The organism is Buchnera aphidicola (Anoecia oenotherae) (genome assembly GCF_005080765.1).
In the GTDB taxonomy this organism is placed as follows: domain Bacteria; phylum Pseudomonadota; class Gammaproteobacteria; order Enterobacterales; family Enterobacteriaceae; genus Buchnera_E; species Buchnera_E aphidicola_AB.
Window position 1 is genome coordinate 115,343 of record NZ_CP033012.1, and the last position, 57,671, is coordinate 173,013.

Consider the following 57,671-nt stretch of genomic DNA (forward strand, 5'->3'; position numbering starts at 1 on the left):
ATAGTAAAACTTTCTCCACATCCACAACGGTGTAATTCTTTAGCATTATAAAAAGTAAAATTTCTATTTATTCCATTTTTAATATAATCAATAGTAATTCCATCTAAAAATTTAACATCTTTTTTTAATACATAAATACTCATATTTTTATGCATAAAGATTATATGATTATTATCATTACTTTTAGAATACACTTCTATTCCATAACGAAAACCAGCACATCCAGATTTTTTTAAAAAAAATTGTATATTTTTCTCTTTATTATTACATAATAAACGATATATTTGTATTTTTGCATTATTAGTTATAATTATCCCCGACCAATTTCCATATTTAGGAATAAAAATACTTGTTTCATTAAATATCATTTTTTACCTTTTTTTTATAAAATACTTATATAATTAAATACATAAATACTAAATTACTAAAAATAAAATATTATTTATAACTTTTTTTTGTGAATAGAAGAAATTTTCTTTATTTATATATAAATTTATTATTAATAACTTTAAATAAAACATATGTAAATTTTTTTTTATAGATTTATATCTATAACATTTAAAATAAAAAATATAAATTGTTTACTTTATATATATATATTTTAAAACAAATCGATCTAAAAATATTGCGTATAATTTTATTTTTTTTATTAAAATTATTTAAATTTTAAATTATTTATTATATAAAATTAATGAATTTATACTTCTTGTACTTTAATAAATTTTAAAAATATAAAATTATTTATAATCATCAATATACTATAAAACATATCTTCTGTATTAATATTATAAAAATAATAATACTTATATATTCTTCATTAATATAAAAATAAAAAATTACGTCACTAAACACTCATTTAATATCATAATAATATGTAAACTATAAATTTTATAGTAATAAATTTTTATATAAATTATTAACATGTATTAAAAACAGATTATCCAATTACTAATTGGAAAAACTAAATTTAGTTGTTAATAATTATTAATTATACATCTATAAAAACAAAATAGATAAAAATTAAACTAATTTATACAGATAGTTTATTAACTTTAAACTATATTGCTTAATGCAATTAAAAATTATTCAAAAAAATAAAAATATATTGTTATAATATATTATTATTTTTTAAATATTTATTTTCCTAAATCTGTTAAAAACAATAATACGTTACTATATATACCATTTATATATATAACTATTTATCTTTTACCTTTAATTCACTTAATTAAATTAATATAATTGTTTATTTGAAAAAAAAATTAAAATTTAATTCTATTTTTTATTTATTAATAAAATTAAACTAATATTACTTATTTAAAAAATGTTATATATTTCTATATAAAAAATTAAAACTATTGTAATAAAATAATTATCTATAATAATAACTTAATGTACTACTATCATAAATTGTAAAACATATTCTATATTTAATATTTTAAAAGTATATATATATTACTTATATTACACTTATCTTAGAGATAAATATGAAAAAAACAGATGAACTACGTACTATACGAATTGATCCATTAATAACTCCAGCTGAGTTAGCTAAACGTTATACTATAACTTCATCTATTATGGACAATGTTATACAAACTCGAAAAAATATTGCTAATATTATTAGAGGAAAAGATAAACGACTATTAGTCATTATCGGACCATGTTCTCTACACGATCCTATAGCAGCAATCGAATATGCTACAAACCTTTATAAATTAAGAAAAAAATTTCGTGATAGATTAGAAATAGTCATGAGAACATATTTTGAAAAACCTAGAACTGTTGTAGGCTGGAAAGGATTAATTTCTGATCCTTATCTTGACGGAACTATGAAAGTTAACGAAGGATTAAGTATTGCTCGAAAATTATTACTTGATATAAATTCTTTAGGTATGCCAGCTGCTACAGAGTTCTTAGATATGGTTATAGGACAATTTATTGCCGACTTAATTAGTTGGGGAGCAATAGGAGCAAGAACAACAGAAAGTCAAATTCATCGAGAAATGGCTTCAGCTTTGTCTTGTCCAGTAGGATTCAAAAATGGAACAGATGGTAACATACGAATAGCTATCGATGCTATTCGTGCTACACAAGTTAAACATCTTTTTTTAGCTCCAAACAAACATGGTCAAATGAGTATTAATCATACTAGCGGAAACCCATTCGGGCACCTTATTATGCGAGGTGGAATAATGCCTAATTATCATTCCGAAAACATTGCGCAAGCAGTTAAATATTTAAAAAAGTTTAATTTACCAGAACACTTAATGATAGATTTTAGTCACGGTAACTGTCTAAAACAACATTTAAGACAAATTGACGTATGCGAATCAGTAACTAGACAAATAAAAACCGGCTCAACATCTATAGCAGGTGTCATGATTGAAAGTTTTTTAAAGGAAGGATCTCAACCTCTACAGCCGAAAAGCCAATTGGTATATGGAAAATCTATTACTGATCCATGTCTAAATTGGAAAAATAGCGAACTTATTATAAATAAACTAGCGGAATCAGTTGATAGTCGTTTTTAATAATAAAACCAGTCAATTTTTTAAATATTGACTGGTTTTTCATATAAACTAAATACTTATATATTTCTATATAAAATTTGTTTTTTTTAATACAAAACTAAACATTTAAATTTTATAATTTAACATATTTAAAAATTATTTTTTTTACTTTTTATACTATTTTTATAATCATATGAAATATTTATTTCATATAATAACTATATCTCTTTCATTAAGGATGAAAGATGCCTACTATTATTTTTTTTGATAAGAAAAAAAAGATATATAACAATCCTATTTCTATTAAAGAACTAATTAAAGATTATAATAAAAAAATTTATCACATATGTATAGCTGCTTTTATAAACAATAATATAAAAGATTTAAATCATCTCATTATAGAAGATTCTACTGTCAAGTTTATTACAATCTATGATCCAGAATCAATTTTTATAATACGAAATTCCTGTTTACAATTACTCACTTACGCAATAAAAAAATTATGGATAGATTCTAAAATAGCTGAAGGAAATATAACCAAAAATGGTTTTTTTTGTGATATAGAATTAAAAAAATTTTTAACTAAAAGTGATATCATTACTATTGAAAACAAAATGAAAAAAATTCTAAAAAATGGTTATGATATAAAAAGAAAAAAAATACAAGTAAAAAAAGCTATAGAGCTATTTACCGTAATTAAAGAAAGCTATAAAGTTAAGATATTAAAAAATATTAGTAAAAAAGATAAAAAAATTAATTTGTACTATCATGAATCTTATTTCGATATAGCTTTATCCCCTCAAGTACCAAATATACAATTTTGTAATCATTTTAAAATTCAAAAAATTTCTGGAGCTTATTGGAAGGGAAATAAACAAAATAAAATGCTTCAAAGAATATCTGTTACAGCATGGGAATCAAATAAAAAACTACAACAATTTTTGCAAAAAATTATTTTTTTAAAAAAAAGAGACCATAGAAAAATAAACAAAAGATTAAATTTATATCACATTCAAAAAGAATCCCCCGGAATGGTCTTTTGGCATAATAACGGATTTATTATCTATAAGGAACTAAAAACATTTATTCGTCTTAAACTAAAAAAATATTTTTATGAAGAAGTTCATACACCTATTATAATTAATCAATCTATGTGGGAAAAAAGCGGTCATCTAGATTACTATAAAGAATCTATGTTTACTACTTCTTCTGAAAATCGAAAATATTGTTTAAAACCTATGAATTGTCCAGCTCACGTTCAAATATTTAATAGAAAACTAGTTTCATATAAAAATTTACCTATTAGACTATCTGAGTTCGGATGTTGTCATCGAAACGAATCTTCAGGCTCACTACACGGACTACTGAGAATTAGAAGTTTTACTCAAGATGATGCTCATATTTTTTGTAGCATTGATCAAATACAATCAGAAATTAATAATTGTATTAAAATGATGTTTGATGTCTATAATATTTTTAAATTTAAAAAAATAAACGTTAATTTTTCTACACGTCCAAAAAACCGAATTGGGAATGATTTAATTTGGGATCAAGCGGAAAATGATTTAAAATCCGTACTAAACTCTAATAATATCAATTATCATCACAATATAGGAGAAGGTGCTTTTTATGGACCAAAAATAGAGTTTACTTTACAAGATTCATTAGATAGACTATGGCAATGCGGAACAATACAACTAGATTTTTATTTACCACAACGATTAAATGCAAACTATATAGATAAAAATAATAAAAAGAAACATCCAGTAATTATTCATCGAGCTATATTAGGATCCATCGAACGTTTTATAGGAATTTTGCTAGAAGAATATGCAGGAAAATTACCAACTTGGTTATCTCCAGTTCAAGTAGTTTTACTAACGGTTCACGATAAAAATTCAAAATATGCTTATTCTTTAGAAAAAAAATTAATACAATTAAACGTAAGAACAAAATGTGATACTAGAAATGAAAACATTAGCACTAAAATTAAAGAACATATAGTATGTTATACTCCTTATATAATAATTATCGGAGATAAAGAAGAATATTCTTCTACTATTACAGTAAGAACACGATTAGGAAAAAATATAAAAAATATATGTTTTAACAATTTTATTAATGCTTTAATTAAAGAGATTACAACTTATTCTAACACTGGATTGGAGGTATAAAATATTAAAGTTATAAAAAAACCCACATTAAAACGTCCTAATCGAATTAATAACGAAATAAGGGCTAAAGAAGTACGTCTTTCAGACGTTGCAGGAAAACCTATTGGAATAGTAAGCTTAAAAACAGCTTTACTTCAAGCCGAAAAAGTTAATATGGATTTAGTTGAAATAAGCCCTAATGCTAATCCTCCAGTTTGTAAAATCATGAATTATGGAAAATTCCTGTATAAAAAAAATAAATCTTATAAAGAACAAAAAAAAAGACAAAAAACCATACAAATAAAAGAAGTAAAATTTCGTCCAAGTACAGACATTGGTGACTATAATGTGAAATTACGAAATTTAATTCGATTTCTAAACGAAGGAAATAAAGTAAAAATAACCTTACGTTTTAGGGGTAGGGAAATGGCTCACCAAGAAATTGGGCTAAATCTTTTACAAAAAGTTAAAAACGATTTATGTCATTTATCGATAGTTGATTTTTTTCCTTCTAAAATAGAAGGAAGACAAATGATTATGTTTCTTTCTCCTAAAAAATAAACTTTAACTTTAGAGTTAAAATTTTAAATAACGTAGTTTACTACTTATTATTTAATACAAGATACAAATACTATGCAAAAAATAAAAACTATACGCAGTGTCTCTAAAAGATTTAAAAAAACAGCTTCTGGAAAATTTAAAAGAAAAAAATCAAATCTTCAACATATTTTAACAAAAAAAACAACTAATTATAAACGAAAAATTAGATCTAAATCAATAGTTTCTAAAAGTGATGTCTCTAAAATAAAATTTTGCTTACCTTATATTTAACTTTTTAAATATAAAATATTTAAACTTTACTAATAAAAAAAGGAAGATATTTATGGTTCACGTAAAACGTGGAACTACTTCAAGTGCCCGACATAAAAAAATACTAAAAAAAGCTAAAGGATACTATGGAGCTAGATCTAAAGTTTATCGAGTTGCAAATCAAGCTGTAATAAAAGCAGGACAATATTCTTATAGAGATCGTCGACAAAAAAAACGACAATTTAGAAAACTATGGATTATTCGAATTAATGCTGCTGTTCGCAGTAATAATATTTCTTACAATAAATTTGTATTTGGATTAAAAAATTCTGGTATAAATTTAAATAGAAAAATTTTATCAGAAATATCAATCAATGATCCTTTAACTTTTAAAAAAATAGTAAAACAATCTCAAACAATAATAAATTAATCTAATTTATTTAAACATATGTTATAAAAAAAGTTTTTTCAAAAAAATCTTATATTATATAAAATATTTTTATACATAAAAAATCTCTTTTAAAGAATTTGTGTTCTACAACACAAAATGTATAACTTATCCTATAAATACTAATTTTTAATTTTTTTAAAAAATAAAAAGCTTCCTTTTTGGAAGCTTTTAACTCATAAACTATACTATATGTTTAATGATTTTAATCAATTAAACAGGAACTGTACTATAATGCTAAAATTAGTTATTTTAATTAAAAAAGCTATACGCTCATTTAAAAACGCAAAGACAGTGCTTCATTTAGAAAATTCTAGAATATTTTTCTTAGGAAAAAAAGGAGAAGTTACAAAATATATACATATATTATTATCTCTTCCCTTAAAACAAAGAAAAAAAAAGTTTATTATAATAAATAAATCAAAAAATATAATGTTAAAACTAATAAAAATAAAAAAAGAAAAATTGAATTTAAATCAAATGATTTTAAAAATGAAACAAGAAAACATAGATGTTTCTTTACCTGGAACAAGAATTAATAATGGAGCATTTCATCCTATTACAGAGTCAATTAACATTATTAAAAATTTTTTTTTCAAATTAGGATTTAATACTGCTTCAGGACCTGAAGTAGAAGATGATTATCATAATTTTGATGCTTTAAATATATGGAAACATCATCCGTCTAGAACTAGTCAAGATACTTTTTGGTTTAATTCTAAAAAATTACTAAGAACTCAAACATCTAGTTCTCAAATACGAATTATGAAAAAAAATAAACCACCAATTAGAACTATCGTTCCAGGAAAAGTATATAGAAATGATTTTGATCGAACACATTCTCCAATGTTTCATCAAATAGAAGGTATTATTATAGAAGAACACATTAACTTCGCTAACTTAAAATGGTTAATGAACGAATTTCTCTGTTTTTTTTTTCAAAAAAAAGCTAATATTAAATTTAGGAACTCATATTTTCCATTTACTGTAATATCAGCGGAAATAGATATACAAACTCATAACACAAAATGGCTAGAAGTACTAGGTTGCGGAATGATACATCCAGACATTTTAAATAAATCTGGGATTAATTCAAAAAAATACACAGGATGTGCTTTTGGATTAGGAGTAGAAAGAATTACTATGTTAAAATATGGAATAGATGACTTACGTTCTTTTTTTGAAAATAATCTTCAATTTCTTCAACAATTTAAATAAAATAGGATATTTTATGAAATTTAGCGAATCTTGGTTTCGAGAATGGATCGATCCTAAAATAAATACATCTACTCTTTGTAATCAGCTAACAGAAATAGGATTTGAAGCAAATATATATAACCCTCTTTTTTTTAATACTTTTCATAATATTATTACAGGAAAAATTATAAACGAATTAAAAATAAAAAAAAAAAGTAAATTAAATTTTTTTACTGTTGATATTGGTTCAAATAAATCAATTATTGTATATGGTATATTAGATACTACATCTATCGGAAAAATAGTAGCAATAGCAACAGAAAAATCTATATTACCTAACAAATTAGTGATAAAAAAAACACTAATTACTAAAAATATTTATTCAGAAGGAAAAATTTGCACTTTTTTAGATTTAGGAATTAACATCTCACAAAAAGAAGTTATTGAAATATCTTCTAAATATCCACTTGGACTAGATATAAAAGAATTTTTTTCACATTTTTTTCCAATAATTAATATATCCAGTACACCTAATCGTTCGTATGGACTAAGCTTATTAACTTTAGCAAAAGAAATAGCTGTAGTAAATAATTTAAAATTACCATTTATTAAAATAAAACATACAACAAAAAATCAAAAAAACAAGATAAATATAAAAATAGAAGAAAATTTACAACATCTTGTAACATATTGTGGAAGAAAAATTAAAAATATAAATTTAAAAAAAGAAACTCCATATTGGCTAAAAGAAAGACTTAGATTTGCTGAAATTTTACCTGGAAAAAATATTCTAGATAATATTATTAACTATGTTTATATTGAATTAGGACAACCAGTTCATATTATAGATTCTTCTCTAATAAAAAATGAATTATTTATTAGGCATCCAAAAGAAAAAGAAATAAAAAATTTATATACAAAAAAAAATTTTATTCTTTCAAAAACATCTATAGTCGTATCTAATACTGAAAAAATATTATCATTAGGAAATAATTTAAACGAAAAAATATTTCATATGCAAAAAAAATCTAGAAATATATTTATAGGATCTATCTTTTTAAAACCATATTCTTCATTTCATAATTTAAACAAAAATAGTATCTGTTTACAAAATAACTATCGCATATATGAATATAGCACCGATTACGGATTACAAACTAAATTAATTGACTATACTAGTTCCTTAATAGTTCATTTATGTGACGGTATTGAACAATCAATAAATTTAAGCAATAACGATACAATTTATCACGAATGTATTAAAATAAACATACAATTAAAAAATTTTAATAGATTATTAGGCTGTAATATACAAAAAAATGTTATCTTCAAAATTTTACAAAAAATAGGATATGAAATATTTGAAAATAATAAAACAATAACCGTTATAGTTCCAAACTGGCGATATGATGTAAAAATAGAGGAGCATGTAATAGAAGATTTTTTACGAATATACGGATATAAAAAAATTGATTATTTACCTATAAAAAATTACACTAATAATAGCAAAAAAAACAATACAAAATTTGATTTATGCAGAATTAAATATCTTTTGATAGATAAAGGATATTATGAAATAATTACTTATGGATTTGTTAATCCTAACATACAAAACCTTTTTTTTACAAAAAATAATTACTTAACAATAAAAAATCCTATTTCTAAAGAATTATCTTCTATGAGACAATCAATATGGATGGGATTATTATCTTCGATGGAATACAATCAAAATCGCCAAAATAATTCTCTACGATTTTTTGAAAGCGGAATTTGTTTTATAAAAGAAAAAACAAAAGAATTAAAAATAAAAGAAATCCACGTCCTCTCTGGAGCCATCAATGGATTATTCTATCCTACTAACTGGGATGGTAAAAATAGAATGTGTAATTTTTATGACTTAAAAGGAGATGTAGAATCTGTTTTAGAATTATGTGTTAATATAAAAAAAATAGAATTTATACCTGCTTGCATCACTGGATTACATACTGGAAAAAGTGCTTATATATACATAAATAAAACTATTATTGGAAAAATAGGAGAACTAGATCCTAAAATAAGTGAAAAATTTAATTTAAAAAATCCAACTATTTTATTTGAATTATTTTTAGATAAAATAAAAGAAAAAAAACCAAGAGTTATTCATTTAATATCTCCATTTCCTACTATTCAAAGAGATATATCTATAGTAATACCTATATTTACTTTATCCATGGATATCATCCAAACTTGTATGAAAATAGTAGATAATAATTTAACAAAAATAAATATAACTGATGTCTACTATGGAAATCAAATTCAAAACCAAAAAAAAAGCATATCAATAAGATTTATATTTCAACATTATAAAAAAACATATACCAATCACGAAATTGATTCTATTATTAATAATTGCATACATATTTTAGGACAGAAATATAAAGCTAGTCTTAGAAAATTATGAGATTATTCAATAAATTTAATAATTTTCTATAAACTTAAAACTAAAAAATTTATATTGCTTATAAATTTATGTATATTTAATTACAGTATATACATATAATTCAAATCTGTTTCTTATACCAAGAATATTTTATTTAATAATGTTAAATCTATAAAAGCCATAATATCACCTATAAATATCTATGTACTACATATGATTAAATATTTGCATTAAATATATATTGTTTAATTAAAAAAAATTTTAATATTTTATCTTTTTCAAAATATAAAAAGATCAATAACAATGTTGAAAACTATATTGCATAATACTTATTACAATTAAAACCATGATAATTAAATTTATATTTAAACTATTTACAGTACATATTTTTAAATTAATAATTAATATGCATAGTATCATTATATTTAATAAAAAATATAAATATATACTAAATTAATAATTAAATTAATAGTGTATATTTATACAATATTAATCGATAACTAATCTAATTTAGATAAATACTAAAACATATTAATATCTAATATTTTTAACGATTATTAAAAAAAATTTTTTAATTTTTAATTTTAAATTGATTTTAAAAAACCGTAAACAACTATATTATATATAATATACCGTTATTTAGTTAACAGTAAATTAAATATTATTCATATTTATAATTTTTAAAACTAGTAAATAATGAACTAGTTATTAATATTTAACATTAAAAATTAAAAATAAGAAAAATTAACTATACTATTTAAAAATATGAATATAGAATTTAAAAGAGATAATCTATTCGTCTTAACTTCTATGTTTTTATCATTTACTAACACTTTTTTAAAAAAATAATCTACAAAATTAGTTAATTTATGTAATAAAAAAAAGAAAGATTTATATTTTTCTTTATTTTTTAAAAAAATTTTTTTAGTTTTTATATAAATAAAAAACTTATATAAAACTCTTTCTTGCCTATCTCTTAATAAAAAAAAGTTGATTTTTTTTAAAAATAGAATACTATTTTTCTTTAATATTTTATCTAATCTTTTATATAAACTTATTAATTTAATAAAATATTTAGAATAATAGATATTACTTATAAAATTTATCTTATTATTAATACTAATAAGATTAGTATCCTGTCCAAAAAGAACAGAATTAATTACAGATTTATTATAATTTTTATTTGCATAAAAATAAAAAATTCTATTAAATAAAAAATTTTTTACTTTTATTATAATTTTATCATGTACTTTATTATGAACCTTATATAAAGAAACTGCAGTGTTTATTAAACTATCAAGTTTAATATCTATTTGTCTTTTTAATATAATTAAAATTAATCCTATCGCAGATCTCCTCATACCAAATGGATCTCCATTACTACTTACTCTACTGTTTGCAACAAACATTCCTACAAGCATATCTATTTTATCTGCAAGGGATAAATTACACGATGTATCACTATCAGGAACATCTTCTTCTTTATTGATGTTAAAATACTGTTCTTTTATAGCTAAAGCCACTTTTTTATTTTCTCCATCTAATAAAGCATATATACTACCTATTTTTCCTTGCATTTCTGGAAATTCCCTTACAATATTAGTTACTAAATCACATTTAGAAAGTTTAGCAGCTTGTATAGAAAGAATATTATTCTTGTTAGTTAATCTACAAATATATTTTACTAATTTAATTATTCTTTTACTTCTATCCAATAAAGAACCTAATGATGTATGAAAAATAATATTTTTTAAATCTAAAAAATATCTTTTTAAATTTTTTTTTCTGTCAATAGAAAAAAAAAACTTAGCATCTGAAAGTCTAGCAACTATTACTTTTTCATTACCATGAACTATACTATGTGAACATTTAGGAATAATATTAGAAATTAATAAAAATTTATTTATTAAATTATTATTTTTATCAAATATAGGAAAGAATTTTTGATCTCTTTCCATTATGTAGGTAATAATGCTAGAAGGAATGGATAAGAACTTCTTTGGAAAAGAAGCAACTAGCACTTCAGGCCATTCTACTAAAGAAGTTACTTCTTCTAATAATTTTTCAGAAATTTTAACAATACCACCAATTAAATTAGCTTGCTTTTTTAATTCATTTACAATTACATCTTTTCTAACATAATGGTCTACTAATACTTGCCCTTTAGTCTTTAAAATTGATGGATATTCTTTTGCTTCTATAACTGAAATTATTTTTTTGTTCATATAAAAATGTCCAAACGTCAGTCTATTGGACTTTATTCCAAAAACATTTACTAAAATATTTTTCTTATCTAACAAAACTAATATATTCCTAACAGGACGGATGAATTTTATATTTTTATTACTCCATCTCATTACAGTCGATTTTAAAGTTAATTTTTTTAGAGAAGATAAAACTATTTGTGAAAATATAAATTCTATATATTTATATATATCATTTTCTACATATGTATTGTTTATATATAATTTCTTATCACGTTTATTATAATTTTCTAAATCAGAATGAATATGCTGAACTTGTTTTTCATTTTCTTTAATTATTTTTTTACTCTTTAAAAAAAATGATGTCTTACTTATTTCCTGTTTTTTTTTTAAAACTATAGCAAAATCATCTATACCATTTACTTTTATAGCTAATCTTCTAGGAGAAGAAAACCATTCTACATTTTTATACTTAACTCTATAAAAAGTTAACTCATTAACTACTAATTTAGAAAATAATCTTGACAAACTAAATAAATTTTTCGCTGGTAATTCTTCAGTAATTAATTCTACTAATAATGTTTTTTTTTTCATTATTTTTCACTATTTTAAATACTTACGTAATCAGAGTACTGACTCTAAAAAAATAAATATTTGCTATTTTTTTTGAAAAACTTCGTATTTTTAAAATATAATTTTGCCTTTCTGTTACAGATATAACTTTCTTTGCATCCAATAAATTAAAATTGTGAATAGCATATAAAAGATTTTCATATGCAGGAATAATTAAAGGATTTTTTAAATTTAATAAACGTTCTGTCTCTTTTAAATAAATTTCGAATAAAGAAAATAAAGTATTAGTATCAGAATATTCAAAGTTATACATTGATTGTTCTTCTTCATTAACTAAAAATAATTCTTTATAAGTAAAGGATTTTTTGTTCTTAGATATATCCCACACTAAATCATATACATTGTCAATATTTTGTATATGCATGCATAATCGTTCCAAACCATAAGTAATTTCTACAGCAACTGGATCACATTCAACACCTCCTACTTGCTGAAAATAAGTAAACTGAAAAACTTCCATTCCATTAATCCATACTTCCCATCCAATACCTGAAGCACCTAAAGTAGGATTTTCCCAGTTATCTTCTACAAAACGTATATCTTGTTCTGTACTATGTATATTTAATTGTTTTAAAGAATTTAAAAACAAATCTTGAATATTATTTGGAGCAGGTTTTATTATAATTTGAAATTGATAATAACGCTGTAATCTGTTTGGATTTTTTCCAAATCTTCCATCAGAAGGACGACGAGACGATTGTACATATGCTCTAGAAAAATGTTTTTTTCCTATGCTATTAAAAAATGTTTCAGGGTGAAAAGTTCCCGCTCCTACTGGTATATCTAATTGTTCAATAATAATACAACCCTTACTACTCCAATATTGCTTTAAAACATTTATAATACTAATAAATGTAATATTTTTAAATAATTTCATTAAAAATCCAATGTTGTTTATTCTATTAACACTACTTACAGTGTAATAGAAAAATTCTATTTTATATATAACTTATTATAATAAGTATATAACTTCTTTAATTTTTTTTTGAATATTTTCATAATTTTTTCAAAATTTTAATTAAAATTAAAAAAATTTTTTTAATATATGTATGTTATTTAATTTCATAAATTCTAATTAATTTTAAATTTTATCTATATAATAGTAATTAGTAATAAAACCATTTATTAATATTTAATATTGTTGCTTTTGTTTAGAACTTTATTCAAAAATCAATAATTAAATCTTACTATATATTATTTAAATAAATTTGATCTTAATAAAAATTTTAATTGCACTTATCTAATGAAACATTGTATCTTTAGATATATTAAATAAATATTCATATTTTACACCTATGATTTTGAATATTAAAAACAATTTATATTATATTTGTTTTTAATAAAATATTTAAAATATTTTTTATAATTCAAATATTTTTTTTGTTTCACATTACAATACTACTATATCATTAATAAATACAGGTAGAAATTCATGAAATATATTGGAGCTCATTTTAGTACATCTGGAGGAATTGATAAAGCAGTATTTAGAGCAAAACTACTCCGATCTACTGCATTTTCATTCTTTACTAAAAATCAACTTCGTTGGACTTCTCCTATTTTAGATAAAAAAACAATACTAAAGTTCAAAGCAGCATGTGATATATGCGAATTTTCTAACAAATATATAATCCCTCACGCTAGTTATTTAATTAATTTAGGAAACCCTAATGCTTCTTTACTAAAAAAATCAAGAATGGCTTTTTTGGATGAAATTGACCGATGTCAAAAATTAGGATTACATCTATTAAACTTTCATCCTGGAAATCATTTGAAAAAAATTTCTGAAAAAATTTGTCTAAAACTAATATCTTCATCTATCAATTATGTATTAAAAAAAACAAAAACAGTGAATCTAGTAATAGAAAATACAGCTGGACAAGGAAGTTCTGTTGGATATAAATTTGAACATATTGCTAAAATAATTAAAAATATACATGATAAATCTAGAATAGGTGTTTGTCTTGATACATGTCATTTATTTTCTGCTGGATATGATATTCGAACAGAAACATCTTTTAGAAAAACATTTTTATTATTTGAAAAAATAGTTGGACTAAAATATCTAAAAGCAATGCACTTAAATGATTCTAAAACTATATTTAATAGTCGAATAGATAGACATCACAATTTAGGTTTAGGAAATATAGGAAAAAAAGCTTTTTTTTATATAATGAATGATACTCGATTTAATAATATCCCATTAATATTAGAAACTAGCAATAAAAATTTATGGAAACAAGAAATACATTGGTTAAGGTCTATATTTAAAAATTGTTAATATTTTTTTATAAATAAATTATTGTTTTTAATATAAATATATAATATTATTTATTTTAATATAGAAAAGCTAACTATTCGATATAAATTATAAATTATATATATTTTTATATTTAATAGAATATATATATTAAGGAAAATATTTGTGAAAAATTATACATTTAGTATCAACGCCATATATAGAGAAAAAAAGGGAACTAATAATAGTAGAAAAATTAGATTAAAAAACAAATTTCCATCTGTAATTTATGGAAATCAACCCCGTATTTCCGTACTTATTGTATTAGATCATGATGCCATTTTTCATTTACAGAAAAATAAAGATTTTTATTCCAAAACCATAAAAATAAAAATAAAATTAGATACTTATTTTGTAAGAATAAAAAATGTACAATGGCATCCATTTAAACAAAAATTATTACATATAGACTTTATTAACATTAATAATACTATTTAACTAATTATTTATATTATACTTTTTAAATATAATGTCATTTTTTACTGAACGTATTTACATAATAATACTATATATTAAATTCTTTAAAATAATAATTTCTGGATAATATTGCAATTGAATTATATTATTTATTAAAAGTAGAACAGAAATAACCAATAAAAAAAATGTTTTATTTTTATATCTATATAACCATAATCTATCTGTATTAAATTCTTCTTTCCACCATTTCCATAATAAAACCATTATTATCCAAGATAATATTGGAATAGATAACATTAACCATTTAAAAAAAGTATTTTGCTTAATCTTTGGACTATTTATAACTATACTTGTTATAATTCCAGGAAAAAAATATATTAAAGGCCACAATATACATGCAAATAAATTAGGAATAAAAAATGTTTTTATTGGAACTTTTAACATTCCAGAAAGTACAGGAATTATAGGTCTAGTAAACCCTAAAATTTTTCCGAAAAAAATGCTTAGTACGCTATACTTATTTAACGCATATATTACTTTAACTACAATAGAATTATATTTTTTAAAAAGATGACAACGTATTATCCAATTAGAACATAAAAATCCTAAATAATACGATAACCAATCTCCTAATAAACAGCCTAAAGTACTAGATATCCATGCATAATAAAAATTTATTTTTCTACTTCCTATGAAAGTACCTAATATAGACATTAAAATCATTCCAGGAAGAAATGATCCTATTATTATAAATGATTCTAAAAAAGAAATAATCGAAATAAAAATTAAAATATATTCTGAATGTTTAGAAGTAATATACGAAAACCAGTGCATTATAAACATGATCTTTATCTTTTATTTTTTAACATTTATATAATATAGACAAAATACTACTCTAGTTCAAATAAATAAAATTTTATTTACAATAGAATCATCTGTTTAAATAAAAATATTTTTAAAATAAATTTCATCAAATTTATTCAAATTATATCAATCTTTATTGAGATACAATAAATTATGTTTATACGTAAAAAAAAAAACGCAAAAAACTTGGACAACACTTTTTAATTGATAAAAATATTATTAACCAAATCATATCCTTTCTAAAACTAAAAAAAGAAGAACAAGTAATAGAAATAGGACCAGGATTAGGTGCTTTAACTATTCCAGTTAGTAAATTATTAAAAAAATTAACAGTCATTGAAATAGATAAAGAATTATGCAAAAAAATGGAAAATAATCATAACTTCAATAATGTAATCATTTTTAATGAGAATGCTATTAATTTTAACTTATTTAAAATAAAAAAGAGCAGAAATAGTTTATTTAGAATATTTGGTAATCTACCATATAATGTTTCTATTCCAATAATTTTTTCTTTATTTAAACATCATAATGATATTCAAGATATGCATTTTATGTTACAAAAAGAAGTAGTTCTTAGACTAGTAGCAACATTAGGATCTAAATTTTACAATCGACTAACTGTCATATCACAATTTTATTTTAACATAAAAATTCTTAAAAATATTTCTCCAAATTCTTTTAAACCAATTCCAAAAGTAGATTCTTGTTTTGTTTCTTTTAAAAAGAAAAATGATAATTTACATTCAAAATATGATATTAATACTTTAAGCTTTATAACAAAAGTTGCCTTTAATCAAAGAAGAAAAACTATTTGTAATAGTTTATCTTCTTTATTTCCAAAAAAAAAATTGATTAAATTAGGAATAAACCCATTACTACGCGCTCAAAATTTATCAATTAGTCAATACTGTTTACTATCTAAATACTTAAATTTTTAAAAAATAATAGAAACTATTAAAAGATTTAAAAAGTAATATTTGTTATTTCCTACAAATTTGGTAAAATATTTACCTTATTGCTAATATCATTCATTTAGGTGAACTATGAGTACATATTTTATTGGAGATATACATGGATGTTATAAAGAATTAATTTTATTATTAAAAAAAATCAACTTTTGTCCAAAAAAAGATGAATTATGGACTACAGGAGATTTAGTAGGACGTGGAAAACATTCCTTGGAAGTTCTTCGTTATTTATTTTCTTTAGGTAAATCAGCTAAAATTGTACTAGGAAATCACGATTTAAATCTAATTTTAGCCTATAAAAATAGAAAATATATGAAACATTATATGGATAAAATTTTTAATGCTCCAGATCATTCAAAATTAATTTCATGGTTAAGAAAAACACCTATAGCACGAATAAACGAAAAAAAAAAATTTATTTTGTCACATGCTGGAATTTATCCACAGTGGAATTTACCAAAAATAAAACTATATTCTAAAAAGATTAAAAATATGTTGTTAGGAAATAATTTTTTTAATATTTTAGAAATGATTAGAGGTAATAATTCAACTATTTGGCAAGACAACAATTCTTCCATAGAAAAAATTAAATTTATAATAAACGCCTTTACTAGAATGAGATTCTGCTTAAAAGATGGTACTTTAGAACTCAATAGTAAAATAAATCCAAAATTTATAAAAAATAAAAATTTAATTCCTTGGTTTAATATAAAAAACTCTAATTTAAAAAACTTTACTATTATATTTGGTCATTGGTCTTCTTTAAACGGACAAGGAACTCCAAAAAAAATTATTGCATTAGATACTGGATGCTGTTGGGGAGGTTCATTATCAGTGTTAAAATGGGAAGAAAAAATAATAGTTAAACAAGATTTTTTAAAATAAATCAAATGTTTTATTATTGTAAAAAAAAATATTTATCTTTCTAAAATAGAAAATGTATAATTAAAAAAATTAAAATTATCTTTTTTTTTCACAAAAAACGTTTGATTCCATTCTGATTTGTCTAAAATAGGAAAAAACGTATCTCCATGAAAACATGTATTTAAGCAAGTTAAATATATTTTTTTAGAAAATGGTAACATAGACTTATATATAGAACTTCCTCCAATAATTACTAACTCTAGATTTAATATTTTACTAATTTTTAAACCCTCTTCTATTGAAGTAATAGAAATAACATTTTTATGAAAATAAGTTTTTTTTTTACTTAATACTAAATTTACTCTCATCGAAAGAGGTGTTCCAATTGACTCCCATGTCAATCTTCCCATTAAAACAACTTTTTTAATAGTATTTTTTTTAAACCATAATAAATCATTTGGAATATGCCAAGGAATTTTATTTTTATATCCTATAACAAAATTTTTTGAAATAGCCACAATAATACTAATCATTAAAAATATACACTCCTATTCTCTACAATTTTACTAAAACACTCTATGAATAGATTGTAAACTTCTTACTTCATAACGAGAAACATCTTTAATATTTAAAGTCATAGTAGTAGCAAACGATCCATTAATAGTAGAATCAAAGTGAACGCCTTGTTGTATAGCTTCACTATATATTATAGTAGAATGTTTTATTGATTCAATACATGAAGCAGTGTAAACAATATAAGCATATTCCCCATTTTTAATTCTATCTTGCACATTTGGTCTATTTTCATATAATTTGTTTACCAATCTAGTATAGATTTTATTATTTTTCAAAAAACAATGAGTTCCAATAGTAGCATCTAATAAAAAACCGCTTTGTATTAATTTTTTAGCTATATCAATAATAGAATTTTTATCTCTATCACCTATAGATAACAAAACTCTTCCATTATTTTTAATATTTATAGAAGCACTTAACATAGCTTTAGAAAAAGCTTCTGAAAAATTTGTTCCTATTCCCATTACTTCTCCAGTAGATCTCATTTCAGGACCTAACATAGGATTTACTCCTTGAAACTTATGAAAAGGCAAAACTACTTCTTTTACAAAAAAATAATTTGGAATAATTTCATTCAATACTTTTTGATCTAATAAAGATTGTCCACACATAACTCTAACAGCAATTTGAGCTAACGGAATTCCTATAGATTTAGAAACAAACGGAATAGTTCTAGAAGCTCTTGGATTAACTTCTAATAAATATATTTCATTATCTCTTATAGCAAACTGAACATTCATTAACCCTTTTACAGACATAGCTAATGCTAATTTTTTTACTTGTTCTTTAATCTTTTCTTGTATTTCTTGAGTAAGAGTATAAGCTGGAATAGAACATGCAGAATCTCCTGAATGAACCCCTGCTTGTTCAATATGTTCTAATATACCTGCAATGAATACTGTTTTTCCATCACATATAGCGTCTACATCTACTTCTACTGCATTATGCAAATATTCATCTAACAGTATTGGATACTCAAATTTATCACTATCACTTTTTCTGCTAGAAAAATAATTTTCTAAATCTTCTTGTTTGTGAAAAATTTGCATGTTTCTTCCACCTAATACATAAGAAGGTCTAACCATTATAGGATAACCTATATTTTTAGCTTCAATTTTTGCTTCAAGAAAATTATTTACTGTAATGTTTTTAGGTTGTTTTAATCGTAGTTTTTGAACTATTTTTTGAAAAAGGTAACGATTTTCAGCTAAATCTATTGAATGAAATGTAGTTCCAAGTATAGGAACTTGCTCTTTATTAAAAATTTTTGCTAATTGTAACGGCGTTTGACCTCCATATTGAATAATAACTCCTTTTGGATTTTCTATTCTTATAATTTCAAGTATATTTTCTAAAAATATAGGCTCAAAATATAATTTATTAGAAATATCATAATCTGTAGAAACTGTTTCTGGATTACAATTAACCATAATAGTTTCATATCCATCTTTTCTCAAAGCAATAGAAGCATGTACACAACAATAATCAAATTCTATTCCTTGACCTATTCTATTTGGACCACTCCCTAAAATAATTATCTTATTTTTATTCAAACTAGGATTAGATTCACACTCTTCTTCCCATGTAGAATACAAATAGGATGTTTCAGAAGGAAATTCTCCTGCACAAGTATCAATTTTTTTATAAACAGGAAAAATATTAAACTCTTTTCTCTTTTTTCTAACTTTATTTTCTACTGTTTGAGTTAACAAAGATATTCTTAAGTCTGAAAAACCTTTTCTTTTTATAAAACTAAAAAATTCTTTTGTTATAAACTGAAAGTTTGTATTAATAATTAATTTTTCTATGTCAACAATTTCGCGTATTTGTACTAAAAACCATTTATCTATTTTAGACATAGAATATACTATATCTAATGACATTCCGGTACGAAAAGCATCTGCAACATACCAAATTCTATCAGATCCAGGATTTTGCAACTCATATTTAATTTTTTTTATCTCTATATTCGAACTATTGATAAACATGGAATCAAAACCGCTTTTACCTATTTCCAAACTACAAATTGCTTTTTGTATAGATTCTTGAAAATTTCTTCCAATAGCCATTACTTCTCCAATAGACTTCATTTGAGTTGTTAATCTATCATTAGAACCATCAAATTTTTCAAAATTGAATCTAGGAATTTTTACAACACAATAATCTATTGATGGTTCAAAAGAAGCTGGCATTTTTACAGAACCAGTAATGTCGTTATATATTTCATCTAATGTATAACCTACTGATAATTTCGCCGCAACTTTAGCAATTGGAAATCCAGTGGCTTTCGAAGCTAATGCTGATGATCTAGAAACTCTAGGATTCATTTCTATCACTAGCATTCTTCCATTTTGCGGATTTACAGCAAACTGTACGTTAGCTCCACCTGTTTCAACTCCTATTTCCTTTAACACAGAAATAGAAGCATTTCTCATAATTTGATATTCTTTATCACTTAAAGTTTGAGCTGGTGAAATTGTTATAGAATCACCCGTATGAATTCCCATTGGATCTATATTTTCAATAGAACATACAATAATACAATTATCATTTCTATCTCTTACAACTTCCATTTCAAATTCTTTCCATCCTATTAAGGATTCATCAATTAATAACTCTTTAATAGGAGATAACTCTAATCCAGAAATACAAATATTCTTAAATTCTTCATAATTATATGCTATTCCACTTCCACTTCCTCCCATAGTAAAAGAAGGTCGTATTATACAAGGAAATCCTACTTTTTTTAATACTTCATAAGCCTCAACTATATTATGAGCTATTCCACACTTAGCTGTTTCTAACCCTATCTTTTTTATTAACTTTTTAAATATATTTCTATCTTCTGCTTTCTTTATAGCTTCTATAGAAGCGCCTAATATTTCTACATTAAAATCATGTAAAACATTTCTAGAAAATAACTCTAAAATACAATTTAAAGCTGTCTGACCACCCATTGTTGGAAGTATTGCGTCTGGTTTTTCTTTTTTTATGATATTTTTAATTACCCTCCAATGAATAGGTTCTATATAAGTAGCATGTGCTATATTAGGATCAGTCATGATAGTAGCAGGATTAGAATTAACTAAAACTATTCTATACCCCTCTTTTTTTAAAGCTTTACATGCTTGAGTTCCAGAATAGTCGAATTCACACGCCTGTCCAATTACTATAGGACCAGCTCCAAGTACTAAAATAGACTTTATATCAGTACGTTTTGGCATATTAAATCTCCATTTACTAGTTATGTATAAGTATACATATCGTTACTAATTTAATTACGTATTCATTAGATTAATGAACTTATCAAATAAACGAACAATATCTTGTGGACCAGGACTAGATTCAGGATGACCTTGAAAACCAAAAGCTTTTTTATCTTTTATAGCAATACCTTGTATTGTTTTATCAAACAAAGAAATGTGTGTAATTTTAATATTACTGTTAATTGAGTTACGATCTACTGAAAAATTATGATTTTGAGATGTAATATATACAGTATTGTCAGTTATATTTTTTACAGGATGATTTCCGCCATGATGGCCGTATTTCATTTTTATTATTTTTGCTCCACTAGCTAAAGCTAGTAATTGGTAACCAAAACATATACCAAAAATAGGAATATTTTTTTTTAAAAATTTTTTTATTGTATTAATTACATAAATACATGGACGAGGATCTCCAGGTCCGTTAGAAAGGAAAATTCCGTCCGGTTTTAACTTTAAAACATCGCTGTAATGAGCGTAAGATGGTACAATTAATAAAATACAATTTTTATTATGTAAAATACGCAGTATACTTTTTTTTACTCCAAAATCATAAACAACTACAAAAAATTTTCTTTCTATACAGGTACTTTTTTTTTCATTTATATTTTTATTAACTGTTGTATTCCAATAATATTTATGTCTAGTAGTAATCATATCTGCTAAATTAGTATTTTCTATTCCTCGAAAACTTTTAGCTAATCTATAAGCATCATTATAATTTCCTATATTTAAACTCATAATACAACCATTTTGAGTACCATTTTTTCTAATTAATAAAGTTAATTTTCTAGTATCAATTCCAGATATTGCTATAATTCTATGCTTTTTTAAATAATCAGGTAAAGACATTTCGCTTCTATAATTAGAAGGAATTATAGACTGCTCTCGAATAATCATTCCTGTAGCATAAATTTTCATAGACTCTTCATCTTTAGTGTTGACTCCAACATTACCAATATGAGGATATGTAAAAGTAATAATTTGCTTAAAGTATGAAGGATCTGTTAAAATTTCCTGATAACCCGTCATAGAAGTATTAAAAACCACTTCTCCTACAGAAAAACCCTGTATTCCTATACATTTTCCATAAAAAGAAGTACCATCTTCTAAAACTAATACAGCTGATTTTACCAAAATAAAACCTCTATTAAATTTATATTAAAATATATATATGTATATTTGTTTAATTTAAATATTTATTTTTTTATGTTATAAATAATAAATAAAGTTTAGTATTACTTTACAAATATAAAACTGTTCCAAATTTATTAGATTATCTAAAAAAATATTTACTAAGTATGCATAAATAGAATATAGTATTCATATTATTATATATTATAATTTTAAAACATCATTCATACTAAAAAAACCTTTATCTTTTTTAAATAACCAAATTGCTGATTTTATAGCACCTTTTGCAAAAATAGACCTATCTATTGCTTTGTGAATTATTTTGATATGTTCGTGTTTATTAGCAAATACAACAGTGTGATTTCCTATAGTACTTCCAGTTCGAATAACTGAAAATCCTATAGTATTTTTTTTTCTCACTCCAATATTACCTACTCTAGAATAAATTGCCATTTTTTTAAAATCATTATTCATAGCATTTGCAATTTTTTTACCTAAAGTAATAGCTGTTCCTGAAGGAGCATCTTTTTTTTCACTATGATGTTCTTCAATAATTTCAATATCTGAATCTGAACCTATTGTTTTAGCAACCTTATCTATTAACTGTAAAACTAAATTTATACCTATACTAAAATTAGAAGATTGTACTATTCCTATTTTGTTCGATAATTTAAATATATTTTTCTGTTCATCAGAACTAAATCCTGTAGTTCCTATAACCACTTTTTTTCTATTTTTATAACATATTTTAATGTTTTCTAGAGTTTTATCTATAGAACTAAAATCTATTAAGACGTCAAATTTATGACATACTTTTTCTAGAGAAGTACTAATAAAAACATTATTTTTTTTTAATTCGTTTAATATCGTATTTTTATTTTTTGAAATAAATTGATTATTTGATATAATTGCTACAGACAAAGTAGTTTTTTTATCTTTATATATTTCTTGAACTAAACTTTTACCCATCTTTCCTAAAGTGCCAGACAATGCTATTTTTATCATAATTTTCCAATTAATTAATATTTTAAAAAATATTTTTTTTACTAAAACACTAATTTTCTATAAATTTTTTATTACATGACTGATTTTATTTTAACAATTAAAACTATTAATTATAATTTAATATATTAAATATATATAACAAATTTATTTTAGAAATATTTTTTTTGCAGTTTTTACTTAAAAAACTAGGTTTACGTATTCATACATTAAATAAAACTTAATTTTAATAGCACTAAAAATATAATTTTTATTTTTAATACAACAAATAAATTTGTTTTTTTAACAATTAACAAATTAATACTAATGAATAATTTTTATTTATAAAACTACAAAATGAATTACCATTAAAAATGAATAATCTATTTTTCTTTTATATAAAATGTTTAATAAAAAATATAGAAACATTATGTATATTTAAAAAATAGAAAAACCTCTCATTCTAAATGATTCTATACAAGATAATTACGTAAAATATTTTATATATACATGAAATGACATATGTATTGTTTTAATATATTTGATATATATTTATTACATTATTTATAATTCAAAATTTTTAATCCAAAAAACCACTATTTTATTAATATTAAATATATATTTAATATTTAATACTTATATATTATTTAATACATAAGTATTTTATTTTACATTTTAACTAAAACAAAAATATTTTTTTTTAATTTTATATATATATATGTAATATATACAAAAATTATAAAAATATAAGTTATTAAAAAAATTAAAATTATTTAACTACTATTTTTATATTACATAAATAGAAAAGTACTACCTATAAAAATACTAACATCAGCAACATTAAAAGTACAGGTATGCCAATCAAAAAGATGTAAATCAACAAAATCAATTACGTAACCATAGTTAATTCTATCTAATAAATTCCCTATAGATCCAGCAACAATAAATAAATATAACGTATAATAAAATTCTTCCTTTCTTTTTAAAAAATAAAAAAACTGAATTGATAAAAGTAATACTATAAAAATAGTAAAAAAAATAAACCAATTTTGAGAAAAATGATATTCTGATAAAAATCCAAAAGCAGATCCATAATTATGAGTGCGTAAAATATTAAAACAATATGTAATATATGTAGTTTCTAAAAGACAATAATTGTGTATTATCCATTTTTTACTGTAAAAGTCTAACGCAATTATTAGAGATAATAATAAAAAATTTTTTACACTAATAAAAGAAAATGTTTTCTTCATTATATAAACATCCGTTTTTCATTTAACCCTAATATATTATTCAAACATCTTAAGCAAATGTCTGGATACTGTTTATCTTTACTTAAAACCATAACATAATGCCAACATCGAGAACACTTTTTTCCATCAAATTTTTTGATTTTTATTTTTAAATCATTCATGTGACTACTAACAAAAACATCATTTTTACATTCATTGAAATCTTTAACTATACATTCAGAAGTTAAGAATAAAAATTTAGTTTCATTTCCTAAAGTATTTAATATTTCTTTTAATCTACCATTTACAAAAATAGTTAATGATGATTCTAAAGAATTTTTTATTAATTTTATATTTCTAGCATTTTCTATAACTTTATTAACTTCATTTTTTACATTAAAAATAATTTCCCAATCTTTTTCACTAATATAACTAGATTCAGGAAATGAAACCAAACCAGTAAACCATTCTTCAGTAAAAATAAAATTTTCTTTTTTTCCAGGTATATAACTCCAAATTTCATCAGCTGTAAACGATAAAATAGGAGCTATCAATCTAGAAAAAGATTGGATTATTAGATAAATGGCTGTTTGACAACTTCTTCTTATTTTACTATTTGAAAAAGCAGTATATTGTCTGTCTTTTATAATCTCTAAATAAAAAGAGCCTAAATCTATAGAACAAAAATCCATTAAATAATGTAAAACTTTATTAAAATTAAACTTTTCATAGCAGTAAATGATTTTTTTTTGCATTTTTTTCGTTTTAGATATGATCCATCTATCTATTAAAACCATTTCATCTATGTGAACAAAATCTAATTTTGGATTAAAATCACTAATATTTGATAAAAGAAATCTAGCAGTATTTCTAATTTTTCTATAGTATTCTGTCATTTGTTGCAAAATTTCTTGAGATAAAATTGAATCTTTCGAATAATTTACAGAAGAAACCCATAATCTTAAAACATCAGCTCCTACAGTATTTATTATTTTTTTTGGATCAATAACATTTCCTGTAGATTTAGACATTTTATAACCTTTTTGATCTACTATAAAACCATGCGATATTAAATTTTTGTAAGGTATATAACCATTTTTAGCCATTGAAATTATTAATAAAGACATGAACCAACCACGATATTGATCTAATCCCTCTATACAAACATCAGATATATTACTAATGTTATCATGATTATAATAAATATGCGAAGGACTTATAGAACCAGAATCAAACCAAACATCTAATATATCCTTTGATTTTTTATATATTTTACATTCGTCTTTATTTAAAAATTCTTCTTTTTTTAAGTCCCACCATGCCTCAATACCTTCTTTTTCTATTCGTTTAGATATTTTTTTTAAAAAAAATACAGATTTAGGATGCATTTCCCCTGTTTCTTTATTTATAAACAAAGAAATTGGAACCCCCCATATTCTTTGCCTAGAAATACACCAATCTGGTCTATTTTTTATCATAATTTTCATGTGTTTCCTTCCCCATGTAGGAATACATGATACATTATTCATTAATTTAATAGATTTTTCTCTCAAATTATATTTATTAATATTTAAAAACCACTGTGGTGTTGAATAAAAAATAAGAGGTGTTTTATGTCGCCAACAATGAGGATAACTATGTTTTATTAACGAAAAACTAATAAGTTTATTATTTTTTTTTAATAATTCTAGAATAATTAGTTCAGATTTAAATACATTTTTTTCAATAATTTCACTAGGTACATCTTTGAAATAACATCCGTATTTATTAATTAAAAAAATAGGTAATATATTATATTTTTTTCCAATTAAATAATCTTCTTCTCCGTGATCTGGTGCTGTATGTACTGCTCCAGATCCAATATCGTTTTTTACATGATTTCCAAAAATAATTGGTACAGTACTATTTTTTTTTAAAGGATGAAAAACACTTAAATTAATTAAATTTTTTCCGACAACAACACCAATTACTCTATATGTTTTAAACTCCATATGATCTAAAACGTTACTTATCAAACTTTCAGCAACAAGAAAAAAACGGGTATTTACTTCTATTAAAGAATATTTAAACTTCGGATGGATTACAATAGCTTGACTAGAAGGCAAAGTCCAAGGAGTAGTAGTCCAAATAACTATTCCTATCGAATTAACTGTATCTTTAATTTTAAATATTTCTTTTATTTTATTTTCTTCATTAAATAAAAGAACAAAAAATGTAGAATAAGATTTTTTTTCAATATATTCTACTTCTGCTTCAGCTAATGATGACTGACATTCTATACACCAATGTATTGGTCTAGTTCCATGATATAAAAAATTGTTTTCAATTAACTTTGAGACAGATCGAATAATATGCGCTTCATTTTTATAATCCATAGTAAGGTACGAATTTTTCCAATCACTTAGAACACCTAACCTAATAAAATCTTTTTTCTGATTTTCAACCTGATTTAATGCATATTTTCTACATAATGCACGAAAATCTTTTTTAGAAATGTTTAGTTTGTTTTTGTTTCTTTGAATTACTTCTATTTTATGCTCTATAGGCAATCCATGACAATCCCAAGAAGGAGTATATAATGCATTAAATCCTGACATGTTTTTTGACTTTACAATTATATCTTTTAATACTTTATTTAAAACGTGTCCAAGATGGATATTTCCATTAGCATATGGAGGACCATCATGTAAGACAAATTTTTTTTTTTCCTTTTTTTTTAAACGAATTAAATCGTACAATTTATTTAAAGTCCATTTTTTTAAAATTTCACGTTCTTTTACCAATAAATTAGCACGCATAGGAAAATTAGTAGTAGGCAAATTTAAAGTTGATTTATAATTTTTCATTCATTATGACTCATATTTATATTAAAAAATAATTTTTAGCTATTTTTATATCTCTTTTAATCATACTTACAAGATCGTAAACATTTTTAAAAAATATTTCATTTCTAATTTTTTTATATATAAAAACATATATTCTTTGTCTGTATAAATCTACTTTTATATCAAAAATATGAACTTCTAATTGTTTTTGATTGCCATAAAAACTAGGCCTAGTTCCTATATTAGCAACGCCATAAACTGTTAATGATAAAAAAGGAATAGTGACTTTTACAGCATAAACCCCTGAAAGCAATAACATATGCTTATGTAAAGAAATATTAGCTGTTGGAAAACCAATTGTTCTTCCCTTTTTATGTCCATGTTTTACTTTTCCTGAAATACAAAAATCATGCCCTAATAATTTTTTAACCTGTACAAATTCATCATTTAATATTTTTTTTCTAATTAAACTGCTACTAATACGTATACCATGTAAACATAAATCAGACTGAAAAAATACAATAAATTTATATATTTCACTTATTTTTTTTAAATATGTTATATTTCCTATTCTATTTTTTCCAAAATGAAAATCGTTTCCAACTGTAATATACTTAATATTAATATTCTTTAATATACAATGAACTAAAAAATATTCTGGTGTCATTAAAGACATTTTTTTATTAAAAGAAATACAAATAACAATATCAATTTTCCATTTTTTTAAATAATTTATTTTATCCCTAAACGTCATGATTCTTAATGGAGCATGTTTTTTATCTAAAAATTCTATTGGATGTGGTTCGAAAAGCATTACAATAGTAGTTCCTCCATATATTTTTTTTCTATTGCATATATTTGATAAAAGAGCTTGATGTCCATAATGCATACCATCAAAATTTCCAATAGTCAAAAAACAATCTTTATATATTGTTTTTAAACTCTTTATTTTTCTTATTAGTTTCATAGGTATAATGAATTTTAAAATAGTATAATATTCTTGTATTATACATTTTTAAAATATACAAAAAATAGAATTTTTCTTTATATATTTAGATTTTATAAAATATAAATATATTTTTTTATTAAAATTAAAAAGGAAATAACATGGCTAATATCAAATCATCAAAAAAAGATTCCATTAAATCAAAGAAGAAAAGAATTCAAAATGCTAATAAACGTTCTACAATACGCACTTTTATTAAAAAAGTATATACTGCAATTAAATCTAAAGATAAAGAATCTGCAAAATTAGCATACAAAATTATGCAACCTATTATTGATCGAAACGTAGCAAAAAAAATAATTCATAAAAACAAAGCAGCTCGTCATAAATCTATATTAGAAAATCATATAAGAAAACTATAGTATATATTTAATATATAAATATTTAAATATTAAAAATGAATCTGTATTCAACAATTTTATTAATGAATTTATTTAATTAAAATAATCAGTAGTATTGCACGTAATAAAATAGCAATACTACTATTTTAGTTTCATCTAGTTAATTCATCAAAAAATTTTTTTATTCCATCAAAAAATCTTTTCGATTTTGGACTATTTTTTTTATTCTTATAATCGTCTAAACTGTTTCCAAGTTTATGCAATAATTCTTTTTGTTCATAACTTAAATTTACCGGAGTTTCTACAACTATTCTACATAATAAGTCTCCTACATTTCTTGTTCTTACTGATTTAACACCTTTACCTCGTATTCTAAGTAATTTTCCTGATTGAGTTTCTGTAGGAATTTTTAACTTAACTTTTCCATCTAATGTTGGAATTTCTATTTCTCCTCCTAAAGCTGCTACAGGAAAATTAATGGGTACCTCGCAATATAAATCATTTTTGCTTCTTTCAAATATCGAATGCTTTTTAACTTTAATTTGAACATACAAATCTCCAGAAGAAGAATTGTTTTCTCCTGCTTCACCTTCATTATTCAAACGAATTCTGTCATTAGAATCTATTCCAGCTGGTATTTTTACTAATAAGGATTTATTTTTCTTTAATCTTCCACATCCAGCACATAAACGACATGGATTTTTTATTATATTTCCTTTTCCATGACATGTAGGACAGCTTTGTTGAACAGTGAAAAATCCTTTTCTAATATGCACTTGTCCATTACCATTACACATTGAACAATTAATAATTTTTTTACTAGAAGTAGTTCCAGCACCATGACATGTTTCACACTTTTGAAAGGATGATATATGAATTTCTTTAGTTGTACCTTTAACTGCTTCTTCTAATGTTAGATCTAAATTATATTGCAAATCTGATCCTTTAACAGATCTACTATGATTATTACCTCCAAAAATATCACCAAAAACTTCTCCGAAAATATCTCCGAAATCTGCTGTAGTAGTAAAACTACTATGAAAATTACTATTACTACTACTATTTTGATCAAAAGCAGAATGCCCATACTGATCATAAGCTTGTCTTTTTTCTTGATTAATGAGAACTTCATATGCTTCTTTTACTTCTTTAAACTTTTTTTCAGCACTTTTATCACCTTGATTTCTATCTGGATGATACTTCATAGCTAATCGCTTATATGCTCTTTTAATTTCTGTTTCTTTTGCTGAATTTTTAACACCCAAAGTTTGATAATAATCTTTCTTCGACATAAATAATTTTCCTAATCTATAACATACTTACACGGGCGAAGATTAAAACTCTTCGCCCGTGTTTATTAATTCTAAGATAGTTTTACATTTAAAAAAAGTTCCAATTAACTTTTATTTTTGGGCTCTTTTACTTCTTCAAATTCAGCATCCACTACATTAGAGTTTTTATTTTTAGAATCATTATTAGATTTTACAGATTGATCTTGATTATCTTTTTTACTTAATTCTACTAAAACTGAAGATATTTTGATCAATTCTTGTATTTTATTATTAATATTATCTTTATTTTCTTCTTTTAGAGCTTTCTTTAGATCTTTTATAGAATTTTCTATACTAATTTTATCATCTTTTTTTAGTTTATTACCATGTTCTAACAATTGTTTTTCAGTACTATGAACAACTTGATCACCTTGATTTCTAATCTGTACTAATTCTTCAAATTTCTGATCAGATTCAGAATTAATTTCTGCATCTCTAACCATTTTATTAATTTCATCTTCATTTAAACCTGAAGATGCTTTTATAGTAATTTTTTGCTCTTTTCCAGAATTTTTATCTTTTGCAGAAACATGTAATATGCCATCAGCATCTATGTCAAAAGTAACTTCTATTTGAGGAATCCCTCTTGGAGCTGGTTGTATACCATCTAAATTAAATTGACCTAAAGATTTATTGTCTTGTGCTCTCTTTCTTTCTCCTTGTAATACATGTATAGTAACAGCAGATTGATTATCTTCCGCAGTAGAAAAAACTTGACTATGTTTAGTAGGAACAGTAGTATTTTTTGCTATTAAAGAAGTCATTACACCACCCATCGTCTCAATTCCTAAAGATAATGGAGTTACATCTAATAATAAAACATCTTTAACATCTCCTGATAATACTCCTCCTTGAACCGCAGCTCCAACTGCTACTGCTTCATCTGGATTAACATCTTTCCTTGGTTCTTTTCCGAAAAAATCAGCTACTTGTTTTTGAACCATAGGCATTCTAGTTTGTCCACCCACTAATATAATATCATTTATATCTTTTATAGTTAATTTAGCATCTTGAAGAGCTAATTTTAACGGTTTAATCGATCTAATAATTAAATCTTCTACTAAAGATTCTAGTTTGGATCTTGTAACCTTTATATTTAAATGTTTTGGTCCATTAGAATCTGCTGTTATATACGGTAAATTCACTTCTGTTTGCTGTGCTGAAGACAATTCTATTTTTGCTTTTTCTGCTGATTCTTTTAATCTTTGCATAGCTAACGGATCGTTTTTTAAATTAATACCCTGTTCTTTTTTGAATTCATCGACTAAATAATTTATTAATCTGCTATCAAAATCTTCTCCACCTAGGTGAGTATCTCCGTTTGTAGCAAGTACTTCAAAAGTTTTTTCTTTATCTACTTCATCAATTTCTATAATTGAAATATCAAAAGTTCCTCCACCTAAATCATAAACAGCTATTGTTCTATTACCACGACCTTTATCTAACCCATATGCTAATGCTGCAGCAGTTGGTTCATTAATAATTCTCTTAACTTCAAGTCCAGCTATTCTACCAGCATCTTTTGTTGCTTGTCTCTGAGCATCATTAAAATAAGCTGGTACAGTAATAACTGCTTCTTTTATCGTCTCTCCTGTATAATCTTCTGCAGTTTTTTTCATTTTTTTTAAAACTTCAGCTGATATTTGCGGAGGAGCTATTTTTTTATTACCTCTATTACTGACTAGTAACCAAGCATCTCCATTACTAGATTTAGAAATAGTATAAGGCATAATTTCTATATCTCGTTGTACTTCTTTATCTCTAAACTTTCTTCCAATAAGTCTCTTAATAGCAAATAAAGTGTTTTTTGGATTTGTTATAGCTTGTCTTTTTGCAGGTTGTCCTACTAATACTTCTCCTTCTTTTGTATAAGCTATTACAGAAGGGGTTGTTCTGTCTCCTTCTGAATTTTCTAATACTCGAGCTTTATTGCCATCCATAATGGCAACACAAGAGTTGGTTGTTCCCAAGTCTATACCAATAATTTTACTCATTTTAATCTCTCCTATTTTACGTTGTAATAAATTGGGTTATTCAACTGTTATGTAGCCCATACCTTTTGGCTTTTAATCAGCTAAACATATTATTGAACTATAACTATAAGTTAAATTTCAACTATTACAGCAATACCCATTAAATGGGGGTCTATGTTCCACTCATCAAGGGTTTAATAGAAAAATATTTAAATTTAAAGTGTTACTCTAATAAAATTCTTTATGAAAATTAATTACGTAGAGTATATATTATATATATATGTAAACTATAATACTTAAGTTTGTTTGTTGTATTTACATGATAAAAATATTCTATTTAACTTGTAATACACGATATTTCAATTAAAAATAAAATAATCCCTGAATAAAAATTATTTAGAACATAATTCATATTCTATCTACGTAATTTATAAACATACAAATATAAATAATTGCTTTATGATTTTTTCTATAGATGTATAATTTAATAGAATTAAATTAAAACGATTTATAATATAAAATATAATTTCGATATAGTAAATTATACGTTTAAAACCTATATTAACACGCATTTCCTATTTCAAAATTGAGTTTTAATATATATATATACAAATAATATACACTGTTTTAAAATTCTATTTTGTTAAAATTTAGTTTTGAAATAAGACGCATAAACTATTTTGATTAAAATGAGTTATTCAATTGAATAAAATACAAAGTTTTTCATATATACCTATAATTTCTTTTATTTTAACTTCTCTATTTATATGCTTTATAATACTATTTTTAGGTTATGTTTTAGGTGGAAAATCTAAATCTAATAAAAAAGATATTCCTTTTGAATCAGGAATAACTTCAATCGGAAATACGAAAATTAGATTTTCAATACATTTTTACTTAATTGCTATGTTTTTTGTAATATTTGATATAGAAAGTATCTATTTATACTCTTGGTCTGTAAGTATTCATTTTAGTAAATGGATGGGTTTTATTGAAGCTATATTATTTATAACAACACTGCTAATAAGTCTTTTTTATTTATTATCTACAAAATCTTTATATTGGAACGAAAAAAAAAAATTTAAATACTAATAATTATCTTTATTTAAAAATAGAGTTATCACATATAAATTATGAAATATACAATCACTAAAATAAATTTAAAAAATAAAAATTATCCTATACAAAAAAAAATAACTATAAAAGACCCTTTAAAAAAAAATACAAATCATAATATTTTTATGGGAAAATTAAAAAACATTATTAATAATATAGTTAATTGGGGAAGAAAAAATTCACTCTGGCCTTTTAATTTTGGATTATCTTGCTGTTATGTAGAAATGGTAACAGCTTTTACATCCGTACATGATGTTTCTAGATTCGGATCAGAAGTTTTAAGAGCTTCTCCACGTCAAGCTGATGTTATGATTATAGCAGGTACTCCATTTATTAAAATGGCACCAATTATACAACGATTATATGATCAAATGCTAGAACCAAAATGGGTTATATCTATGGGAGCTTGTGCTAATTCAGGAGGTATGTACGATATTTACTCTGTTGTACAAGGCGTTGACAAATTTTTACCAGTGGATGTTTATATACCAGGTTGTCCACCAAGACCAGAGGCTTATATTCAGGCATTAATGCTACTACAAGATTCTATTGCTAAAGAACGTCGTCCTTTATCTTGGATAATAGGAGATCAAGGAGTATATAAAGCTAAAATGCCTTCTGAGAAAAATAAAAAACAAAAAAAAATAATCAATATTAAACATATTGATTAATAATCACTACTATAATGTAAATATGTTATTTTTTTATCAACTAATATTTAAATTCAATAATAATTACATTATTATCCATTATTCATGCAATAGTAAAAGTACTAATTACCTATTTACAACATTCAATTAAGTGTACCGTATAATTTATGATAAACAAAAATTTATTACTAAAAAATAATAAACTAAATATCTACAATTCTTATGACAAAAATACTAATGACACTATTCAAAAATTATTTATTCAATTTGAAGAAAAAAATTTTTTTATTCAACCTACTAAAATAGGTTATCCTGTTCTTTGGATAAAAAAAAAAATAATTCTATCTGTTGCTAGTTTTTTAAAAAACATATCTAAACCATATTCCATGTTATATGACTTACATGGAGTAGATGAACGACCACGTGTTTTTAAAAAATATATTCCTAATTCTGATTTTTCTGTTTTTTATCATCTATTATCCATTGAAAGAAACTGCGATCTAATATTAAAAGTACCTCTATTAAATAACGATTTAACAATTCCTACTATTACTAATTTATTTAAAAATGCAAACTGGTATGAAAGAGAAACGTATGAAATGTTTGGGATTTTTTTTGAAAATCATCCTAATTTAACAAATATTTTAATGCCAAAAAATTGGAAAGGACATCCTCTAAGGAAAGACTATCCTGCTAGAGCAACTGAACTTAATCCGTACTATTTAACAAAAGAAAAAGAAAATTCTGAAATGGAAGCATTATCCTTTAAACCAGAAAAATGGGGAATGAAAAAATCTAAAAAAAATTCTGATTTTATGTTTTTAAATTTTGGTCCTAATCATCCATCTTCTCATGGAGCTTTTAGAATAATACTTCAACTAGACGGAGAAAAAATTGTTGATTGTGTTCCCGATATAGGTTATCACCATCGAGGTGCAGAAAAAATGGCTGAAAGACAATCTTGGCATTCCTATATTCCCTATACTGATAGAATAGAATACTTAGGTGGATGTGTTAACGAAATGCCATATGTTTTAGCAGTTGAAAAATTAGCCAACATAGTAGTTCCTGAAAGAGTTAAAGTTATTAGAATAATGATGTCAGAACTATTTAGAATAAATAGTCATTTGCTATATATATCTACATTTATTCAAGATGTAGGAGCTATGAGTCCAGTATTTTTTGCTTTTACTGATCGACAAAAAATTTATAATTTAATCGAATTTATTACCGGAGCTAGAATGCATCCAGCATGGTTTCGAATTGGAGGTGTTGCTCAAGATTTACCAAAAGGATGGGATAAATTACTAAAAATAATAATAGATTGGATACCTAATCGATTAAAAAAATATGTCGATATCTCATTAAAAAATAGTATTTTAATATCACGTGCAAAAGGAATTGCTCAATACTCTCAAGAAGAAGCTTTATCCTGGGGAGTTACAGGAGCGGGATTGCGAGCTACAGGAATAAATTTTGATATAAGAAAATATAGACCTTATTCCGGATATGAAAACTTTGATTTTGAAATTCCAATAGGAAATAAAATTAGCGATTCTTATTCAAGAGTTATGTTAAAAGTAGAAGAAATTTATCAAAGTATCTCTATACTTAAACAATGTTTAAATAATATGCCAGAAGGAAATTTTAAAGCAAATCATCCTTTAACAACTCCTCCAATGAAAGATCATGTATTAAATCATATTGAATCTATGATTTCTCACTTTTTACAAGTATCCTGGGGTCCAGTTTTAAAAAATAACGAGTCCTTTCAAATGATTGAAGCAACAAAAGGAATTAATAGTTACTATCTAATTAGCGATGGTGGAACTATGAGTTATCGAACTAGAATAAGAACACCAAGTTTCCCCCACTTACAACAAATACCTTCTGTTATTTCTGGTTCTTTAATATCAGATTTAGTAGTTTATTTAGGTAGCATAGACTTTGTTATGTCAGATGTGGATCGATAAATCATGAATATCAATAAAAAAAAAATAAATACTATTATTTTTCAACAATTTCAATTAAGTAACATCGAAATAAAAGAAATAGAAAAAGAAAAAAAAAAATATAAAACAAATAGAGCTGTATCTATTGAAGCCCTTAAAATAGTACAAAGACATAGAGGATGGATTTCTACCAATTCTATACATGCCATATCAAAAATATTAAATATTTCTAGTAATGAAATTGAAGAAGTTGCTACATTCTATAGTCAGATATTTAGAAAACCAGTTGGAAACTATATAATCCGATACTGCGATAGTATTGTATGCTATATAAATAATGTTAAAAAAATAAAATCTTGTTTAGAAGAAACACTTAAAATAAAATCAGGGGAAACTACCAAAAATAAAAAATTTACTTTATTACCTACTTGTTGCTTAGGTTTTTGTGATAAAAGCCCTGTTATTTCTATAAACTCATATTATTATCCACGAGTTACAGCAGAATCTATTATATTTATTTTGGAACAATATTCATGAAAAAAAAAAACAAAAAACTAGAAGAAACTCATCCTTTAACATGGAGACTACGTGAAGATCAAAAAACTGTATTCATTAATGAATACTTAAAAAAAAATGGCTATGCAGGATTAAAAAAAGCTATATCAAAATTTTCCCCTGATGAAATAATAAAAAAAGTTATTAATTCTGAACTAAAAGGTAGAGGAGGAGCAGGATTTCCTACAGGAATGAAGTGGGAATTAATGAAAAAATCTAATAATATAAATACTAAATACGAACGATTTTTAATCTGCAATGCAGATGAAATGGAACCAGGAACATATAAAGATAAACTATTAATGGAAAAAAATCCACATTTACTAATAGAAGGAATAATTTTATCTTCTTACGCTCTAAACGTTCCAACTAGCTATATTTTCCTAAGAGGAGAATATACAGAATCTAACTATTTTTTAAACATAGCTATAAAAGAAGCAACAAGAGAAGGATTTTTAGGTAAAAAAATATTAGGAAGTAATTTTAATTTAAATATATTTATCCATACTGGAGCAGGGCGTTATATTTGTGGAGAAGAAACCGCATTAATTAATTCTCTAGAAGGAAAAAGAGCTAACCCAAGATTTAAACCTCCCTTCCCTGCTAATATTGGATTATGGGGAAAACCAACATGTGTTAATAATGTTGAAACTTTATGTAATATTCCAGCTATTATTTTACATGGAACAACATGGTATAAGAAATTATCAAAAACTAAAGATCATGGAACAAAAATGATGGGCTTTTCTGGAAAAGTCAATAAACCAGGAGTATGGGAACTACCTTTTGGAATTACTGCAAGAGAACTTTTAGAAGATTATGCACAAGGAATGCAAAATAATTTAAAATTAAAAGCATGGCTACCTGGAGGAGCTGGAACAGATTTTTTAACATATAAACATCTAGATATACCTATAGATTTCACCAACATTAATATAGCAGGAAGTCGATTAGGAACTGCAATATCTATTGCTATCGATGAAAAAACTAATATTGTACCTTTATTGATTAATTTAGAAGATTTCTTTTCTAGAGAATCATGCGGTTGGTGTACACCATGCAGAGAAGGATTACCTTGGAGCCTAAAAATACTAAAAAAAATAGAATCAGGATTAGGAAATATAGAAGATATAAAAGTCTTAGATAAAATTTGCACAGATTTAAGTCCAGGAAAAACTTTTTGTGCTCATGCTCCTGGAGCTGTATCTCCATTAAAAAGCGCTATAAAATACTTTATTTCTGATTTTAAAAAATATTTTATTTAGTTATATAAAGATTAAAAATTAAATCTATATAAAGAATATTTATTTAAAAAATATCTATCTATATTATAGACATGTATACAAAAATAAATTTATATAATTACACTTATTTTTAATAACTAAATGTTTAATTCGTGTGGAAAAAATTATGTTTACTATCTTTATAGATAAAAAAATTTATACCGTAAAAAAATCAGAAAATTTGTTACATACTTGCTTATCCCTTGGAATTAATTTGCCATATTTTTGTTGGCATCCAATTTTAGGAAGTATAGGAGCATGTAGACAATGTGCTATAAAAATATATTCAGATAAAAACGATCAATTAGGTCGAATAGCAATGGCTTGTATGACTCCTCTTCAAAACAATATGATAATATCTATTGATGAAAAAGAAGCAAAAAATTTTAGAAAAAGCAATATAGAATATCTTATGATCCATCATCCACATGACTGTCCTATATGTGCAGAAGGCGGAAACTGTCACTTACAAGACATGACTGTAATGACAAAACACCATAATAGAAAATATAATTTTTCTAAAAAAATATATAAAAATCAGTATTTAGGTCACTTTATATCTCATGAAATGAATCGTTGTATTTCTTGTTACCGTTGTGTTCGATACTACAAAGATTATTGCGACGGGAAAGATTTTGGTGTTTATGGATCAGGACAAAGAATGTATTTTGGCCGTTTAGAATCTGGTGAATTAGAAAACGAACATTCAGGAAATTTAATTGAAATTTGTCCTACTGGTGTTTTTACTGATAAGTTACATAAAAAAAACTATAATCGAAAATGGGATATGCAATATTCTCCTAATATATGCCAGTATTGCAGTATAGGATGCAATATTTTATCAGGAGAAAGATATGGATATATTAGACGTATAGAAAACAGATATAACTATAATATTAATCAATATTTCATTTGTGATTTAGGAAGATTTGGATACGGACATTCTAATTTAAAAAATAGAATAAAAAATCCTTATATTGTTAAAAACAAAAAAAAATTTAATTTAAGTTCACAAGAAGCTTGTAATATTGCAGTAAAAATAATCAAAAGTTCTAATAAAATTATAGGAATAGGTTCTAGTAGAGCAAGTTTAGAAAGTAATTATGCATTATTAAATTTAGTAGGAAAGAAAAATTTTTCTAATGGAATGTTAGATTCTGAATATAAAAATATTCTTTTATTTATAAAATTACTAGAAAATAGCGGAATAAAATCTGTTTCTTTAAAAGAAATAGAAGAATGTGATTCGATACTAATAATTGGGGAAGATATCACTCAAACTTCTTCTAGAATGGCTTTATCTATAAGACAAGCAATAAAAATGAAGTCAACACGAGAAGCAATAAAAAATAATATCCCTTATTGGCATTCTCAAGGAATTAAAAACTTTTCAGAAGGTCTGAAAAATCCTTTGTTTTTTATAGGATCAACTAAAACTAAATTGCATGATATTGTAAACTGTAGCTATATTGGATCTATTCAAAATCAAATAAATATTCTAAATTCAATTTATGATTTAATTACAAAAAAAAACCTATATTCTTACAAATTTGATAAAAAAATGCAAGAAAAGGTTTTTCTTATTTACAATTCTCTTGTTAAATCAAAAAAACCTCTCATTATTTCTGGAAGTAAATCAAGTAATTCCACCATACTAAAAATAGTATTTAATATTTCTCAATCTTTATATTTACTAAATTCTAATACAAAGATTGCATTTCTTCCACATTGTACTAACAGTATAGGTGTTAGTTTATTTGGAGGAATGACTTTAAATCAAGCAATTAACACTATTCAATGTGAAAAAATTAAAACTCTTATTATTATGGAAAATAACTTATATCATTGGATGACCAAAAATACAATTGATTTGATTTTAAAAAATATTAAAACAATTTTAGTGTTAGACCATCAAAAAACAGAAACTCTTAAACAAGCACATCTTGTATTTCCTTCTTCTAATTCTTACGAAAGTTCAGGAACAGTAGTTAATTATGAAGGTAGAGCTCAAAGATTTTTTAAAACATATTCAACAAGTTTTTTAAATAAAAAAAATAAAATGAAAGAAAGCTGGAAATGGATTTATAACATAAATAACAAAATAAATAAAAATACGAAAGATGATATATCACTAGATAAAATTACAAAACTTTATTCATCTTTTTCTTCTTACCTTGCTCCATTAAAACAAATGTTACCTACTTCTAGTACTAAAATTTTTGAACAAAAAATACCACGTTCTCCTAATCGTGCCAGTGGAAGAACAGCACTTCGATCTCATGTAGATATACATGAACCAAAACAACCAGAAGATAATGATAGTATGTTTTCATTCTCTATGGAAGGATCTAACAGATTTTACGAATATTCTTCTTATATTCCATTTGTTTGGTCTCCCGGTTGGAATTCACCTCAAGCATGGAATAAATTTCAAAAAGAAATAGGTGGAGATTTAAAAAATGGAAGTCCTGGAATTCTTTTGTTTAAAGAAAAAATAAAAAAAACAATATTTTTTTCTATTAAAAACAAAAAAACCTCAATAAGAAAAAATTTATTTACCGTCGTACCATATTACACTCTATTTGGAGTAGATGAAATATCACAATACTCTCCTGAAATACATCATAAAATTTACTCAATTTATGCATTAATTAGTATTAAAAATGCTAAAGAAAAAAATTTAGAATCAGGTTCTACAATTATGTTTCAATGCTTAAACCAAACTTTTCATATGTCTATTAAATTATCTAAAACTTTATCTTCTAAAAATATCGCTTTACCAATAGGAAGAATAGGATTTCCTTATGAACTATTAGGAAAAACTATAGTTAATTTTCAGGAAGTAATAATATGAATTTACTTTATTACAATAATAGTACTTTTTTTTTATACATAGTAAAAGGAATGACTTTTTCATTTTTATTAGTAATATTTGCTGCCTTTATGAGCTTATTCGAAAGAAAATTACTAGGATATTTTCAAAATCGACATGGACCTAATAGAGTAGGATGGTTTGGAATTATGCAAATAGTAGCAGATATGATTAAACTACTTTTTAAAGAAGACTGGATTCCTAAATTTAGTAATAAAACACTCTTTTTTGTCGCTCCTATTATTTCTTTTATTAGTTTGTTATTAGTTTTTTCTATTATTCCTATTTCAAACACAATAGTTTTAATACGTTTAAATATAGGAATACTATTTTTTTTAATGATGGCTGGACTATCTGTCTATTCTATCCTTTTTGCGGGATGGAGTAGTAACAATAAATATGCTTTTTTAGGATCTGTTCGTTCAATTGCTCAAACTTTAAGTTATGAAATTTTCTTAGGATTATCGTGTATGGGAACAGTAGCACGAGCTAATTCTTTTGATCTAATTGATATAGTTACTAGTCAACAATATATTTGGAACATTATACCTCAATTTCTAGGATTTATTACTTTTTTTATATCAAGTTTAGCTTTATGTCATAGACATCCTTTTGATCAACCTGAATCTGAACAAGAACTAGCAGACGGCTATCATATAGAATATTCTGGCATGAAATTTGGTTTATTTTTTATTGGAGAATATCTGTCTATATTAACAGTTTCAGGATTAATCGTTAGTATGTTTTTAGGAGGATGGTACGGTCCCGGAATATACCCGGAATTTTGGTTTATTGCAAAAATGATATTATGTTTTTTCCTATTTGTTTTGATTAGAGCTTCACTACCTAGACCTAGATATGATCAAACACTTATTTTTAGCTGGAAATTTCTTTTTCCAATATCTTTACTCAATTTAGTTATTACAACTGCTTATTTATTATATATATAATATATACAGGGTGGAACATGTTTATAAAAAAAATATTATTTTTCTTATTATCTCAATTAAGAAGTTTATTATTAATACTTTTTCATTTATTTAAAAAACCAGAAACACAAAATTATCCTGAAGATACTGTTAATTTATCTCAAAGATACAGAGGACGAATTATTTTAACTAGAGATCCTAACGGAAAAGAAAGATGCGTAGCTTGTAATTTATGTGCTGTAGTTTGTCCTGTAGGATGTATATCTTTACAAAAAACAGAAAAAAAAAATAGATGGTATCCAAAATTTTTTAGAATTAACTTTTCTCGTTGTATATTTTGTGGATTATGTGAAGAAGCATGTCCAACAACTGCTATTCAGTTAATTCCAGATTTTGAACTAGCTGAATACGATAGAAAAGATTTAATTTATGAAAAAGAAAACTTATTGATATCTGGAACAGGAAAAAATAAACATTATAATTTTTATAATGTCTCTGGAGTGCAACTTCATGAAGAAAAAGAATATTCTAGTCAACATTCTAAAAAAAAAACCTGTGTAGATATTCATAGTTTGCTACCCTAAGAGAAAACCATATGCAAATATTATTTTACTTATTAGCAACATGCTCAATTATCTCAACTCTATTAACTATATTTCAAAAAAATCCAATTTACGCAATAATATATCTTCTTTGTTCTCTTTTATGTATATCAAGTATATTATTTTTATTCGGTTCTTTTTTCGCTGCTTCAGTTCAAATAATCATATACGCTGGAGCTGTTATGGTCTTATTCATTTTTATAATTATGATGCTTAATATTAAACATATTTCGGATCTAAACCTTACTTATTTCAAAAAAATTTATCTTTTTATAGGTTTATTTATTATTTTTATAATATTAAAAAAAACATTAAATCCTATTTTTAATACATTTAATAATAAGAACATACATATTAGTATTGTTGATACTCAGTTAATAGGAGGTAATTTATTTACTAATTATATAGTATTAGTAGAACTAATATCTATACTTTTATTATCTGCTTTAATTGTTTCTTTATACATAGAAAAAAATTTATTTTAATATTATAAATAACTAAAAATATAGTATTCAATTTAAAATGAGGAAAAAAAATGATTTCTCTTTTTAATAGTCTATCTTTTTCATTTATATTATTATTTTTAGGAATAACAGGAATAATAATTAGAAAAAATGCACTATTTACTCTTATTAGTATAGAAATCATACTAAGTGCCACAGGACTATCTATAGCTATTTTAAGTTCTTACTGGGATGATATAAATGGACAAATATTCTTTCTTGTCACTCTTACTTGTGCTGCTACCGATTCAGTTATTGGACTAGCTCTTTTATTACAATTATATCGTATTCATAAAACATTAAATATTGATTTATTAAATGAGATAAAAAAATGAACCATATTATATATTTAACAATCTTATCTCCAGTAATTTCTTTTTTATTATTAACTGTTTTCAAAAAAACATTTTCATATAAAATAAATCATGCTTTTGGTATTTCAGGATTGATTTTATCCTTACTATCTACTATTTATACATACAAAATATTTATTCAAAAAAATCTATTAGAAAATTTTAACTACCCAGTATTGACAATATTTGATTTTAACTTGAATTCTTATAATTTATTTAATGGTTTGTTTTTAGATCAATTTTCACTATCAATGTTAATGCTAATTACAATCATAGGAACTTTAGTTTATACCTATTCAATATCATATATGGAATTTAAAAAAAATAAATTTTCTTTTTTTGCATACATCAATTTTTTTATTTCTGGAATGATTTTACTGATATTATCTAACAACCTATTACTCATGTATATTGGATGGGAAGTAGTTGGACTATTTTCTTTTTTACTTATTGGATTTTACAATTCTAAAATAGAAAATGGAATAAATTCAATAAAAACTTTTTTAATTACTAGAACTAGTGATATTTTTCTTCTATTTTCTATATTAATAACACACTATATTTTTGGAACTTTAAATTTTGAATTGATAAAAATAAAATCTATTCATTTTCACAATTGGTCAATAATAAGCTCTTTTAACTTGTATATTTTATCTTTCTGTTTATTAATCGGATCTATCGGAAAATCTGCACAAGTACCACTGCACATTTGGTTATCTAAAGCTATGGTAGGACCAACTCCTGTTTCAGCTTTAATTCATGCAGCTACCATGGTAACAGCAGGAGTATATTTAATTATTCGAACTCATATCTTACTGTGTTTATGTCCAAAAACGTTAGAAATTATTAGTATAATTGGAGTCGTTACTTTAATTTTATCTAGTTTTTGTGCTTTATTTGAAAAAGATATAAAAAAAATTTTAGCATACTCTACTATTAGTCAACTAGGTTACATGTTTTTATCTCTTGGAATACAAGCATGGAACGCTGCTTTCTTACACTTAATTAATCATGCTTTTTTTAAAGCTTTACTATTTTTATCAGCAGGATCATTAATTAATTTAAACAATGGTGAAAAAAATATATTTAAACTAGGATCTATAAAGAAAAAACCACTATTATTATATGTTTTTTTTCTAATTGGAAGTAGTTCTTTAGTATCTTTTCCTATCATTACATCTGGTTTTTACAGTAAAGAACTTATTTTGTATGCGTTATTAAATCAACAACACACTTTATTTTTATTATTAGGATTTTCAAGTATTTTTTTAACTTCTCTTTATACATTTAGAATGTTTTTTATTTTGTTCCACAGTAATCAATCAATAAATTTATACAAAAAAAGAATGACACTAATACATGATCTTCCATTACTAATATTAGCAATATGTTCTACTGTTATTGGTTATTTAATCATTTGTAATGTAACTCAATTTTACTATACTACAAATATTTTTGATAATAAAAAAAGTATATTAGAAATAGTGTCTAGTATATTTTGTATTTTTGGTATTTTATGCGCATATTTTTTATGGGGATCAAATAATATTTTTTCTAAAAAACTTTTAAGCTCTACATTAGTAAGTAATTTTAAAAAATTATTCTATACACAAATTGGACTTGAAAAAATATATACTTATATATTAGTAAAGCCATTTTTTTTTATAACTTCAAAATTAAGATATGATCCCATATCAATAATTTGCACTTTTCCTGTTAAAATATTAAAAAAAACAAATAATTTATTTTTACAAATATCTTCAGGATACATACGTTGGTACATATTTCTTATCATGACAAGCACGACTTATTTACTTTATATTCATAACTTTTTATGTACAACTTATCTATAAAAATTTATAAATTTAATAATTAATTTGTATAATTCACTATAAAATATCATACTAATAGGCTATAAAAATGTTACTTAATGTGTTAATCATACTTCCATTTTTAGGAAGTATATTATGTTATTTATCTTCATTTTACAATATTAAATTTCCACGTTGGATAGCTTTATTTACAACCACTGCTCTACTATTAATCACTTGTAAAATACTATATTCTGAATTTTATATTCATCATCTACATTATTTACACCATTCTTTTTGGAATTATGAATACTGTACTCCATGGATTCCACAATTAGGAATAAATTTCCATTTAGCCCTTGATGGATTATCTATTTTAATGTTAGTAACAACTGGATTATTAGGAATATTTTCTATTTTTTGTCATTGGAATGAACTCGATAAATCTACAGGAATGTTTTACTCTAATCTATTATGTATATTAAGTTGTACTATAGGTATATTTTTATCTATAGATTTATTTTTATTTTTTTGCTTTTGGGAACTAATATTATTACCTATTTATTTTGTCACTATTTTTTGGGGAAATTCTTCATTATGTATTAATAATAGAACTAATTCTGCAAATAAATTTTTAATTTACTCTCAATTATCTAGTTTATTAATGCTTGTTGCAATTATACATTTAGTTGTAATAAATTATAATGATTCTCACATACTGACCTTTGATTACAATATTTTAAAAAATATCAAATTAACATTTTGGACAGAATTTTTTATTATGATGGGTTTTTTTATTCCTTTTATTGTTAAAATGCCGATTATTCCTTTTCATGGATGGTTACCTGATTTACAAAAAAGTTTTCCAACTAGTTCTTCTATTGACTTAGTCAGTGTAGTATTAAAAACTTCTTTATACGGAATATTACGTTTTAATATTTCTTTATTTCCTACAACTTCAATTTATATTTCTAAATACGCAATATTATTAGGATTATTTACTTTTTTTTACGGATCTTTTTTAATTATTAGACAAAAAAACATAAAAAAAATTATTTCTTACACTTCTATATCTCATGCTGGCATCATGCTTATCGGAGCATATCTATTTAATATTACATCTTATAAAGGATTAATTATTTATACAATATCAAATATGCTGTCTACATCAGGATTATTAATTTTAATTCAATGTTTATATTTTCAGTTTAACACTTATAACTTAAAAAAAATAAAAATAGCAGACTGTTGTAAAAAATGGATATCCGGAAGCTTTTTATTTTTTTTACTAGCTAATTTAGGCATTCCAGGAACTGGAAATTTTGTGGGAGAACTATTAATTTTACTAGGAAGTTTTAAACATTGCCATGTATTATCTATTGGAATTTCTATTGGTCTTGTTATAGCTACTACATACTCCATGTATATCATATATAATATGTATTTTGGAACATCTCTACATTTTTATACCGATTTTCATAAAAAGAAATTTATAAAAATACAAACTATAATTTTAATACTGTTAATAATAATTATAGGTTTATGTCCTAAAACTATAGGATATATTTCTTCTTACCCTTTAAATAAAATTTTAAAAAATTTATTATACACATATTAAATGTGTATAATTAATATTTACAAGGTTGCATTCTATATGTTAAATAATATATTTTTTTTATTTATGCCGTATTCTATACTATTCTTAACTATACTAATATCAATAATATGTATTTCAATTAAAAGAAATCATAAATTATCTTTCTTTATTACTATATTAGGATTAATAATATCTTTAATTACATCTACTTGTATTAATAATAATAATATTCCTGCTAATATTTCTAACTTATTTAAAATAACTCAAATATCTTTAATTATAAATAATATAATTTTGTGTACTACAATTATAATTTGCATGTTTTCCTACACATGGTTGCACCAAAATATCTTTAAAAAAGAAGAATTTTATATTTTATTACTATTATCTACATTAGGATGCTTAATGTTAAATATATCTTCAAATATGATTTCTTTATTTGTAGCTACAGAACTAATTTCTATCCCATTTTGCGGATTGCTAGCATGTAATACACATAAAAAAAATTTAATAGAATCTTCTTGGAAATATATTATTTTTTCTACTATATCATCTTCAATTTTATTGCTAGGAATAACACTAATTTATTCTATAATTGGTGAATTTCATTTCAAAGAAATTCAACAAATGATAACTTTTAATTCACATAAAGAAGAATTAATTGTTATAAGCGGATTTTTTATAATTTTTATATCTATTTTATTAAAATTATCTATCTTTCCATTTTATTTCTTAACCCCAGATCTATATGAATCAATTCCTATGCCTTCTCTAATGTATTATTCTACTTCCTTTAAAACAACTTTTTTATTTATTATAATTAAATTATATTTATTGCTAATAAATGTAAAATTACACTTCCTGATACTAATATTAAAAACTCTATCTTTTTTTTCTATAACTATTGGAAGCTCTCTAGCTATTTTTCAAAAAAATATAAAAAGGTTATTAGGTTATGCTTCTATCTCTCATTTTGGTTATTTACTTATTCCATTTATTTTACTAAAAAGCGACACGTATACTTTTTCTATAGAAAGTATACTACTTTATATTATAGGATATACATTAAGTAATATTATTATTTTCGGAACTATTTGTGTAATAGAAAAAGATCAAAAAAATAAGTCTGAAAAAAATTTATATTCTTATTCTGGATTGTTTTGGAAATATCCATTATTAACTATAGCTTTTACTATCGCTCTTTTATCTTCTGCTGGAATACCCTTTACTATAGGATTTATAAATAAAATATTTATTTTCTTGCTAGCAATAAATAATCAATCATGGTGGTTAACTATAGGAACTATTTTTGGAACAGTTATTAGTTTATATTATTATATAAGAATAATAAAAACTCTTTTTATTAAAAATAAAGAAAAATCAAACACTTTTACAAATTCAAAAAATAAAAAAACAAACTATATTATCTACAGTTCACAATCAATTATATGTTTTTTTTCTTTAATGATTATAATTTTAGGAATATATCCACAAATTTTGATTAATCTATTATAATTTATAATTATTAACTATTTTATATCTTATAAAAGATACTCTAAATTTGTATGTATAAATAATGCTTTATTATTTATAAATATGTTTTATAAATATAAAAATCGTAAAACACTATAAAAATCTAAAAATTTATTTTTGATAAAATTAAATCATTTAAAAAAATATATATACTATTTATTTTTATATATAACGATTTACCATTTAATATAATAATTTTATAGTCTATTAAATATAGTTAAAATTTTTATTTTATATGTAAATAAAACGAATTATAAATTATACAAAAATAAATTTACGCATATATTATTGTTAATATTCTTTATATATTCAATTTTTTATGAGAATGTTGAATGATTTAAACAATGCAACATATGAATTTAAAAATAAATTTTAATATTTTCCAAAAAAATAATTTTATTTTAAAACTTATAGTTATTTCATAAATTCAATTTAATTAAATTGAATTTCAAATAATAACAATAAAAATTTATAATTATTTCTGCATCTTATACTTCATTTAAATTAATATTTTTATATATAGTAAATTACATTTATAAGTTATTTATATCAATAATATTAAAAATATACCATCTAAAATTTACATAATAAATATTAATATTAACTAGTTTTAATATGCTAAACCAACTAAACGGAAAAATATTATGGTATTAGTAGACTACTTAATTATATTAACATTATTTATTTCTTGCTTAATAAGTTTTTTAAAAGGTTTTTTTCAAGAAATATTATCTATTTTTTTTTGGATTACAAGTATCTATATTTCTATAAATTATTATTCTTTTTTTTCTAAACACTTTATTAGTATACATAATAAAATTTTAAAAAATTTTATTATGTGTTTTCTCTTATTTATCATAATAATAACACTTGAATCATGCTCTAAATATATTTTAACAGAATTTATTCTCCAATTAGGCTGTGGTCAAACAAACAAAATGTTAGGATTAGCATTTGGATTTATAAAAGGAACAATATTAATTTCTATTTTAATTTTTGTATTAAATACTTTTACTTCTTTTAGTACAAGTCATTGTTATAAACAATCTATACTAATACCTTATTTTAATTATTTTATAAAAAAAATATTAATTTTTATTAAAACACAATATTTTTAAGTTATAAAAAAATAATAATAACAATATGTTTCATATATTATAAAACGAATATTAATTTACATTAATTAATAATATTAGTTTTTATTAATATAAATATAGTTATATTATTATTAATAAAATTTTCTATAAAATAAAAAGTTTATTTATGCTATTGTTTTAAATGATTTTTCATGAAAATCTAAATAATACGTATATCTATTAAAAATTATTAAAAGTATTTTTCTATATCAATATATTATTTAATACAATTAATAATCAGTTTTACTAAAAAAATTAATTAATGTTCAAACATTTCGGAAATAGATTCTTCATTACTAATTCTACGAATAGCTTCTGCTAACATAGCAGATAACGTTAAAGTACGAACTTTATTAATTTTTTTTATTTTTTCCGTTAGAGGAATTGTGTCGCATACAACAACTTCATCTATCAGAGATTTTTCTAAATTTGATGAAGCTTGTCCAGAAAATATAGGATGAGTAGCATAAGCAAGAACACGCTTAGCTCCTCTTTCCTTTAATGCCTTAGCAGCTTTACATAAAGTCCCTCCTGTATCAATAATATCATCTATTAATACACAATCTCTATTTGATACATCTCCTATTATATGCATAACTTGAGATAAATTAGTATTAGGACGTCTTTTGTCAATAATAGCCATTTCTACATCATTTAATAACTTAGCAACAGCTCTAGCACGTACCACTCCTCCTATATCTGGTGAAACAACTATAGGATTATTTAACTGTTTTTTAACAATATCTTCTAAAAGAACTAAACTTCCAAAAACATTATCTACTGGAATATCAAAAAAACCTTGTATTTGTTCTGCGTGCAAATCAACAGTTAACACTCTATCTACTCCTACGTTAGATAAAAAATCAGCTACTACTTTAGCTGTTATAGGAACTCGAGCAGAACGAACCCTACGATCTTGTCTAGAATACCCAAAATAAGGCATTACTGCTGTGATTCTTCCTGCTGAAGCTCTCCTTAATGCATCCACCATAACAACTAATTCCATAAAATGATCATTAGTAGGAAAACAAGTAGACTGAATTATAAAAACATCATTACCTCTTACATTTTCATTAATTTCAACACTAATTTCTCCATCACTAAATTTACTAACTACAGCGCGTCCTAATGTAGTATATAAACATAAAGCAATTGAGTTAGCTAAATTTGGAATAGAATTCCCAGAAAATAATTTCATTTCAGACATAAAACCTCTTTATGTTTAAACTAGTATTTATTTATTTTTTCACTCTACTGAAAAAATTATTTTGATTATTCAAACTACAAAACAATTTTTTTATTAACTTTCTATGTAAAACTAAAAATTTTACTTTTATCTATTTATGTAGAATTAAACACTTATAAAAAAAATATAAATAAACTTAAACCATATATAATAAAACGTCATTTTTTATAATTAAACATAAAATATATTACTAATATAAAATATCGTATACAATATTTTATATCATAAAACATTATGACAAATTTATAATAATTTTATTCATGTTTAGATAAAATTACATGTCAATAATGTTTTTAAAATACTGTATTACCTATTTATTATTTATTTTATTTTAAAAAAAATTTAAAATTTTTTTTAATTGAATTAAAAAAACATAATTACTTTTCAAAAAAAGTTTTGAAATTTGTAAAATATAAAAATATATATTATATATGTTCATATATATTTTTTTTAAAATTAACCCACTAAGATCAATAAAAAAAATTGTACTAAATAAAATTTAATTAAATTACTTACAATAAAATACAAGGTATATAAAAACGATGCATCCTTCTATAATAAAAAAACTAGAAGAAATAAAAAAACGTTATTATGAATTAGAAATTATGCTATCTGATGTAAATGTTATTCAAGATCAACAACATTTTAAAAAAATATCCAAAGAATATGTTAATATTTCGAATTTAATAGAAAACTTCTTAACTTGGAAGAAAACATTAAAAGAAATAAAAAAAACTAAACTATTGTTAAATGACCAAGAACTAAAATCAATAGCTGAATCTGAATTAAAAAAATTAAAAAAAATTTGTATTCAAATAGAAAAAAAAATAAAAGTATTACTAATACCTAAAAATCCTAACGATGAACATAGTTGTTTTATAGAAATTAGAGCAGCTACTGGAGGAAATGAAGCAGCTATATTTGCTGGTGATTTATTTAAAATGTACGCAAAATATGCAGATTTATACCTATGGAAAACAAATATTATTCATATCAGCGAAGGAGAACAAGGAGGATTTAAAGAAATAATAGCTAGAATAAAAGGAAAAGGAGTAGTTGGAAAATTAAAATTTGAATCTGGAGGACACAGAGTTCAACGAATTCCTAAAACAGAATCACAAGGTCGTATACATACTTCTACTTGTACTGTTGCTATAATGCCTGAATTACCTAAATCTAAAAGAATAGATCTTAAAACAAAAGATCTAAAAATAGACACCTTTCGTTCATCCGGAGCAGGAGGTCAACACGTTAATACAACAGATTCAGCTATTAGAATTACACATATTCCAACCGGACAAACAGTAGAATGTCAAGATGAACGATCTCAACATAAAAATAAAGCAAAAGCTTTATCTATATTAACAGCTAGAGTTAACGCCTTAGAACAAGAAAGAAAAAATAAAAAAAATGCATTGACTAGAAAAAATTTACTAGGAACCGGAGAAAGATCTGATAGAAATAGAACTTATAATTTTCATAAAAATAGAGTTACTGATCACCGAATAAATTTAAGTTTATATTCTTTAAATGAAATTTTGAATGGAAAACTAGACTTACTTATCCAACCACTACAAGAACAATATAACACTAATATTCTACATTCTTTATCTGAACAAAAGTTATGAATATAAAACAATGGATTCAAAAATCTACTATAAAATTATCTAACATTCATTCTGCACAACTAGATTCAAAACTACTGATAATGTATGTATTAAAAATAAATAAAGAATATATTATATTTCATGAAAAAAAAAAATTAACATGTAAAGAAATAAAACATTTAAAAAAATTACTTATACGAAGATATTTACTAGAACCTATAGCTTATATTACCAAAAAAAAAGAATTTTGGTCCCTTAATTTTCATATATCTAAATATACCTTAATACCTAGGCCAGATACAGAAATTTTAGTAGAAAAAGCAATATTTCTTCTAGGAAATAAAAAAGCTACAATACTAGACCTAGGTACTGGATGCGGAAATATTGCTATATCTATTGCAAGCATGAATAATAATTATTTTGTTACAGGAGTAGATATAAACAAAAATGCTATTCTCATGGCAAAATATAATTCTAAAAAACTTCATATTAACAACACTACATTCTTCATTAGTAATTGGTTTTCTAATATAAAAAAAAAATTTCATATGATTGTAAGTAATCCTCCTTATATAAATAAAAAAGAATTCAAAAATCGTAATAAAGAACTATCTTTTGAACCAAAAATAGCACTATATTCTCCTAATATGGGATTAGGATATATAAATATAATTATCAATAATGCAAAAAAATATTTACATTCTAAAGGATGGATCATTATTGAACATGGATTTCAACAGAAAAATCAAGTAAAACAAATATTAAAAAAAAAAGGTTTTTTACATGTTCAATCTTATAAAGATTATGGAGGAAACTATAGAATAACTATTGGAAATAAACCATATATACAATATAATAAACACATTAATTATAATTCATAATTACAAATTATTACATTTATTTAAATAAAAAAAACCACATTTTATTAAATTACCTTTAAAATTTAATAATAATTGAAAATAACTACATATTACTCTTATTAGGAAAAAAATGTTATCATTTTCAAATATTGATTTCTCTAAATCATCACTTTTTCATACTATTATTGACGCATTTAAAAAAATAGATAAAGATTTTCCTTCCTCATATGTATTATCTGATTTAAAAAATAAAATAGAAGAAGCAAAAATATACGTTTCAGTAGAAGTAACAAATGAACTTCAAGTAAAAAAATTACTAGATTTATTTTTTTTTCGATGGAAATTTGGAGGAGCGAAAAAAAAATACCAACTATCCGATATGTTATGGATGGATAAAGTACTAAAAACACGTCAAGGAATAGCTTTATCGTTAGGAATATTACTCATGCATCTTGCAAAAGAAATTAACTTAACGTTAACTCCTATATTATTTCCTACTCAATTAATTTTAAAATACTTTCATGTAAATAAATCTATATGTTTTTTTAATCCGCTAAATGGAGAAACTATAGATCGTCGTACATTAGATATGTGGATAAAAGGAAATATTAGCCCAACATCTGAACTAAAAAAGTCAGATTTAAAAGAATCAACTCCTATTTCAATTTTAAAAAAATTATTAAATACCCTTAAAACTTCTTTAATAGAAGAGAAAAAAATGGAATTAGCATTAAATACAAGTAATGTATTACTTGAAATAAATCCAAATAATCCATATGAAATTCGCGATAGAGGATTAATTTACGCTCAACTAGAATGTTATAATGCATCACTGCAAGACTTAAATTATTTTATCGAAAAATGTCCAGATGACCCTATAAGTGAACTAATAAAAATACAAATACATACTATTGAACAAAAAAAAACGAGTTTTCACTAAATTATTAACATTAAAAAAAACAACTTTTTAATTTATTAAAAAATCACATTGTATTGAATGAAATTCAAAATATATATATACATACTCATTTTAAACTACTAAATATTTTACAATTTTGTTTAATTTTTTTTTAATTCTATATTCAAACAATAATGTAATAAGTATTAAAATAATTGTATTATAATGAATTTAATATTTATTTATGTAAAAACTAATCAAATATATATTAAATATATATATATCTTTTTAAATGAAAAATCTACATTTAAAAATTATTATTCATTTCAAAAAAATATTTTTTTATTACTTATACTTATATTTAACTAATTAAACTAAAATCATTATATTACTGTTAACAGTATATAAAAATTTGTTTCATATATTCAAAAATTTTAAATTTACTTATTTTTTTAATAATATGTGTATATATGTATTATGTATAAAAAATAATAATTTTTCTATTTTAAAATTCTAAAAAATAGTTAATTACCATAATACACATCATTTTATACTTAATTATATAATATTAGACCACTATGAAAAAAATACTTGTTCTCGTTCTTAATTGTGGAAGTTCTTCTATAAAATTTTCTATTATAGATATATATAACAATGAAAAACATATTTTTGGTTTAGCAGATTGTTTAACCTTACAAAATCCTTCTATTTCTTGGAAAACATATAAAAATTATCATAAACATAATTTAAAACAATATAGTAATCATAAAACTGCATTACATTTTATATTTTCTAAAATTATATTGAAACATAGTAATATTTTGAATAATCTTAAATTTATATCCCATCGGGTAGTTCATGGTGGAAATGAAACAAAAAATGCTGTATTTATAAATGATTTAGTAATACAAAATATAAAGAATATGTCTTGCTTTGCTCCTTTACATAATCCTATTAATCTATTAGGAATACAATTATCTATGAGTATACTTCCTTCTCTTTCTACTAAAAACATTGCTGTTTTTGATACATCATTCCATCAAACTATCCCGAAAATAGCACATATGTATGCTATTCCTTACCATTTTTATAAAAAAGAAAAAATAAGACGTTATGGAGCACATGGAATTAGTCATAGTTATGTATATAAAAAAGCTACTATAATGTTAAAAAAACCTAAAAATACTTTAAATATTATTACTTGTCATTTAGGTGGAGGATGTTCTATAACAGCAATTTGTCAAGGAAAAAGTGTAGATACTTCTATGGGATTAACTCCTCTAGAAGGTTTAGTAATGGGAACTAGAAGTGGAGATATAGACCCAGCTATAATATTTTATATGCATGAAAATTTAAAAATAAAAATACATGATATTTATAATATACTAACTTTACAATCTGGAATTAAAGCTATAAATAAAAAAACTAGTGATTTCCGTTATTCTGAAAAAAATTACTTTATTGATAACAATGCTAAAAATTCTGTAGATATTTTTTGTTATAGACTAGCTAAATATATTAGCGGATACACCTGTGCTATTAAAGGAAAATTACATGCTGTTGTTTTTACTGGAGGAATAGGAGAAAACTCTTCTTTAGTAAGAAAATTAACTATTTCAAGATTATCTCTAATAGGTTTATTCATTGATAATAAATACAACAATCAAAAAAATACTAAAAAACCGCGATTTATTAATAAAAATACTAGTATTCCTATACTAGTTATCCCAACAGAAGAAGAAATAGCTATTGCTCAAGAAACAGCTAAAATAATATCACATATTTAAATCTCACTTAAAATTAAAATTAAAAATATGAATAATACTATTATGTTAATACCGATAGGATATGATGTTGGTTTAACAACTATAAGTCTAGGACTCATTAAGTCTATCAAAGAAAAAAATTGCTCTTCTATTTTTTTAAAACCTTTCTTAATTAAAAAAAACAAAGAAAATTCATCTTTAACTACGCTAATAATAAAACAAAATAAATTATCCGCTACCATAAATTCTATTCTTATAAATAAAATTACTGATTTAAAAATAAAAAAAAATTTTTCTGATTTTATAGAAAAAATATATGAAAAATATAGAAATAATAAAACTAAAAAAAAATTTTTTTTAATAGAAGGAATTGAAGAAAACAAATATCTAGATAATACAAATATTGAATTAAATCTAAAGATCGCTAATGAAATAAAAACTAACGTTATTTTTGTTACAGATTTTAAAAAAAATAATTCAAATCATATTGAAGAAAAAATAGATTATATTAATAATATAATACAAAATAATAATAAAATTAAAGTACAAGCATTAGTTATTAATAAAATAAACAATCCTAACAATATTAAAAATCTAATCAATAATAATAAAAATAAAAAAATAAAAATCAGTAATTTTATAAATAAAATTCAAAAATTATCAATATGTAAAAATATTTCTTTTATACCTTGGAATATTCAATTATTCTCTATTTCTTTAAAAAAGATATGTTCAATACTACATATTAAAAAAATGAATATTAAAAACATAAATCTCATATCTATAAATTCTATAACTATTTCAGAAAATGAAAAAATCCCACTAAATCATGCATGTCAAATGAATACATTATTTATTCTCGATTTAAAAAATAGAATTCATATAAATGACTTATGTAAAAAATTAAATGAATCTGTTATTCTATTACTAAATACTAACAAAAGAAATAGTTTATACATACAACATTACTATTTCAAAAAATTTAATAAAAATCCTTCTTTTTTATATTCAGAAATGAATACGCCTGAACTAATATCTAAACTAAAAAACATAAAATTAAAAAAAATAAATCTAAATACTATTCGCATAAAGAATATAAAAAAAAATATTTCTATTTATCTGCAAAAAATTGTACATATAAATAATACAAAAAAAAATAAAACCCTACCATTTAAATTTTCTGCTATAGAATTTAAATATTTTTTAAAAAAAATATGTTCTAATTTAAAAAAAACTATTCTATATACAGAGGGAGAAGAAAAAAAAATAATACAATCCGCAAATATTTGTACTAAAAAAAACATAGCTTCTTGCATATTACTAGGAGATCCAAATAAAATATATAAAACTGCGTCAACAATGAATATTTCAATTAATAAAAGAATAAAAATAATTAATCCTAATGTTATAAGAAAAAAATATATAACACGTTTAATTCAATTACGTAAACATAAAGGAATGAACATAGAAAAAGCTAATCATTATATAAAAAACAATATGGTTTTATCTACTTTAATGCTAGAAAACAACGAAATTGATGGTATTGTAGCAGGAATAAAACAAACTACTGCCAATACACTGATACCACCATTTCAATTAATTAAAAAAAATAAAGAAAATTCTTTAATATCATCTATTTTCTTTATGTTATTTAAAGAAAAAGTACTAATTTTCGCAGATTGTGCTATTAATATTTCACCAAACGAATATCAATTAGCAGAAATAGCTATACAATCAGCTAACACTGCAAAAAAATTTAAAATAACCCCTATTATAGCGATGATTTCTTATTCTACTGGTAATTCAGGAAAAGGCTGCTCTGTTGAAATAATAAAAAAATCTATACAGATAGTAAAAAAAAGTCATCCTGATATTATTATTGAAGGTCCAATTCAATATGATGCAGCCATAAACTATGAAATAGGAAAAATAAAAATTCCACATT

45 protein-coding genes (2 of these 45 running past the window's edge) are annotated in these 57,671 nt (G+C 23.2%); 31 read left to right on the forward strand and 14 right to left on the reverse strand.

Annotation, left to right across the window (positions count from 1 at the left end; genetic code table 11):
* A protein-coding gene (locus tag D9V65_RS00500; protein ID WP_158341640.1) for an iron-sulfur cluster assembly accessory protein crosses the window boundary here: on the reverse strand, positions 1–368 show its 5' portion. 4 nt of this gene lie to the left of the window's left edge; 368 of the gene's 372 nt are visible here — the first part of the coding sequence; its start codon is at positions 366–368; its stop codon lies beyond the left edge, outside the window.
* Between the two features lie 1,119 nt (positions 369–1,487).
* Here D9V65_RS00500 and D9V65_RS00505 point away from each other — a divergent pair.
* From D9V65_RS00505 to pheT, 7 genes are all read left to right on the forward strand, one after another.
* On the forward strand, positions 1,488–2,534 hold the full coding sequence (locus D9V65_RS00505) for a 3-deoxy-7-phosphoheptulonate synthase (protein WP_158341641.1): 1,047 nt from the start codon (positions 1,488–1,490) through the stop codon (positions 2,532–2,534).
* A gap of 224 nt (positions 2,535–2,758) precedes the next feature.
* Positions 2,759–4,687, forward strand: a complete 1,929-nt coding sequence (gene thrS, locus D9V65_RS00510) for a threonine--tRNA ligase (RefSeq protein ID WP_158341642.1) — start codon at positions 2,759–2,761, stop codon at positions 4,685–4,687.
* Positions 4,688–4,690: 3 nt separating this feature from the next.
* Positions 4,691–5,227 (forward strand): translation initiation factor IF-3, encoded by a 537-nt coding sequence (gene infC, locus D9V65_RS00515; protein ID WP_158341643.1) that lies wholly within the window; start codon positions 4,691–4,693, stop codon positions 5,225–5,227.
* A 72-nt stretch (positions 5,228–5,299) separates the two neighbouring features.
* A complete protein-coding gene (gene rpmI, locus D9V65_RS00520; protein ID WP_158341644.1) occupies positions 5,300–5,497 on the forward strand; it encodes a 50S ribosomal protein L35 in 198 nt (65 codons plus the stop codon).
* A gap of 52 nt (positions 5,498–5,549) precedes the next feature.
* A complete protein-coding gene (gene rplT, locus D9V65_RS00525) occupies positions 5,550–5,906 on the forward strand; it encodes a 50S ribosomal protein L20 (protein ID WP_158341645.1) in 357 nt (118 codons plus the stop codon).
* Positions 5,907–6,158: 252 nt separating this feature from the next.
* Positions 6,159–7,142, forward strand: coding sequence for a phenylalanine--tRNA ligase subunit alpha (pheS, locus tag D9V65_RS00530; protein WP_158341646.1), 984 nt, complete (start codon positions 6,159–6,161; stop codon positions 7,140–7,142).
* A gap of 13 nt (positions 7,143–7,155) precedes the next feature.
* Positions 7,156–9,561 carry a phenylalanine--tRNA ligase subunit beta gene (pheT, locus tag D9V65_RS00535; protein ID WP_187305764.1) on the forward strand — a complete coding sequence of 802 codons (2,406 nt, stop codon included), beginning with the start codon at positions 7,156–7,158 and terminating at the stop codon, positions 9,559–9,561.
* 707 nt (positions 9,562–10,268) lie between these two features.
* On the opposite strand, the gene glyS is transcribed toward pheT, so the two are convergent.
* Together glyS and glyQ are read right to left on the reverse strand one after the other, a co-directional pair.
* A complete protein-coding gene (gene glyS, locus D9V65_RS00540) occupies positions 10,269–12,338 on the reverse strand; it encodes a glycine--tRNA ligase subunit beta (RefSeq protein WP_158341648.1) in 2,070 nt (689 codons plus the stop codon).
* 22 nt (positions 12,339–12,360) lie between these two features.
* Positions 12,361–13,254, reverse strand: coding sequence for a glycine--tRNA ligase subunit alpha (gene glyQ / locus D9V65_RS00545; protein ID WP_158341649.1), 894 nt, complete (start codon positions 13,252–13,254; stop codon positions 12,361–12,363).
* A 555-nt stretch (positions 13,255–13,809) separates the two neighbouring features.
* Here glyQ and nfo point away from each other — a divergent pair.
* Together nfo and rplY are read left to right on the forward strand one after the other, a co-directional pair.
* On the forward strand, positions 13,810–14,658 hold the full coding sequence (gene nfo, locus D9V65_RS00550) for a deoxyribonuclease IV (protein ID WP_158341650.1): 849 nt from the start codon (positions 13,810–13,812) through the stop codon (positions 14,656–14,658).
* A 144-nt stretch (positions 14,659–14,802) separates the two neighbouring features.
* The gene (gene rplY / locus D9V65_RS00555; protein ID WP_261978540.1) at positions 14,803–15,114 is read left to right on the forward strand and encodes a 50S ribosomal protein L25; all 312 of its coding nucleotides are present in this window, start codon (positions 14,803–14,805) and stop codon (positions 15,112–15,114) included.
* A 54-nt stretch (positions 15,115–15,168) separates the two neighbouring features.
* Here rplY and D9V65_RS00560 read toward each other — a convergent pair whose 3' ends face one another.
* Entirely contained in the window at positions 15,169–15,927 is a 759-nt protein-coding gene (locus D9V65_RS00560) for a DedA family protein (RefSeq protein WP_187305765.1), read from the reverse strand.
* Positions 15,928–16,187: 260 nt separating this feature from the next.
* On the opposite strand from D9V65_RS00560, the gene rsmA reads away from it, so the two are divergent.
* Complete coding sequence (gene rsmA, locus D9V65_RS00565; protein ID WP_261978546.1) at positions 16,188–16,898, forward strand: 16S rRNA (adenine(1518)-N(6)/adenine(1519)-N(6))-dimethyltransferase RsmA; 711 nt, start codon at positions 16,188–16,190, stop codon at positions 16,896–16,898.
* A gap of 105 nt (positions 16,899–17,003) precedes the next feature.
* Complete coding sequence (locus D9V65_RS00570; protein ID WP_158341653.1) at positions 17,004–17,813, forward strand: symmetrical bis(5'-nucleosyl)-tetraphosphatase; 810 nt, start codon at positions 17,004–17,006, stop codon at positions 17,811–17,813.
* A 32-nt stretch (positions 17,814–17,845) separates the two neighbouring features.
* Here D9V65_RS00570 and D9V65_RS00575 read toward each other — a convergent pair whose 3' ends face one another.
* The 7 genes from D9V65_RS00575 to ribF form a co-directional block, all read right to left on the reverse strand.
* Positions 17,846–18,325 (reverse strand): dihydrofolate reductase, encoded by a 480-nt coding sequence (locus D9V65_RS00575; protein WP_158341654.1) that lies wholly within the window; start codon positions 18,323–18,325, stop codon positions 17,846–17,848.
* A gap of 33 nt (positions 18,326–18,358) precedes the next feature.
* Entirely contained in the window at positions 18,359–21,592 is a 3,234-nt protein-coding gene (carB, locus tag D9V65_RS00580) for a carbamoyl-phosphate synthase large subunit (RefSeq protein WP_158341655.1), read from the reverse strand.
* A 54-nt stretch (positions 21,593–21,646) separates the two neighbouring features.
* Positions 21,647–22,771, reverse strand: a complete 1,125-nt coding sequence (carA, locus tag D9V65_RS00585; RefSeq protein ID WP_158341656.1) for a glutamine-hydrolyzing carbamoyl-phosphate synthase small subunit — start codon at positions 22,769–22,771, stop codon at positions 21,647–21,649.
* Between the two features lie 201 nt (positions 22,772–22,972).
* Complete coding sequence (dapB, locus tag D9V65_RS00590) at positions 22,973–23,773, reverse strand: 4-hydroxy-tetrahydrodipicolinate reductase (protein WP_158341657.1); 801 nt, start codon at positions 23,771–23,773, stop codon at positions 22,973–22,975.
* Positions 23,774–24,540: 767 nt separating this feature from the next.
* Complete coding sequence (lspA, locus tag D9V65_RS00595) at positions 24,541–25,002, reverse strand: signal peptidase II (RefSeq protein ID WP_158341658.1); 462 nt, start codon at positions 25,000–25,002, stop codon at positions 24,541–24,543.
* The gene (ileS, locus tag D9V65_RS00600) at positions 25,002–27,827 is read right to left on the reverse strand and encodes an isoleucine--tRNA ligase (RefSeq protein ID WP_158341659.1); all 2,826 of its coding nucleotides are present in this window, start codon (positions 27,825–27,827) and stop codon (positions 25,002–25,004) included. The genes lspA and ileS overlap by 1 nt, the downstream gene beginning before the upstream one ends.
* Before the next feature lie 16 nt (positions 27,828–27,843).
* Complete coding sequence (ribF, locus tag D9V65_RS00605) at positions 27,844–28,773, reverse strand: bifunctional riboflavin kinase/FAD synthetase (RefSeq protein WP_158341660.1); 930 nt, start codon at positions 28,771–28,773, stop codon at positions 27,844–27,846.
* A gap of 140 nt (positions 28,774–28,913) precedes the next feature.
* Here ribF and rpsT point away from each other — a divergent pair, with 140 nt between their 5' ends.
* Positions 28,914–29,174 (forward strand): 30S ribosomal protein S20, encoded by a 261-nt coding sequence (rpsT, locus tag D9V65_RS00610; protein WP_158341661.1) that lies wholly within the window; start codon positions 28,914–28,916, stop codon positions 29,172–29,174.
* A 131-nt stretch (positions 29,175–29,305) separates the two neighbouring features.
* Here rpsT and dnaJ read toward each other — a convergent pair whose 3' ends face one another.
* Positions 29,306–30,445: a molecular chaperone DnaJ gene (gene dnaJ, locus D9V65_RS00615; protein WP_158341662.1), complete on the reverse strand. Its 1,140-nt coding sequence runs from the start codon at positions 30,443–30,445 to the stop codon at positions 29,306–29,308.
* Between the two features lie 104 nt (positions 30,446–30,549).
* Positions 30,550–32,478 (reverse strand): molecular chaperone DnaK, encoded by a 1,929-nt coding sequence (dnaK, locus tag D9V65_RS00620; protein WP_158341663.1) that lies wholly within the window; start codon positions 32,476–32,478, stop codon positions 30,550–30,552.
* A gap of 675 nt (positions 32,479–33,153) precedes the next feature.
* On the opposite strand from dnaK, the gene ndhC reads away from it, so the two are divergent.
* The 14 genes from ndhC to D9V65_RS00690 all read left to right on the forward strand — a co-directional run bounded on the left by ndhC (position 33,154) and on the right by D9V65_RS00690 (position 49,331).
* Complete coding sequence (ndhC, locus tag D9V65_RS00625) at positions 33,154–33,549, forward strand: NADH-quinone oxidoreductase subunit A (RefSeq protein ID WP_187305769.1); 396 nt, start codon at positions 33,154–33,156, stop codon at positions 33,547–33,549.
* 41 nt (positions 33,550–33,590) lie between these two features.
* A complete protein-coding gene (locus tag D9V65_RS00630; RefSeq protein ID WP_158341665.1) occupies positions 33,591–34,244 on the forward strand; it encodes an NADH-quinone oxidoreductase subunit B in 654 nt (217 codons plus the stop codon).
* A 146-nt stretch (positions 34,245–34,390) separates the two neighbouring features.
* Entirely contained in the window at positions 34,391–36,196 is a 1,806-nt protein-coding gene (nuoC, locus tag D9V65_RS00635) for an NADH-quinone oxidoreductase subunit C/D (protein ID WP_158341666.1), read from the forward strand.
* A 3-nt stretch (positions 36,197–36,199) separates the two neighbouring features.
* On the forward strand, positions 36,200–36,712 hold the full coding sequence (gene nuoE / locus D9V65_RS00640; RefSeq protein ID WP_158341667.1) for an NADH-quinone oxidoreductase subunit NuoE: 513 nt from the start codon (positions 36,200–36,202) through the stop codon (positions 36,710–36,712).
* Positions 36,709–37,995: an NADH-quinone oxidoreductase subunit NuoF gene (gene nuoF / locus D9V65_RS00645; RefSeq protein WP_158341668.1), complete on the forward strand. Its 1,287-nt coding sequence runs from the start codon at positions 36,709–36,711 to the stop codon at positions 37,993–37,995. The genes nuoE and nuoF overlap by 4 nt, the downstream gene beginning before the upstream one ends.
* A 145-nt stretch (positions 37,996–38,140) precedes the next feature.
* Positions 38,141–40,867, forward strand: coding sequence for an NADH-quinone oxidoreductase subunit NuoG (nuoG, locus tag D9V65_RS00650; protein ID WP_158341669.1), 2,727 nt, complete (start codon positions 38,141–38,143; stop codon positions 40,865–40,867).
* A complete protein-coding gene (gene nuoH, locus D9V65_RS00655) occupies positions 40,864–41,835 on the forward strand; it encodes an NADH-quinone oxidoreductase subunit NuoH (protein WP_158341670.1) in 972 nt (323 codons plus the stop codon). The genes nuoG and nuoH overlap by 4 nt, the downstream gene beginning before the upstream one ends.
* 17 nt (positions 41,836–41,852) lie before the next feature.
* A complete protein-coding gene (nuoI, locus tag D9V65_RS00660) occupies positions 41,853–42,398 on the forward strand; it encodes an NADH-quinone oxidoreductase subunit NuoI (RefSeq protein WP_158341671.1) in 546 nt (181 codons plus the stop codon).
* Between the two features lie 11 nt (positions 42,399–42,409).
* A complete protein-coding gene (locus tag D9V65_RS00665; RefSeq protein WP_158341672.1) occupies positions 42,410–42,901 on the forward strand; it encodes an NADH-quinone oxidoreductase subunit J in 492 nt (163 codons plus the stop codon).
* A gap of 50 nt (positions 42,902–42,951) precedes the next feature.
* Positions 42,952–43,254 (forward strand): NADH-quinone oxidoreductase subunit NuoK, encoded by a 303-nt coding sequence (nuoK, locus tag D9V65_RS00670; RefSeq protein WP_158341673.1) that lies wholly within the window; start codon positions 42,952–42,954, stop codon positions 43,252–43,254.
* Positions 43,251–45,125: an NADH-quinone oxidoreductase subunit L gene (locus D9V65_RS00675; protein WP_158341674.1), complete on the forward strand. Its 1,875-nt coding sequence runs from the start codon at positions 43,251–43,253 to the stop codon at positions 45,123–45,125. The genes nuoK and D9V65_RS00675 overlap by 4 nt, the downstream gene beginning before the upstream one ends.
* Before the next feature lie 67 nt (positions 45,126–45,192).
* Positions 45,193–46,701 carry a NuoM family protein gene (locus tag D9V65_RS00680; RefSeq protein WP_158341675.1) on the forward strand — a complete coding sequence of 503 codons (1,509 nt, stop codon included), beginning with the start codon at positions 45,193–45,195 and terminating at the stop codon, positions 46,699–46,701.
* Between the two features lie 36 nt (positions 46,702–46,737).
* The gene (locus D9V65_RS00685; protein WP_187305766.1) at positions 46,738–48,195 is read left to right on the forward strand and encodes an NADH-quinone oxidoreductase subunit N; all 1,458 of its coding nucleotides are present in this window, start codon (positions 46,738–46,740) and stop codon (positions 48,193–48,195) included.
* Positions 48,196–48,857: 662 nt separating this feature from the next.
* Positions 48,858–49,331, forward strand: coding sequence for a CvpA family protein (locus D9V65_RS00690; RefSeq protein WP_158341677.1), 474 nt, complete (start codon positions 48,858–48,860; stop codon positions 49,329–49,331).
* Between the two features lie 277 nt (positions 49,332–49,608).
* On the opposite strand, the gene D9V65_RS00695 is transcribed toward D9V65_RS00690, so the two are convergent.
* Positions 49,609–50,556: a ribose-phosphate pyrophosphokinase gene (locus tag D9V65_RS00695; RefSeq protein WP_158341678.1), complete on the reverse strand. Its 948-nt coding sequence runs from the start codon at positions 50,554–50,556 to the stop codon at positions 49,609–49,611.
* A 581-nt stretch (positions 50,557–51,137) separates the two neighbouring features.
* Here D9V65_RS00695 and prfA point away from each other — a divergent pair.
* From prfA to pta, 5 genes are all read left to right on the forward strand, one after another.
* A complete protein-coding gene (gene prfA, locus D9V65_RS00700; protein WP_158341679.1) occupies positions 51,138–52,223 on the forward strand; it encodes a peptide chain release factor 1 in 1,086 nt (361 codons plus the stop codon).
* A complete protein-coding gene (prmC, locus tag D9V65_RS00705) occupies positions 52,220–53,083 on the forward strand; it encodes a peptide chain release factor N(5)-glutamine methyltransferase (protein ID WP_158341680.1) in 864 nt (287 codons plus the stop codon). Before prfA ends, prmC begins: the two co-directional genes overlap by 4 nt.
* Positions 53,084–53,192: 109 nt before the next feature.
* Positions 53,193–54,002, forward strand: a complete 810-nt coding sequence (locus tag D9V65_RS00710; RefSeq protein ID WP_158341681.1) for a tetratricopeptide repeat protein — start codon at positions 53,193–53,195, stop codon at positions 54,000–54,002.
* Positions 54,003–54,538: 536 nt separating this feature from the next.
* Positions 54,539–55,747 carry an acetate kinase gene (locus tag D9V65_RS00715; protein WP_158341682.1) on the forward strand — a complete coding sequence of 403 codons (1,209 nt, stop codon included), beginning with the start codon at positions 54,539–54,541 and terminating at the stop codon, positions 55,745–55,747.
* A gap of 27 nt (positions 55,748–55,774) precedes the next feature.
* On the forward strand, positions 55,775–57,671 hold the 5' portion of the coding sequence (gene pta / locus D9V65_RS00720) for a phosphate acetyltransferase (protein ID WP_158341683.1). The gene runs 215 nt beyond the window's last position; 1,897 of the gene's 2,112 nt are visible here — the first part of the coding sequence; it begins with the start codon at positions 55,775–55,777; its stop codon lies beyond the right edge, outside the window.

What these genes read in the sequence shown, in the direction of transcription:
- D9V65_RS00505 (WP_158341641.1), top strand. Translation starts at nt 1,488, where the DNA reads ATGAAAAAAACAGATGAACTACGTACTATACGAATTGATCCATTAATA.
- thrS (WP_158341642.1), top strand. Translation starts at nt 2,759, where the DNA reads ATGCCTACTATTATTTTTTTTGATAAGAAAAAAAAGATATATAACAAT.
- rpmI (WP_158341644.1), top strand. Translation starts at nt 5,300, where the DNA reads ATGCAAAAAATAAAAACTATACGCAGTGTCTCTAAAAGATTTAAAAAA.
- rplT (WP_158341645.1), top strand. Translation starts at nt 5,550, where the DNA reads ATGGTTCACGTAAAACGTGGAACTACTTCAAGTGCCCGACATAAAAAA.
- pheS (WP_158341646.1), top strand. Translation starts at nt 6,159, where the DNA reads ATGCTAAAATTAGTTATTTTAATTAAAAAAGCTATACGCTCATTTAAA.
- pheT (WP_187305764.1), top strand. Translation starts at nt 7,156, where the DNA reads ATGAAATTTAGCGAATCTTGGTTTCGAGAATGGATCGATCCTAAAATA.
- glyS (WP_158341648.1), bottom strand. Translation starts at nt 12,338, where the DNA reads ATGAAAAAAAAAACATTATTAGTAGAATTAATTACTGAAGAATTACCA.
- glyQ (WP_158341649.1), bottom strand. Translation starts at nt 13,254, where the DNA reads ATGAAATTATTTAAAAATATTACATTTATTAGTATTATAAATGTTTTA.
- nfo (WP_158341650.1), top strand. Translation starts at nt 13,810, where the DNA reads ATGAAATATATTGGAGCTCATTTTAGTACATCTGGAGGAATTGATAAA.
- D9V65_RS00560 (WP_187305765.1), bottom strand. Translation starts at nt 15,927, where the DNA reads ATGCACTGGTTTTCGTATATTACTTCTAAACATTCAGAATATATTTTA.
- D9V65_RS00570 (WP_158341653.1), top strand. Translation starts at nt 17,004, where the DNA reads ATGAGTACATATTTTATTGGAGATATACATGGATGTTATAAAGAATTA.
- D9V65_RS00575 (WP_158341654.1), bottom strand. Translation starts at nt 18,325, where the DNA reads ATGATTAGTATTATTGTGGCTATTTCAAAAAATTTTGTTATAGGATAT.
- carB (WP_158341655.1), bottom strand. Translation starts at nt 21,592, where the DNA reads ATGCCAAAACGTACTGATATAAAGTCTATTTTAGTACTTGGAGCTGGT.
- dapB (WP_158341657.1), bottom strand. Translation starts at nt 23,773, where the DNA reads ATGATAAAAATAGCATTGTCTGGCACTTTAGGAAAGATGGGTAAAAGT.
- lspA (WP_158341658.1), bottom strand. Translation starts at nt 25,002, where the DNA reads ATGAAGAAAACATTTTCTTTTATTAGTGTAAAAAATTTTTTATTATTA.
- ileS (WP_158341659.1), bottom strand. Translation starts at nt 27,827, where the DNA reads ATGAAAAATTATAAATCAACTTTAAATTTGCCTACTACTAATTTTCCT.
- ribF (WP_158341660.1), bottom strand. Translation starts at nt 28,773, where the DNA reads ATGAAACTAATAAGAAAAATAAAGAGTTTAAAAACAATATATAAAGAT.
- rpsT (WP_158341661.1), top strand. Translation starts at nt 28,914, where the DNA reads ATGGCTAATATCAAATCATCAAAAAAAGATTCCATTAAATCAAAGAAG.
- dnaJ (WP_158341662.1), bottom strand. Translation starts at nt 30,445, where the DNA reads ATGTCGAAGAAAGATTATTATCAAACTTTGGGTGTTAAAAATTCAGCA.
- dnaK (WP_158341663.1), bottom strand. Translation starts at nt 32,478, where the DNA reads ATGAGTAAAATTATTGGTATAGACTTGGGAACAACCAACTCTTGTGTT.
- D9V65_RS00630 (WP_158341665.1), top strand. Translation starts at nt 33,591, where the DNA reads ATGAAATATACAATCACTAAAATAAATTTAAAAAATAAAAATTATCCT.
- nuoC (WP_158341666.1), top strand. Translation starts at nt 34,391, where the DNA reads ATGATAAACAAAAATTTATTACTAAAAAATAATAAACTAAATATCTAC.
- nuoE (WP_158341667.1), top strand. Translation starts at nt 36,200, where the DNA reads ATGAATATCAATAAAAAAAAAATAAATACTATTATTTTTCAACAATTT.
- nuoF (WP_158341668.1), top strand. Translation starts at nt 36,709, where the DNA reads ATGAAAAAAAAAAACAAAAAACTAGAAGAAACTCATCCTTTAACATGG.
- nuoG (WP_158341669.1), top strand. Translation starts at nt 38,141, where the DNA reads ATGTTTACTATCTTTATAGATAAAAAAATTTATACCGTAAAAAAATCA.
- nuoH (WP_158341670.1), top strand. Translation starts at nt 40,864, where the DNA reads ATGAATTTACTTTATTACAATAATAGTACTTTTTTTTTATACATAGTA.
- nuoI (WP_158341671.1), top strand. Translation starts at nt 41,853, where the DNA reads ATGTTTATAAAAAAAATATTATTTTTCTTATTATCTCAATTAAGAAGT.
- D9V65_RS00665 (WP_158341672.1), top strand. Translation starts at nt 42,410, where the DNA reads ATGCAAATATTATTTTACTTATTAGCAACATGCTCAATTATCTCAACT.
- nuoK (WP_158341673.1), top strand. Translation starts at nt 42,952, where the DNA reads ATGATTTCTCTTTTTAATAGTCTATCTTTTTCATTTATATTATTATTT.
- D9V65_RS00675 (WP_158341674.1), top strand. Translation starts at nt 43,251, where the DNA reads ATGAACCATATTATATATTTAACAATCTTATCTCCAGTAATTTCTTTT.
- D9V65_RS00680 (WP_158341675.1), top strand. Translation starts at nt 45,193, where the DNA reads ATGTTACTTAATGTGTTAATCATACTTCCATTTTTAGGAAGTATATTA.
- D9V65_RS00685 (WP_187305766.1), top strand. Translation starts at nt 46,738, where the DNA reads ATGTTAAATAATATATTTTTTTTATTTATGCCGTATTCTATACTATTC.
- D9V65_RS00690 (WP_158341677.1), top strand. Translation starts at nt 48,858, where the DNA reads ATGGTATTAGTAGACTACTTAATTATATTAACATTATTTATTTCTTGC.
- D9V65_RS00695 (WP_158341678.1), bottom strand. Translation starts at nt 50,556, where the DNA reads ATGTCTGAAATGAAATTATTTTCTGGGAATTCTATTCCAAATTTAGCT.
- prfA (WP_158341679.1), top strand. Translation starts at nt 51,138, where the DNA reads ATGCATCCTTCTATAATAAAAAAACTAGAAGAAATAAAAAAACGTTAT.
- prmC (WP_158341680.1), top strand. Translation starts at nt 52,220, where the DNA reads ATGAATATAAAACAATGGATTCAAAAATCTACTATAAAATTATCTAAC.
- D9V65_RS00710 (WP_158341681.1), top strand. Translation starts at nt 53,193, where the DNA reads ATGTTATCATTTTCAAATATTGATTTCTCTAAATCATCACTTTTTCAT.
- D9V65_RS00715 (WP_158341682.1), top strand. Translation starts at nt 54,539, where the DNA reads ATGAAAAAAATACTTGTTCTCGTTCTTAATTGTGGAAGTTCTTCTATA.